Annotated in this window: 31 protein-coding genes (2 of these 31 cut by a window edge); 9 read left to right on the top strand and 22 right to left on the bottom strand. The window is 38.0% G+C overall.

Features of this window, described 5'->3' with window-relative positions:
* From A3EM_RS42145 to A3EM_RS0111415, 3 genes are all read right to left on the bottom strand, one after another.
* On the bottom strand, positions 1–1,210 hold the 5' portion of the coding sequence (locus A3EM_RS42145; RefSeq protein WP_157637838.1) for a SusC/RagA family TonB-linked outer membrane protein. 2,045 nt of this gene lie to the left of the window's left edge; 1,210 of the gene's 3,255 nt are visible here — the first part of the coding sequence; its start codon is at positions 1,208–1,210; its stop codon lies off the left edge, out of view.
* Between the two features lie 225 nt (positions 1,211–1,435).
* The gene (locus A3EM_RS0111410) at positions 1,436–2,482 is read right to left on the bottom strand and encodes a FecR family protein (protein WP_026210239.1); all 1,047 of its coding nucleotides are present in this window, start codon (positions 2,480–2,482) and stop codon (positions 1,436–1,438) included.
* A gap of 158 nt (positions 2,483–2,640) precedes the next feature.
* Positions 2,641–3,327 (bottom strand): RNA polymerase sigma factor, encoded by a 687-nt coding sequence (locus A3EM_RS0111415; RefSeq protein WP_157637839.1) that lies wholly within the window; start codon positions 3,325–3,327, stop codon positions 2,641–2,643.
* 273 nt (positions 3,328–3,600) lie between these two features.
* Here A3EM_RS0111415 and A3EM_RS45750 point away from each other — a divergent pair, with 273 nt between their 5' ends.
* A complete protein-coding gene (locus A3EM_RS45750; protein ID WP_020528347.1) occupies positions 3,601–5,892 on the top strand; it encodes a sulfatase-like hydrolase/transferase in 2,292 nt (763 codons plus the stop codon).
* A 166-nt stretch (positions 5,893–6,058) separates the two neighbouring features.
* On the opposite strand, the gene A3EM_RS0111425 is transcribed toward A3EM_RS45750, so the two are convergent.
* Positions 6,059–6,664, bottom strand: coding sequence for an RNA polymerase sigma-70 factor (locus A3EM_RS0111425; protein WP_020528348.1), 606 nt, complete (start codon positions 6,662–6,664; stop codon positions 6,059–6,061).
* 245 nt (positions 6,665–6,909) lie between these two features.
* Between A3EM_RS0111425 and A3EM_RS0111430 the strand changes: the two genes are divergently transcribed.
* The 3 genes from A3EM_RS0111430 to A3EM_RS0111440 all read left to right on the top strand — a co-directional run bounded on the left by A3EM_RS0111430 (position 6,910) and on the right by A3EM_RS0111440 (position 12,968).
* Entirely contained in the window at positions 6,910–7,905 is a 996-nt protein-coding gene (locus A3EM_RS0111430) for a FecR family protein (protein ID WP_020528349.1), read from the top strand.
* Positions 7,906–8,042: 137 nt separating this feature from the next.
* Positions 8,043–11,369 (top strand): SusC/RagA family TonB-linked outer membrane protein, encoded by a 3,327-nt coding sequence (locus A3EM_RS0111435; RefSeq protein ID WP_020528350.1) that lies wholly within the window; start codon positions 8,043–8,045, stop codon positions 11,367–11,369.
* Positions 11,370–11,447: 78 nt separating this feature from the next.
* Positions 11,448–12,968, top strand: coding sequence for a RagB/SusD family nutrient uptake outer membrane protein (locus A3EM_RS0111440; protein ID WP_020528351.1), 1,521 nt, complete (start codon positions 11,448–11,450; stop codon positions 12,966–12,968).
* A 151-nt stretch (positions 12,969–13,119) separates the two neighbouring features.
* Here the strand turns inward: A3EM_RS0111440 and A3EM_RS0111445 are convergent, their stop codons facing one another.
* The 5 genes from A3EM_RS0111445 to A3EM_RS0111465 form a co-directional block, all read right to left on the bottom strand.
* Positions 13,120–15,333 carry a PepSY domain-containing protein gene (locus A3EM_RS0111445; protein WP_020528352.1) on the bottom strand — a complete coding sequence of 738 codons (2,214 nt, stop codon included), beginning with the start codon at positions 15,331–15,333 and terminating at the stop codon, positions 13,120–13,122.
* A 20-nt stretch (positions 15,334–15,353) separates the two neighbouring features.
* Positions 15,354–15,845: a DUF2271 domain-containing protein gene (locus tag A3EM_RS0111450; RefSeq protein ID WP_020528353.1), complete on the bottom strand. Its 492-nt coding sequence runs from the start codon at positions 15,843–15,845 to the stop codon at positions 15,354–15,356.
* A 1-nt stretch (position 15,846) separates the two neighbouring features.
* Entirely contained in the window at positions 15,847–17,382 is a 1,536-nt protein-coding gene (locus tag A3EM_RS0111455; RefSeq protein WP_020528354.1) for an ankyrin repeat domain-containing protein, read from the bottom strand.
* A gap of 186 nt (positions 17,383–17,568) precedes the next feature.
* The gene (locus tag A3EM_RS0111460) at positions 17,569–18,876 is read right to left on the bottom strand and encodes a hypothetical protein (protein WP_020528355.1); all 1,308 of its coding nucleotides are present in this window, start codon (positions 18,874–18,876) and stop codon (positions 17,569–17,571) included.
* A 22-nt stretch (positions 18,877–18,898) separates the two neighbouring features.
* A complete protein-coding gene (locus tag A3EM_RS0111465) occupies positions 18,899–21,319 on the bottom strand; it encodes a TonB-dependent receptor (protein WP_020528356.1) in 2,421 nt (806 codons plus the stop codon).
* Positions 21,320–21,953: 634 nt separating this feature from the next.
* On the opposite strand from A3EM_RS0111465, the gene A3EM_RS0111475 reads away from it, so the two are divergent.
* Together A3EM_RS0111475 and A3EM_RS0111480 are read left to right on the top strand one after the other, a co-directional pair.
* Positions 21,954–24,080 (top strand): T9SS type A sorting domain-containing protein, encoded by a 2,127-nt coding sequence (locus A3EM_RS0111475; RefSeq protein ID WP_211211957.1) that lies wholly within the window; start codon positions 21,954–21,956, stop codon positions 24,078–24,080.
* Positions 24,081–24,165: 85 nt separating this feature from the next.
* Complete coding sequence (locus A3EM_RS0111480; protein ID WP_020528359.1) at positions 24,166–25,704, top strand: alpha-L-fucosidase; 1,539 nt, start codon at positions 24,166–24,168, stop codon at positions 25,702–25,704.
* Positions 25,705–25,721: 17 nt separating this feature from the next.
* Here A3EM_RS0111480 and A3EM_RS0111485 read toward each other — a convergent pair whose 3' ends face one another.
* The 4 genes from A3EM_RS0111485 to A3EM_RS0111505 all read right to left on the bottom strand — a co-directional run bounded on the left by A3EM_RS0111485 (position 25,722) and on the right by A3EM_RS0111505 (position 33,009).
* Positions 25,722–26,738: a LacI family DNA-binding transcriptional regulator gene (locus tag A3EM_RS0111485; RefSeq protein ID WP_020528360.1), complete on the bottom strand. Its 1,017-nt coding sequence runs from the start codon at positions 26,736–26,738 to the stop codon at positions 25,722–25,724.
* 134 nt (positions 26,739–26,872) lie between these two features.
* Positions 26,873–28,237, bottom strand: coding sequence for a PKD domain-containing protein (locus A3EM_RS0111495; RefSeq protein ID WP_020528362.1), 1,365 nt, complete (start codon positions 28,235–28,237; stop codon positions 26,873–26,875).
* Positions 28,238–28,300: 63 nt separating this feature from the next.
* The gene (locus A3EM_RS0111500; protein WP_169513350.1) at positions 28,301–29,908 is read right to left on the bottom strand and encodes a RagB/SusD family nutrient uptake outer membrane protein; all 1,608 of its coding nucleotides are present in this window, start codon (positions 29,906–29,908) and stop codon (positions 28,301–28,303) included.
* A gap of 50 nt (positions 29,909–29,958) precedes the next feature.
* On the bottom strand, positions 29,959–33,009 hold the full coding sequence (locus A3EM_RS0111505) for a SusC/RagA family TonB-linked outer membrane protein (RefSeq protein WP_026210242.1): 3,051 nt from the start codon (positions 33,007–33,009) through the stop codon (positions 29,959–29,961).
* A gap of 633 nt (positions 33,010–33,642) precedes the next feature.
* Here A3EM_RS0111505 and A3EM_RS42155 point away from each other — a divergent pair.
* Positions 33,643–37,887, top strand: coding sequence for a hybrid sensor histidine kinase/response regulator transcription factor (locus A3EM_RS42155; RefSeq protein WP_020528366.1), 4,245 nt, complete (start codon positions 33,643–33,645; stop codon positions 37,885–37,887).
* Positions 37,888–38,027: 140 nt separating this feature from the next.
* The gene (locus A3EM_RS0111520; RefSeq protein ID WP_020528367.1) at positions 38,028–42,200 is read left to right on the top strand and encodes a hybrid sensor histidine kinase/response regulator transcription factor; all 4,173 of its coding nucleotides are present in this window, start codon (positions 38,028–38,030) and stop codon (positions 42,198–42,200) included.
* A 26-nt stretch (positions 42,201–42,226) separates the two neighbouring features.
* Here the strand turns inward: A3EM_RS0111520 and A3EM_RS47330 are convergent, their stop codons facing one another.
* The 8 genes from A3EM_RS47330 to A3EM_RS0111560 all read right to left on the bottom strand — a co-directional run bounded on the left by A3EM_RS47330 (position 42,227) and on the right by A3EM_RS0111560 (position 55,183).
* A complete protein-coding gene (locus A3EM_RS47330) occupies positions 42,227–43,177 on the bottom strand; it encodes a pectinesterase family protein (RefSeq protein ID WP_020528368.1) in 951 nt (316 codons plus the stop codon).
* Positions 43,178–43,939 (bottom strand): rhamnogalacturonan acetylesterase, encoded by a 762-nt coding sequence (locus A3EM_RS47335; protein WP_020528369.1) that lies wholly within the window; start codon positions 43,937–43,939, stop codon positions 43,178–43,180.
* A complete protein-coding gene (locus A3EM_RS0111535; protein ID WP_052323351.1) occupies positions 43,936–45,351 on the bottom strand; it encodes a glycoside hydrolase family 28 protein in 1,416 nt (471 codons plus the stop codon). The genes A3EM_RS47335 and A3EM_RS0111535 overlap by 4 nt, the downstream gene beginning before the upstream one ends.
* Positions 45,352–45,385: 34 nt before the next feature.
* Complete coding sequence (locus A3EM_RS0111540; RefSeq protein ID WP_020528371.1) at positions 45,386–46,606, bottom strand: glycoside hydrolase family 88/105 protein; 1,221 nt, start codon at positions 46,604–46,606, stop codon at positions 45,386–45,388.
* Positions 46,607–46,610: 4 nt separating this feature from the next.
* Complete coding sequence (locus tag A3EM_RS0111545; protein ID WP_044238157.1) at positions 46,611–47,957, bottom strand: pectate lyase family protein; 1,347 nt, start codon at positions 47,955–47,957, stop codon at positions 46,611–46,613.
* Positions 47,958–48,021: 64 nt separating this feature from the next.
* On the bottom strand, positions 48,022–49,635 hold the full coding sequence (locus A3EM_RS0111550; RefSeq protein ID WP_020528373.1) for a RagB/SusD family nutrient uptake outer membrane protein: 1,614 nt from the start codon (positions 49,633–49,635) through the stop codon (positions 48,022–48,024).
* Positions 49,636–49,679: 44 nt separating this feature from the next.
* Positions 49,680–52,778, bottom strand: a complete 3,099-nt coding sequence (locus A3EM_RS0111555; RefSeq protein ID WP_020528374.1) for a SusC/RagA family TonB-linked outer membrane protein — start codon at positions 52,776–52,778, stop codon at positions 49,680–49,682.
* A 233-nt stretch (positions 52,779–53,011) separates the two neighbouring features.
* Positions 53,012–55,183 carry an alpha-glucuronidase family glycosyl hydrolase gene (locus A3EM_RS0111560; RefSeq protein ID WP_020528375.1) on the bottom strand — a complete coding sequence of 724 codons (2,172 nt, stop codon included), beginning with the start codon at positions 55,181–55,183 and terminating at the stop codon, positions 53,012–53,014.
* Positions 55,184–55,465: 282 nt separating this feature from the next.
* Here A3EM_RS0111560 and A3EM_RS0111565 point away from each other — a divergent pair, with 282 nt between their 5' ends.
* Positions 55,466–56,569, top strand: a complete 1,104-nt coding sequence (locus A3EM_RS0111565) for an endo-1,4-beta-xylanase (protein ID WP_020528376.1) — start codon at positions 55,466–55,468, stop codon at positions 56,567–56,569.
* On the opposite strand, the gene A3EM_RS0111570 is transcribed toward A3EM_RS0111565, so the two are convergent.
* On the bottom strand, positions 56,566–57,671 hold the 3' portion of the coding sequence (locus A3EM_RS0111570) for a sensor histidine kinase (RefSeq protein WP_020528377.1). 2,194 nt of this gene lie beyond the right edge of the window; the window shows 1,106 of its 3,300 coding nt (coding positions 2,195–3,300); its start codon lies off the right edge, out of view; its stop codon occupies positions 56,566–56,568. The genes A3EM_RS0111565 and A3EM_RS0111570 overlap by 4 nt on opposite strands.

Here is a 57,671-nt window from a genome sequence, read left to right on the forward strand (position 1 = left end):
CAGACACAAAATAACCTGTTTTTTCTGCCTTCCCACTTATATTAAACTGAAGATTATCGGCATGACCTGTCTGGAGGTATTCATCCTGATAATCAGTAGCTTTGGTGATTGGCCTGTCATAAAGCTCCGAGAATTGAGTGGCACTCATAATATCAATTCTGTCAGGTACGTTTGCAATGCTATGAAAATAGTTGATGTCCAACTGGGGAGCCCCGCTACCTTTTTTAGTATTTACTATAATTACCCCATTCGCACCTCTTGATCCATAAATAGCCGTTGCAGAAGCATCTTTCAACACATCAAAAGATTCAATATCATTGGTGTTTAAGGTTCTTAAATTACCTCCAATAACACCATCAATAACAATAAGCGGATCATTATTTCCAGTGATAGAGTTTGCCCCTCTTACCCTTATTTTAATATCACCTCCGGGCGTTCCTGTATTATTGGATACTACAACTCCCGGAGCCCGGCCTTTCAGTGCATCTTCCGTTCGGACAATGGGCTGTTTTTCGAAATCCTCGGAGGTTACCTGAGAAACAGCACCGGTCAGGTCACTTTTCTTAGCTGTTCCATATCCAATTACTACAACCTCCTCTAATTGTTCTAAATCTGGTTCCAGTTTTACTTCAATTTGGGACTGGTTTCCAATTGGAATTTCAATGGTTTTGAACCCAATATAACTAAATTCTAATACCTCCCCTTCACCTACCTCAATTGAAAATCCACCATTCACATCGGTAGTGGTACCTATTTTAGTTCCCTTTATAATAATGCTTACACCTGGTAAGGGTTCATTATCTTCCTTTGAAGAAACAGTTCCTGAAACCCTGGCCTGTTGATTCCTTTGGTATTCCTCAATACCTTTTTCTCCTATCCGGTAGTTCTTTGTAACATAAATATTCTCATCTATTCTTTTAAATTTTAACTTGGCTTCTTTCGAAATATAGCTCAATACTGAATATAAAGAAGCATTTTTAAACTTCAGGCTAAGTTGGTAAGAATCGTCTACTATATCGTGATTATAAGTAAACGCAAAATTAGTCTTGTTTTCAATTTCACTAAAAATTCCTCTCAAGGGAGAATCCCTTTTTGAAATGGAAATGGAAACATCGTTTAAGTATTTATTTTGTGCTTCACTGTCTTTTGCAGTGAGTAAACCACATAAAAGTGCCTGGATAAAAATTCCATATAATGCAAATCTAGTCATATATAAAATTTGCTGTAAAAATTTCAATTTCATATTTTTATAAGATTTTTGGTGAGTAATGTTTTTCATCAAATAATCGCTACCAGTGCTGAAGACAGCGACCAAACTTTTTCAGATGGTAGATTATTGGAAAATAAGCCAGCTACATTTCATTTGTGTAGCTGGTTTTTTTAGCTTGTATCCATTTTCATATCGATAAGTTTTTAATAAAAAATGCGTATATTTCTATAAATTCCCTTTTTTTAAATAAACCTTTTGACCTTCCATTTTAAAGTCCAAATTGCAGGAAAAACTTAACCCCTCAAGTACATTTTGAAGGCTCTTATTTTTAAATCTGCCACTAAAAGTTCCGGTAACTTCCGTATCATTTTCCACAATAAACTCTACATTATACCACCGCTCCAACTCTTTGAGGATTGTTTTTAGATTCTTATTATCAAATAAAATAGTATTGTCTTTCCAAGCTGTTTTTTCTCCCGGGTTCACTGCCTCTTTCAATATCCTCTTGTTTTCCTTATTGTAGCTCAGCATATCATTGGGAAACAAAATGTGGTTAGATTCAATATTTTCTGACTCATCCTTACTTTCCACCTTCACCTTTCCGGTTACCACGTTAACCTCAATTTCATTTTCATCCTGATATGCTCTTATATTGAATGTAGTCCCTAAAACTGTGGTAACAATATTTTGGGAATGAATGATAAAAGGCCGGATGGAGTCTTTTGTGACCTCAAAAAATGCTTCTCCCGTTAAAAAAACCTCTCTTTTACCCTTCGAAAACTTTTCGGGAAAGGATATTTTACTTTCCGCATTTAATATCACTTTAGTTCCATCTTCTAAGATAAAGGTTAATTTCTGACCCCTGGTAGCAGCTTTCGAAAAATACTCCCCAGTAGTGGAAAAATCCTTTGGGGAAGTCAGATAATCTTTTAGCGGTGAACTGAAAAATATTAAAAATAAAAGACTTGCCGCCACAGAAAATTTTAGAAAAAATCCATTGTACACCTTGTTTTTATTCCTCGATTTTTGCGCTTTTTTTAATACTCCTTCAAAAGAATCAATTAATTCTTCATCGGTAGCCCTGAAATAATTTTTATATCTTAATCCTGAAATAAAACTTTTGGCTTCGATGATCATCACATGTTTTTCAGGATGGCTGTTTATCCACGCATTCCAAAATAGGTTACTATCGGCAGTTGGATTAACTACCCATTTAATAAAATATTCATCTTCCAGAAAATCCTCTAATCTATAATTCTCGTATTTCATCATTGTTCAATATTCACATTTATATAGAGGGGTGGATATTTTTGATATATACTACTTCGAATATTTTTTTATGAAAAAATGAAATCTTTTTGGAGATCACCCTTCAGTAGGATACCCTGTAGAATTAAATTAACAAGTAAAACAAACAGACACGAAAGACTTTAAAGATTTGGTAAAACCGCAAAAAATACTGATGTAATCAATGATCCGAAATCATTTCCAAGTTCTTTCCTTAAATTCTTAATTCCCCTGTGAGCCATTACCCTGGCATGTTCAATCTTGGAGAAACCCATGACTTCCGTAATTTCATTATAATCAAGCCCTTCAAAATAATAATTTATCAACACTTCTTTCTGGCGTGCAGGAAGCTTTTGAAAGGCCTCTTCCAACTTTTTTAAAACTTCCTTGTTGACCTGTTTTTGAATTAATTGATTTTCAATTGAAAATTCAATTTGAAAACTGTGCTCTACATAAATTTTCTCCTCGCCCACAAAACTAATTTTGGACCTTTTCTCCAGCAGTTTTCTCCTTAATGACTTAAATAAGTAGGGTTTTATGGAAGTTTTTAATTCCCTCAATCGTTTATGCTTCAACTTTATTTCTACAAATAAATCCTGGATAATATCTTTTACAAATTCCCTATCTGTAGAAAACTGATGTCCATAGTTGAACAATTGTTGAAAGTATTTAAAATATATAAAACTGAAAGCTTCTTCACTTCCCATTCTTAAATTTTCCCAGATTTCTATGTCTGGTTTCCCTTCCATTTTTACAAGGGAAGAATGTAAAGGAACTGCCTCTGATTTGGAAACTATCAGATTGGTTTGATTTATTTTTGTCGCTTTCATTTTCATTATAGGTAGTAAAGTTAGAGGTTTTCCAAAGTAAAAAAAACTTTTAAATTACCCTATACTTAAACTATTTTACCCTTTTTTACCTGGAAATCTGGCATAAGTTAATAAAATAATCCTGATCGAAACAAGAAAAGAATTCCATTCTTATCACATTGTCATTATTATTTAACCCTATCTTTCATAAATAAAATTTAACCGAAATAGAAGGAAGTTGGCATTAAGGATACTTAAGGATATTGATCAACAAACTTTATTCTTAACATTAATATGAAAAAAAAGCTTTTCTTAAATTTATGCTCAAATATCATTTTTTTACTTACCCTACTTTATTTTCCTCATAACCCTTTATTTGGGCAGGAAGGCTCAAAACCACCTAATGTAATTCTTATCATGGTAGATGACCTGGGTTTTGAAACTGTTGGTTGTTACGGTGGCACTTCTTACAAGACTCCCAATATTGATAAAATGGCTAAAAGTGGTTTAAAATTCAACCAGGCTTATGCGCAACCATTATGCACCAATACCAGGGTAAAGCTAATGACCGGAAAATACAATTTCAGAAACTGGTCAGCCTTTGGTATTTTAGATCCCGGGCAAAAAACCTTTGGTCACCTGATGCAGGAGGCGGGCTATGCCACTTGTATAGTGGGTAAATGGCAACTGCAAAGTTATGATCCTATTGATTATCCGGGGGCTGAATTCAGAAGGGATACCGGTATGAAAGTAGATAAAGCAGGGTTCGATGAATATTGTTTATGGCACACCGGCCATACCGAAGATAAAGGTTCCCGTTATGCTGATCCCACCATCCTTCAGAATGGCCGGTTTTTATCCGATACCAAAGGAAAATATGGTCCTGATATCTTCACCAGTTATCTCAATGAATTTGTGAAAAAGGACAGAGATAAGCCTTTTTTTGTCTATTATCCCATGGCCCTTACACACAATCCGTTTTCCCCAACCCCTGATAGCAAAATCTGGGCAAATACTGCACACAGAATGGATGATGAAACCACCTATTTTAAAGACATGGTGGAATATTGTGATAAAATTGTTGGAGATATCCTCCAAAACCTGGAAGATAACGGACTACTGGAAGAAACACTTGTTTTGTTTTATGCAGACAATGGAACACACCAATTGATATTCTCAAAAATGAAAGATAAAACGGTTCAGGGTGGAAAAGGCTTAACCATAGAGACAGGGATTCGGGTACCCCTTATAGCCAGCTGGCCCGGCCATATTCAGGAAGGCACTGAAACTAATGAATTGATTGATGCGATTGATTTTTTACCTACACTTTTAGATGTAGGAGGAAATTCGGTTCCTGAAAATTTCCTGACCGATGGAGAAAGTTTTCTACCCATTTTGGAAGGAAAGCATGAGCCCCGAAGGGACTGGATTTATATGTATTATAATCCCAAACCCGGAGCAGATAAAGATCAGTTCGCCCCAGCCGAATTTGTGATGAACAGCCAGTTTAAATTATATGGAGATGGACGGTTTTACAATACCAAACAGGATATGCTGGAGAAAACGCCTTTAAAGGAAAAAGATATTAAACCAGAAATTAAATCATTAAAAACAAAGTTCAGGCATATCCTGGATTCTTTAAAGAAATATCCGGCTATTGGAAAAGTAGAACGGCTTGATCCGGCTCTGGATGATATCGTTTCCCCACATTGCAGAATAGAAGTAATTGCAGAGGGATTTACCTGGTCGGAAGGGCCCGTGTGGCAACCCAATGGTCAAAAACTACTTTTTTCTGATGTTCCCCAAAACAAAATTTACGAATGGAATAACCTCAATGGATTAAGTGTACATGTTTCTCCGGCAGGTTACACTGGCACTGCTCCAAAGGAAGGGGGAATAGGCTCCAATGGCCTTACTTTAGATCCTGCGGGTAATTTGGTCATTTGCCAGCAGGGAGATCGTGCACTTAGCAAATTAAAAGAAGGTTCCAACTCATCCAATCCTAGATTCGAACAAATTGTTTCTGACTATGAGGGCAAAAAATTTAATTCTCCAAATGATTTAACTTATGATGCTGAAGGGAATTTGTATTTTACTGATCCCACTTTTGGGTTGGGAAAATCGAAAGGAGACATTGGATTTGCAGGAGTTTATTTCCTCAGTAAGGAGGGAAAACTAACCCTGCTTTCAGATGACATTGAATTTCCCAATGGCATAGCCGTATCTCATGATCATAAAACTTTATATATCGCAGATTCTCACCCGGTTCGGCCGAGTATTATTGCCTATGATATTGTTGGAAAAGGAAAAATCAATAACAAACGAATATTTTTTGATGCTACAGCGCTTTGGAAATCCAGCATTAGTAAGCAAAAACCAGATGGATTAAAAATAGATAAAAACGGGAATGTATTTATGGCTGGCCCTGATGGAGTGCTTATTTTTTCACCTGAGGGCAAGCATCTGGGCACCCTGAAAACCTTTAAAAGGACTTCTAACTGTGCTTTTAGTGAGGATGGTCGAATGTTATATGTAACTTGTGATGATATTATTCTAAGGATTAACCTGAAACCTTATTCTAAATAAAAATTTGCGAAATAAGAGATTTCCGGATTGCTTTAACTCTTTCATTACTTTAAGAGACTGTCTGGGCACTTTAATTTTAGTTGGCCGATACCTTTTTCTTTCAGAAAAGATCTTGTTTCCCCAACTAAAACTAAGGCCAGACTGTCTCTTTTTTATTTAAATTAATCTATTGAAACCTATGCAAAGAGCTCCTTATAAACTTTAAAGCTTTATGAATATGTTTTTCAACCGTACTTACTGAGATATTCATTTTTTCTCCAATTTCCTTATTCGATAAATTTTCAAACCTGCTCATGTAAAAAACAGTTCTGCATTTTTCTGGCAGTTCAGCCATGGTTTCTGATAAATAGCTGTTTAATTCATTAAACTCAACCTGCTCAAGTACATGATAAACAAAGCTCACTTCATTCATGGTTTCCAGATAAGCCTTTCTTGTTTTAGATTTTCTGATCTGGTTAGCCACCTGGAATTTAGTCATCTGATACATGAAAGAAGATACATGCCGGATTTTCAATTCATGCCGCCTTCTCCATATATCCAGGAAAACTTCCTGAATGATATCCCGGCAAATTTCATCATCCCTAAAAATTTTAAATGCAAACTGATAGAGTTTTTCCCAATAGCGATTATACAATTCATCAAATGCACCCATCTCATCCTTGGAAAGATGTTCGACTAGTTCCAGATCGGTAATATGGTGGTAATTTTCAGGTGGCAATTCAGTATAATGACTATGTTGGAACAAATTATGGTTTATAAATCTGATTTCCAAAACAGACTGCCAATTTATAAGTTAATTCCAAATTTATTATCCTGAAACCTGGCTTTTCATTTATGGACTAAAATCCTCATTAAAAAAAATCAGATTGGAATAGAAGGTTTTTTAAAGTTGTGATACTTAATGGTAAAAGCCGATAAATCTTAATGTTAAAAGATTTGCTTCCATACCTTTTAAAGGTTTTGTCCTTTTAAAAAAATTGAAACTAACTATTCTTAACCTTACTGACTATAATTGAAATGAATGAAAAGGAATTTGACGAACTGCTGCAAAAATACACGGCTGAAGAAGCCACTGAGCAGGAAGTTGAACTGTTAAATATGTTTTTTGATCGTTTGGCAGCCAATGGAGAAACTTCCAGTGTGCTCAATAATAACCAAGATATTATTAAGTCCCGGATTCTTAAAGATATTAAAATGAAAATCACTCCGGAAAATAAGTTGGCTACCAATCCTGCTAAAGAAATAAAATGGATGCCAAATTTCCTGAAAGCAGCTGCTGCCATTTTTATTCTGGGCTTAGGGATAAATTATTACTATTCTCAACAAAGTGTAGAACAGGATTTGCAGGTGATTGAATTGAAGACCAGTTTTACCGAAAAGGGCCAAAAGAAAACACTGAACTTAAGTGATGGTACCACAATAAAACTAAATGCAGGAAGTACCATCAAATATCCGGCAGTATTTGGGGAACATTCCAGGGAAATTGAATTGCACGGAGAAGCTTATTTTGATGTAGCAGAAGATAAAAACAGGCCTTTTATAGTGAGCACAGGAAAGGTTACTACCACGGTTTTAGGTACTTCATTTAATATCAGGGCCTACCCAAACGCTGAAAATACCAATATCGCTTTAATCGAAGGAAAGGTCCGTGTAGAGAAATACACCGATGAAACCAGGCAGGAAAAATCGAGCGAAACTTATCTTTTGCCGGGTGAAAATGTTATTTATCATAAAAGCACTTCTATCCTTAAAAAAGGCCATTTCGATTTAAAGAAGGTCGTTTCATGGAAAGATAATGTCATTTATTTTGACAACACTCCTTTTGAAGATGCCATTCAAACCCTGGAATTATGGTATGGAGTGGAGATTGAAATTTTGAAATTAAAAGACAGACAACTATCGGTAAATGGGGAATTCCACAATCAATCACTGGAAAATGTGCTGCAATCCATGAGCTATTCAAAATTCTCCTACCAGATTGATGGAGATCAAATCATTTTAAAATTTAACTAAACAAAAAGATATGATGAAAATAAATACTTCCTAGACAAAAAAAGACTTCTGAGACTCGACCGTATCGCTAAATATCATTCGAAAATCAGAAGTCCAATCCGTTCTCTAAAAATTGTTTTAAAAAACTAATCAAAATTATGAAAATGAAATTAATTGGACTAGACTATATTAAGAAAATGTCGAAACTTTTATTCTACGGTATAGTTTTTCAGGCTTTCTCTGTGTCCATGCTTATTGCATCAAGTGGGGAAGCTCAGAAGTATCGTAAGATCAGCGAAGTAGATCTGACTGTTGGTTTTGAGGAATCAAATCTGATCACAGTATTCAAAAAGATAGAAGAGCAAAGTGAATTTAGGTTTTTTTTCTATTCTAATGAATTGCCGGACACCAAAATAACACTTGCCACTGAAAAACGAAGTTTGGAGCAGACTTTACTTTCCATTGGGAAAAAAGCCAGGCTGAATTTCAAAAGAGTAAACAATAATATCTCTGTTTCTACCCGCCCAAAGCTGGATATCAAACAGAAATTAATCATTGAAGAATTCGTGACCCTACAGTCCATTATTAAGGGAAAGGTTACAGATGATTCTGGTTTGGGTTTACCGGGGGTCAATGTCCTGCTGAAAGGCTCCACTTTAGGGACAGTTACCGATATTAATGGGGATTATTCCCTTTCTGTTGAAGACAATAATGCCATTTTAGTTTTTAGTTTTATTGGGTATGAAGCTCAGGAAATTCCCATAAATGGGCAATCCCGAATTGACATTTCCATGGCGCAGGATGTAAAGCAATTAAGTGAAATAATTGTCATTGGCTACGATGCTATTAAAAAGAGTGATTTAACCGGATCGGTTTCCTCGGTAAGTCCTCAGGAACTTACAGCCTACCCCACTCAAAGTGCAGTTTCTGCCTTGCAAGGACGTGCAGCAGGAGTTCAGGTAGAATCAAATAATGGTGGTGAGCCGGGAGCTGGTTATAAAATTCGAATTCGCGGATCTACATCCATTAATGCCAGTAGCGATCCGCTCTTTGTAGTGGATGGTTTTGTGGGAGGTATATTGCCATCTCCCGAAGATATCGCATCAATAGAAGTGCTAAAAGACGCTTCAGCCACAGCAATCTATGGGTCAAGAGGCGCAAATGGAGTGGTGATGGTAACTACTAAAAGGGGAGCATCGGGAAAGACAAGGATTGAATTCGGAAGTGCTTTTTCCACCCAAAAGGAAGTGGGCAGAATGGACATGCTCAACCGGGCCCAATTTCTCGACCTGATGGATGAAGCCACAGGTGGAGCTTATGTACCAGGACCCGAAGGAGTGGATACTGACTGGCAAAGTGAAGTGCTTCAGCCTGGCTTTACCCAAAACTATTCGCTTTCATTTGCAGGAGGAACAGATAATGTAAATTACTACATTTCAGGAACTTACTATGATCAAAAAGGAATAATTCTAAGTTCAAATTACGATCGGATGTCAATAGTGAGCAATATCGATCTAAAAGCCAGTAAAAAATTAAATATAGGGCTGAATTTAATTGCCTTTTATACCAGAAAAGACGGTGCACCCACCCAGACAGGAGCGCATGGTGGTGCCTTCCCTGGAGCTTATTTTATGGGACCGGATGTGCCAATTTATAACCCTGATGGCAGTTTTGCACTGGCCAGGATTCCCACGCCTTATGATAATCCTTATGCTGCCACTACACAGGAAATCAGGGATTCCAGAGAAGATAAATTACAGTCTAATTTTTATGCAGAGTACGCCCTTCTGAAAGATTTTTCTTTTAAAACCACCATTGGTTTAAACAGTAGTAATAATGGTTATGGCCAATACACCCCGACTACTTTGCTCGATGGCTACAATAAGGGTGGAGTGGCCCAGGTAACTTCTTCCAGAAACCTTTCTGTATTGAATGAGAATTACTTTACCTACAAAAAATCATTTGGGGGAAATAATTTTTCTGCCGTAGCAGGATATTCCTATCAAAAGATAAAGAATGAAAGAGTAAGTGCTGGTGCGCAGGGTTTTGTATCAGATTTATTCACCTATAATAATTTAGCAGCCGGTACCACACAGCTTATCCCTCAATCCGGATTAACAGAACAAATTATCAGTTCTTTTTTCGGCAGATTAAATTTTGGTCTTTCGGATAGGTTTTTATTCACATTCACTGGCAGATATGATGGGTCTTCCGTATTCAGTGAAGGCAATAAATGGGCATTTTTCCCATCTGGTGCTGTTGCCTGGAACATTGGTAATGAAAATTTCCTTGAAAACAGCTCCACAGTTACTGACCTCAAACTCAGGGCAAGTTATGGACAGACCGGTAACCAGGCGGTATCCCCTTACCAAACTTTTGCCGCTTTGAAACCAATTTTAACCATTGTGGATGGTAAGCAGGTAAACGGACTTATTCCAAGTGCAATTTCAAATGATGAACTGACCTGGGAAACCACTACTCAACTTGACTTTGGTGTGGATTTAGGCCTTTGGGAAAACAGGATTAATGTGACATTTGATGTTTATGCTATGGAAACAGAAGGACTGCTTTTCCAAATTGATTTGCCCTCTTATTCGGGTTTTCCCTCCCAATTGCAGAATATAGGAAAAATGTCCAACAAAGGGGTTGAACTTTCTATTGGTGCCGATATCCTTACCGGAAAATTTGACTGGAATACCTCTTTTAATATTTCAGCCAATCGAAATAAAATTACCGAATTACCCGACCACTCCGATCAGTTTTATGGTTTCGGACCGGGGCATCTGGAATTAAGAGACCCCAATATCTTAAGGGAAGGAGAACCTTTGGGTAGTTATTACGGGTATATTTTTGAGGGCGTTTATCAGGAAGGGGAAGAATTTTTACAGGGTGGAAATCAAAGGGAAGGAGAAGCCAAATACACGGACATCAACAATGACGGAATTTTTAATTTTGATGACCGGACAATCATAGGCGATCCCAATCCTGATTATATCTGGGGCTGGACCAATGATTTTAAATACAAAAACTTTGACCTGAATTTCTTTATTCAATCTTCTGTGGGCAATGATAAGTTCAGTTATACTCTGCTGGAAGCCAATACCTTTTATGGGCAAAATAATGCCTCCACCCTGGCCCTGGAAAGATGGACACCTACCAACAAAAGCTCCAATATTCCAAGGGCTCAAAACGGAGGAAACAGAAAATTTTCATCCAGATTTGTTTATGATGGCGGCTACATTCGATTAAAAAATATCGCCCTGGGTTATAATTTCCCTGCAATTGCAAAGCTCAATATCAAAAAGTTACGCTTATATGTGAGTGCTCAAAATCTGTTCACCATTACAGACTATCCCGGTGTAGATCCCGAAAATGCATATAAAACCAATAACTCCATTCAGGACAGAAATGGCACATTGGGATTCGATTACGGATCATACCCCACTACAAAATCCTTTACAGTTGGATTAAATGTAGGGTTTTAAATAACTGATGAACATGATCTGCAAAACTAATTCACATAAACTGCAGGTTCAAAATTTTCACCATTGACAAAAATTATCATGAAAAAATATAAAATATACTTATCGGTTATCCTTATTTATTTGGCTTTTGGATGCACTGATCTGGAGGAAAACCCAACCAATATTCTGTCACCGGAAGGATTTTTCCAATCTGTGGAAGATGTTGAAATTGTGACCAGAGGTGCTTATGCCAATTTACCTCACCACCATATATGGGGCGATGCACTTCCTCTTTATCTGTGGTTGTCCTCAGATATGTGTAGTCAAAGTACGTTTGGAGCTTTAGGTGCCCGACAAAGTTATGATGAATTCCCGCTCGATCCGGGAAATGTACACATTGAAAATATGTGGAATACATTTTACCTGATGATTAGTGGAGCCAATTCCGCTATTGAAGGAGCTACCTTTGTTCCAAATTTAACTGATGCTGAGATTAAAGAAGCACAGGCCAGTGCCCATTTTATTCGGGGCTATTCCTATTATTTTATTGCCATGTTGTGGGGAGATGCCCCCTATATTGATACTTTCGTGAGAGACACTGATGCGATTGCGCAGATAAAATCTACCAAAGAAGCAGAATTATTGCAACATGCCATCGAAGATTTTCAATTTGCCAAAGATCACCTTAGTCCTAATACAGATACTAAAATCAGGTCATTGCCTACCAAAGGCACGGCAGCCTCTTTGCTGGCTTCCATTTATTTATATATTGGTGATTATGCCAATGCTTATAAAGAAGCCAAATGGGTGATTGACAATAAAAATTTATACAATTATGGACTGGAAGAAGATTATGTAGATCTCTTTATTGAAGATAAACAGGATCAGCTTATAGAACCAATTTTCACTGCAGATTATCTTCAAAATATCAATGATGGAGATATTAACCGGGACTGGATTGGTCCTTTAACCACTGTAAGAGGTTCTGCAGCAGGTGGCTGGGGACTAGCTGTTCCCGAAACTAAGGTCTTCGAAACCTGGGATGACAGAGATTACCGGAAGGATGTAAATATGCTGGATTCTATGTGGTTCAGGACAAATGATGGCGGATTAGAACTCAGACACTATAGTACTTTTCCTCTTCCTCCACGACCTCATATAGAAAAGTGGGCAGGGAGATTCAATGAAAACACCCAGGCCAATGGCAATAATTCAGGGAATAATATTCCATTGATGAGGTATGCAGAAATCTTACTCATTGCTGCAGAAGCCGGAGCAGAGGTAAACGGTGTTTCACCGGAATTGGAAGGCTATGTAAATCAGGTAAGAGCCAGAGCCAGAAACTGGAATGGAAAAATGACCGATTTTCCTGCAGATGTGCCCACAGGTTTGAGTAAAGATGAATTTATAGACCTGGTGATAGACGAAAGGAGGCTGGAATTTGCCTTTGAGTTTAAGCGATGGTTCGATATTAAACGAAGAGATATGGGCAACTGGGTGTTTAAGGAAAATCCTGATCGCCTTGAAGACCGACCTACCTTCCAGGCGCCAAGGGATTACCACTGGTATATACCTGGGCCGGTTTTAGCTGTTAATCCAAATTTAGCGGAAACGGAGTAAAAAAAGGGCGATCTTTTAAAATTTCTGATTTTCCCGGTTTGTGGTAAAAGCGCCCAATAATACCCAATTTGCTGGCAGGGTCTTTTCATTAGAGAGGCCCTGCTTGATAGTAAAGTGCCAAAAAGAATTAGGAGAAGATTTATATACCAACCTAATAGCAATCCATCCGGAGCTGCTTTTTGTTTTGGTAATAGCTTAATGGTTTTTTATTATGCGTTTTGCAAATTTTCTCCAGACTTTCGGTTACCCCTTTTTGCATGGCAATAGACCCACAAATCATGATTACGCCCTTTTCTCTTAAAGTTTGAGCTATAATTTGACTATCCTTTTCGATTAAATCCTGCACATAAGTTTTTGATCCGCCATTTCTTGAATAAGCCGGTTCAAATCTGTTCAGATAGTTATTTTTTAGACTTGCTTCTACATAATCTCTGTACAATTTGTAGGATGCTTCGTTTCTTGCTCCCCAATACAAATGGGTTTCTATCTTGTGATGATTTTGTTCCAACATTCCCAAAAAAGGAGCAATACCTGTTCCTGTGCTTATTAAAATTACCCGATTTGCCTTTTTAGGAAAATAAAAATCCTGATTTTTCACAATGCTGCCTTCTAAAACTTCTCCATCTTTCAAGTCATTTAAAAAGTTGGAGCATAAACCTTTTTGATGTCTTTTTACACTCAGCAGAATTTGGTCGGTGGCTGTAACCGACATAGAATACAACCGCTCCGCAGCCTCCGGTGATGGATAAACCGCCAACAAATCTCCAGAATTGTATCTGATCTTTTTGTTCGCAGATAATTTAATTAAAAAGGTATCGTCCGGGCTGTGGCAGGCTTCTGTTTTTTGAATCACCTTAAACTGATTCTTTTTCATGTTAGATGATCCAATTACCGGATTTTTTGCAGGTAATTCCAGGGACAATTCCAGATGGGCACTCCACATTTTAAACCATTGAATATAAGCTTCCCATGAGCGATTATTGATCGTAAAGGTTTCAAACAATCTGGTACTTTTGGAATCTTTTATCAGTACTTCATCAATATCATAAGCAAATTTGCAGTAATCCGGATAAGCCCTTGAGCCAAACCCAACCACAGAATAAGTGTATTTTTGCAGTGGATTTTCCTTCCTATACAAATCGACAAATTTCTTTGCATTAGCAGGAGGCTCTCCTAATCCATAAGTGGATGTCATTACCACCAGATGCTTCATTTTCTTAAAAACACTATACCTGTTAAGTTCAGTAAGATAGACCTTCTTTCCTGCATGAATAAGTTTTTTTTGGAGTTCTACAGCAAAATGAAGCGTATTCCCCGTCTCCGAACCCACCAGGATAATGTATTCACAGTCATCTTTTTTAAAGGAATTTTTTATTCTGGATTGCTTTCTTTTTAGGGTAAGGCTGAAACCTGAATAGATAAAAAACAAAATGCTACAGGAAGAAATCCCCAATACAATGGCCCACCAGATATTACCTTGTCCGGTATGAAGTACCATGCTCAAATCTGAAAGCAGGGTAACTAAAGGATATTTTACTTCACTTAATATTTCACCGGTTAGCTGGTTGATCACCAGTTCTTTATTTTTAAGTTTCAGGGTATAATAATCCTCTACATCCGGGGAAAAGGGAAATTCCAGTGCGCGAACTTCCGCAAGCTTTACATTTTTAAAAACAGGAAATTCCTGATGCCCAATTGCGGGTGTTTCGGATAATGATTCAAAATCGATGACGTGAGAAGAAGTCTCCTCTTGGGGTATTAACTCAAATCTTTGTAAAGATAAATAGGTGCCTGTTAGGCTTATGATTACAATTGGAATTAAGGCCAGCCTCCCAAGATATACATGGTAATACTGGTAAAAATTTTCTTTTATGATCTTTGAGAAAAAATGCCTGATGCCCTGTTGCCTCTTGATCACCAGAATAATCCCGGTGATGGAAATAAGTAATAATAAAAAGGAAGATAGTCCAACGAAAAAGCGGCCAATTCCTTTTAAGAACAAGGATCTGTGTAAACTTGTAGCGAACTCATACAAAGGAGCTTGTTCTATTAAATCACCTGTTTTTTCACCAGTAAAGGGATCTATATAGAAATCTCCCATATTCCCTTCCTGATCAATCACGGAGACAGCAACAAACCCATTAGCATCCACCTCAAGGCTGAAAATCTCATCATATTTTGATTTTAACTGGGTAACCGTCTCGGCAAGACTTAGTTCACCAGCCCCGGCAACATAATTACCAGAAAGGTTGTTGGTAATTGGTTCAAATGATAAAATAATCCCTGTTACAGAAGCAATCAGGATAAAAATAAAGGAAGATACAGCCAAAGCAAGATGGCTATATCTCCAAAGTGAAATGATCATATGTTAATTTAAACCTTATTTTAATTTGGCATAATACGGATATAACGTATATAACCTTTACCCTCAAATTTTCCAGTTACATTTTCAGAAGTTAATGGAAATTCCACATCATCTACAACATATTCCTGATCTTCAACCGCGGTTTCAAATCTGAGCTTATAACCCGCATTTAATTTATCTTCATCAATGTCAATTACACATATAGTTCTTTCTCCCCCTGCAATGGTTGCCCCACTTATAGCATCAATATCGGTGGGTTTTGGGTCATAGAAACTCCACCATTGGGTCATATCCGGATACCATTCTGCATCCTGACCAATTACATAAAGTGTCTTTTCATATTGCCCTTCCGGATTGATTAGGGAAACCACCAGATAAGCTCCTTCTCCTTTATAGTTTGTTAACTGAACCAGACATTTATAAGAGGCCGAAGTTTTTTCCGCTTTATCGGTTGACCAGCTCATGATGAAAGGTGCTATTAATAATAATATTAGTCCTGCTATTTTGTACATATTATTTTAAAAAGTTAATACTTACATTATTTGCCTGTAACATCTCGTTTTCGCTTGCCAAATCGTAAACCGTTTCATCAAATGATGTGGTTACGCTTTTATCGGCCCCAATTTTAAGCAAATACTTTAAAATTTTATCATCAGTTGCTTTCATCGCGGCAATTTGTAAAGGAGTAGTTCCCTGCTGATCCGCTTTATTTACATCTACCCCCATTTGATGCACTTTTTTAAGCAATTTCAAGTCGTTTTGCTCAGCAGCTAAGTGGAAAAATGTTTTACCACCAGCCTGAACTGAGGTAGGATCAAATCCCTTCTTCTTCAAAATTTCCAGTTTTTCCATAAAAGGATCTCCTTCTGCCTCACTTTGCCCCTGACCTGACCGGCCGCCCCGGCCTCCACCTGGTCTGTAGGATTTCATTAAATAAAAACCAATATTGTTACCTTCCTTGTCTTTTACATTTACATCAGCTCCGTTTTCAATAAAGTAAGTTACTACCTCAGTTGCGTTACCTGCTACCGCATTCGTGAGCGCTGTTTCTCCTTTATTATTAGCAGCATTGATATCTTTGGTTTGATCAGCCAGTAATTTTATAATTTTAAGGCTACCCCGCTGGGAAGCATAAATTAAAGCCGTGTTTCCTTCTCCGTCAACCTGGTTTACATCTACACCCTTTCCAATAAAATAAGAAATCACATCTGTTTCTTTTGATCGGCCTGCAAGCAAATGCAAAGGCGTGGTGCCATCTTTGGTGCTGACATTGGCTTCAATACCTTTACCTTCAAGGTATTGAAAAACATCAATAGTATTTGCTTTTCTGTAACCCTGGGCTGCGGCAATCATGGCATTCCCACCAACTTTATTAATGCCTTTATATTCCACTCCTTTTTCTATGAGTTTGTCCATCATCTCAATGTTTCCGGTTTTAGCAGCATAATAAAATGCTCCATTTCCATCTTTATCAGTATCGCTCAGGGACAAACCTTTGCCAATGAAATAATCTATAAGTGTAAAATCACTAGCCTGAGGAATGGTAAGCAACAATGCATTAGCCCCATGGTGGTCTGTCTCAGAAAGTGAAGACCCGTTTGAAAGTAAAAAATCATAAAATTCACTGCTCTTTGGCCCTGTAACAGCAGCGAAATTTAATACAGAGTATCCGTGATCATCTACGATATCAGTCTTTCCTCCCTGATCAATTAAATATTTAACTAACTCTAAATTTCCTTTCATGGCTGCCCAGTGTACATAGACTCTGCCATCGTGCGTGAGAGTATTGATGTCATTTCCTTCAACAGACAACAAGAACTTAACCGTTTCCAGTGGCTGGTCATTAGTTATGGCATAAGTAGTGGCATTGAAACTGTTACTACTAAGTTCCAGAGGATCATTTCCCTGTTCTATCTTCTCTTTTATTATATCGATAGAAGGATTTGAACCCCAAAAGCTTCTTTCCAGAAATACATTTTGTGATTGAGCTTTCGTAAATAGAGGCATTAGGAGCACTGCTATTACAAGAGTAAAAAATACTTTTTTCATCACTTTATTAATTATAAATTTTAAATTGAATTTGAAAGTAAAAGCAACAAAGAACCGCAAAAATACTAAAAAGTTCTTTGTTGCATTTTTATTTATTCTTCAACCATTCTTTGAATGACCATAATGTTATTCTTTTAATCCCGAATAACAGTGCTCTGCCTGGTAATTCTATTCCTGTTTTACGGGCTAGAAAACTCCAATATAATGGTTACCTGGTTTGTTAACTAACTTAGCTCCCTGAGTAACTTCTCCTGTCTTGCTGTTTAAAACATAAATGTTTCCATCTTTTCCAATAGGAGTAACGGCCATTAAAAGATTGTCTCCACTTACCAGGAATCCCTGATATTGATGCAGGCTTAAATCAGCATCATTGGGAATCTCCTCAACTTTTTCCGCAGTTTGATTGTTCAGGTCCACACGTGCTACATAGCTTTGGTCAGACTCACCGTGTATATAAACAATATATCCAATTCCATTGCTTACATATCTCCAGGTTTGCACATATACATCTTCCACTCCCAAAGCCTTATCCAAACTGAATTCATAAGCATTGTCATACTCATTATTTGCAGTAATCTTCAGGATGTGAGAACCATTGGTGTCTCTCTGGGTAGCCTGGTAAATACTTCCATCTTCTGCAAGGAAATTAACATTACTTCTGTATCCAGAACAATCACCGTTAGCTACTGTAGACGTAATTACTTTTGGGTTTTCTAAAGAAGGGTAATCTACCACTACAGATTTAGTCCCTAATCTGTCCCACTCACTTTCTCTGTCCCCTGTGGCCGGATCGTACTTACGCATCCATGTACCTATAATTAATTTGTTTTTGGCCTGGTTTAATACCGGAGCATCTAATCGGAAAATGGCATTTCCTGCTTTTTCTTCTTCGGCAGAAAGCGGAATTTCATACTGCTTATAATCCGAAATCAGTACATTTTGTAAATCCAAAGCAAGCACAGTAGCCGTACCACGGTAATATTCAAAAGGGTCATCCGATTCAGCATTATTTGCAGTAATGTTGGCCACATTTACGGCTATACCAGTCTGATCACCGTTGTAAAGTTTTCCCCATCTTGGAGCAGTTCCGGCATATTGAGCAATACTCACTGTTACATCTTCTTCCACATAATTGGCTCCACCCTGAACATTAAACCGGGAAAATTCTCCTCCATTTTCTCCAGCGTATGCTATGTTAAACATGGTGTTTCCATCTTCTGCAACTTGCAGTCTTGCAGTTCGGTTAGATTTTACCGATTCTCCTTCATCATATAAATTAATAGAAACTTCCGGGTTAATGGCATCTTCATAACTCACTGCGTAGATCATTGTACCACCATTACCATCACCAGGGTTATCACCCATAAGCGCTCCTGCAACAGTCACCCAACGAGTTGGATCTACAGTTTCTTCCACCGGGTCAATTGTATCCTCACTGCAACTACTAAATATAATTGCTACTAAAACTATAAATTTAACTAAGTAATTTTTCATGAATAGTTGATTATATATATAATTAAAAGTTATTGATTGTATAATTCAGTTTAAGATAAAAAGCTCTTCCAGGCTTTTGTACTGCGAAATTGTCGTACACCTGCTTATCAAATATATTCCGGACGTCTGCACTGACCACAAACTTTTTATCTGGAAAAGTGTAGCTCATCCCAAAATCGTGAATGAACTGTTGGGGAGTCCTAAAATCTTCAATTTCCAGCCAGGTAGTGTAAAATCGATCTACAAAACCAAAATTGTAGGACAGGTTAAAAAGGGAATTCCTTTGAAATAGGTCCCTGTAAGTATAATTTACAGCACTATTGACTGTGAAAAATGGCTCGTTGGGAAGCTGTTTGTTATAATTACTATAAATATTACCATTTGCATCGTATTTGGTATTAAATACAGCGTTAAATTTTGACATGTTAACCATCACATTTAATCCTTTTTTATGGTTATAGTTCACTTCAGCTTCGAACCCGATTGACTTTGTTTTTCCTAAATTTTCATAGGGATTGGTTTGTACTGCATCGTTGATCCTGGGGTTGATTCTTTGCACGATTTTATCTTTGGTATCACGGATAAAACCTGTGCCCGATATGATAATTTTATGGTTACCTGAGGTAAATGATCCTGCCTGAAATCCCAGATTAAAATTGTTACTGATTTCCGGATTAATCCCTAAATTTTCTACAATATTATCACCAGGACTACCAAATACTTCATTTTCAGATGGCATTCGGACAGCCTGTTCTGCAGAAGTAAGGATTACCAAATGACGGACTGCAGTAAAAGATAAAGCCATTCCATAACCTGTTGTATGCCTGTTGCTGGAAGCGTGATCTTCAACACGGACCGATTCCCCATTTTCTTCTACTAATAAGGGATCCATCCTGTCAATTTTCTGTTGATACAATTTACCAAATATATTTCCCTTCAGGCGAGAATTGAGGATATTCAGCTCATAAGCCAAAGAGGAAATATTCTTTTGTAAATCACGTGTGCCTATAAACTCACGTTCTACAGCACTGCGCTTTAAGTCCTGCTGATTTCTGTCTATATTATAAAAAGCATGACTGAATAGTATTTTATGATGTTCATTGAGTGCGTAACTGATTCCCCCTCTCATGGTAGCCACATTCCTATTGATATGATTGATTGTGGGTGCTCCCTGCTGCGCTCCCTGAGGCCTTAGGATAGGGTTGCCATCCAATCCTACACTCTGTTCACCATACCAATTGTAATTCCATCTCACTGTATCATTCACCACTTGTTTTCTATTACTCAGCCGCCCACTGAAAGTGACTTCCAGCCCGGGTATAAATAAATCTTTTTTTTGGTAGGTTAAACCTGCCACATGTGCCTGCGATTCGGTAAATCTTCCCTGATACGGTATCGACATATAAGTACCATGCTGAATCTCATTGTGATCATCAGAACTATTGTAACTTACAAAAAACTGGTCGGCCCATTTTACATTCGTATATCCTAAAGAAATTTGGCCGCCAATTGACCTGTAGGCATCATTAAACCGTTTGGCTCTTACATAGTCGTACCTTCCGTTTGGTAATATATTCCTCACAAATTTTCCCCAAACTTCATAGTCATTATCTGAATAGTTATAAAAACCAGAAGCTTTTAAGGTAAAGCCTGATTCCTTACTGCGGTACATTCCACTAAAGTTTGCCTGCATGGTATTAAATGACCCATAGGAAACCGAAGTAGTAAGGTTATTCGAGGCTTCTTTCTTTAAAATTACATTGATGGCTCCACCAAGAGCATCATCCGCCAGATGAGCCGGAAGTACACCTTTATAAATTTCAATGCGCTCAATTAATGCTGGTGGAAGACTGTTAAGGCTAAAGGAGGCTCCGTAAGTTGAAATCGGAATGCCATCAATAAAAATCTGCACAGAACTTCCCGACATCCCATTAAGGTTGTAATCTACTGCAGAACCTAACCCTCCATTCTGACGCACCCTTACCCCTGCTGCTCTGTTGAGTAAATCATTGGTTTGGACAGATTGATAAGCAGCTGATTTTGTTTCAACTACATTTACTGCAAACCCCTTCGTTTCTATTTCCCTTTTTTCCGTCATTCCCTCCACAGTCACTTCATTTAAAACACTGGCCCCAGCCCTTTCCAACACAAAGGTTCCATTCACCAAAGGACCATTTACTTTCAGGTCAAGCGCTTCCGTTTGAATTTCAACACTACTGATCTCTAATTGATGATTTCCATAAGGGATATTAGTAAGTTCATACTGGCCCGTTTCACTTGTGAGCGTATGTTTTTTAATGGATGGGATAAAAACCGTGGCAAATCCTACAGGTGAACCATCCTTAAAGGTAAGCTTACCAGAAATTTTCCCGGTCTGGGCAAAACAGCTGTGACCTAAAAATAGGTTTATGGTTAAAAAAATCAGTATTAAAAATCTTTCCATAAAATTTCGATTTACCGCTCATGTTTATCTCCTAAGAAATCGTATTGAAAACCTAAACAAGTTCCATTAATCGTTGCTTGCTGATTTCCAGAGCGTATATTGAGTTTTGCTACCCTCCCTTTTTTATATTGTTTTATTGTGATCAGGAAAAGAAAAACCGCCAGAGTTGAGAGAGAATTTACCACGCATAATTTTTTATTTGTTAGCTTTAATTAGACTGATTATAAATAATGCAAAATTGTGCTAAACGCCAGTAATTGTCAATAACTACTACTGGTCAAATTTTTATAGCTAGCACTCGGTATAGCTAGCTAATAGTAGTTAGTAAGTATTACTTAGTTTTCTCTCTGTAGATCAGGGAAATCAACTAAAACCTTTATTCCGGAGGAGATTTGTAAATTTCAATAATTGCATTGCCTTTCTGGCCATCGGATATACCCACTAAATTTTCCCGCAGGGTCCCTTAACTGCCCAGTTAAAACCTTTGCGCAATCAGGAGATTTAATTTTGCCGATATTTATCTTAAAAAAACAAAGACTGAAAAGCGAGTTGCCTTCCAAAACTAGTCTTCCTGACCATGGCTCTTTGGCGGGCATAACTACTCAATAAAGAAATTGCTGCTATGAAAGATAGAATGTTTAAGTTATTACTTGTTTTACTTTTCCTTTTCCAATTCGGAGGTATACAATCAGTCTGTGGTCAATCAAAAATAGATGTTGATTTCAGGAATAAGTGGGTCACCAATGGCAAATCCGAATTTGACAGAAAGGTTTTTATCAATATTCATTCGAGTTATACAGGAAATGAATGGACGCTGGAAGAGTTAAAAGATGTTCACGAAAACCTAAGGGTTAATTTTGGGAGGTCTGTAGGAGGAGTAACCTGGCAATTAAACAGAATAGAGGAAGACCCTGAAAGACCTGGTTTCCCGGATATAAACCACATGAAAAGTCTTGGGAAAAGTGACAGGGATTTTTATAGTACAAGGACTTCAATCCATCCCTTTGAAGTTGATGATTTTGTAATGACTTCCCATATTTCTCCCCTATATCCCAATGGGACTGCCACTCAAAAAGGATGGATTCCCGAAGGTTATCCTGCCATTGCCCAATTTTATGCGCATTATCTGAAAGAGTATTACGGGGAAAATGGAGGAAAGCGGCCCAGATATTTGGAAGTTTTGAACGAACCATTGGTACACTTGAATCAATTGAATACCACTTCGGAAAATATTGCCAAATTTCACAATTATGTAGCGGATAGTGTACGTAGCTTAAATCCGGATGTTCAGGTAGGAGGATATACCGGAGCATGGCCGGAGTTTGAAAATAAGGATTTTGAAAAATGGGACAGTTCCTGGAAAACTTTTATTGATATTGCCGGGGAAAATATGGACTTTTTATCCTTCCACATTTACGATACTCCAAAACTTCAAAACCCTGCTTTCAGGAAAGGAAGTAATGCAGAGGCAATCCTTGATATGGTGGAACAATACAGTATGCTGAAACTCGGAGAAGTAAAACCCATAATCATTTCCGAATATGGGGGATGCTGTGCGGATTGGGATGGCCCTTATTCCGAAGAAAGAGACTGGAGGCAAATGAAATCGATTTCTGGTATTTTAATGTCATTAATGGACCGGCCCGACATGATGCTAAAAGCCATTCCTTTTATTGTAGACAAAGCGGTTTGGTACAGCAATGCTAATCCATACCCCTATCCTCATGTATTGTTGAGGGAAGTAGATGGAGAATGGGTTTATACACATTTGGTGAAATTTTACCAATTATGGCAGGAAGTTGAAGGCACCAGAGTAGATACCTATTCTTATAATCCTGACATACAGGTTCATGCCTATGTCAATGGAGAAAAAGCCTATGTCATTCTCAACAACCTTGGATTTGAACAACAGGAAATCCCAGTCCAAATTTTTGATCAGGAAAACATTGATATTACACAAATAAAGGTAAAACACCTTTTTGCCAGGGATAATATTCCTCAACTCACCGATGTGACTGTAGAAAATACTGTTCACAATTTTGAAATTGCCCCCGAAGGAACCATGGTCATTGCCTATACCTTTTCTGAGGCATTAAGTTTTACGGATGAAATCCAACAATCAAAATATTATGCAAATGATTACCTCAAGCCAATTTCTGCCAATGAGGAAATTTCTTTTCACATAAACAATGTGCAAACCGCTGACCTGGGTGAAGCATTTTTAAGAGTAAGTGTAGGAAGAGATCATGGAAAATCCCTTCACCCTTCAATAATTTTCAATGGAGAAACAATTGAAGTCCCTGAAAACTGGAAGGGAGATGACCAGCATGGCAGAAACCGATTTTTTGGCACCATTGAAATACCGGTAGATATTAAACTGGTGAATGAAAATAATGTGATAGACATTAAATTTGAGGACACCAACGGCCATATTAGTTCGGTTACCCTGGTTGTTAAATCCAGCACTAAGGAAATTAAAAGAGAGGCTGAGCAAAATGAAGTTACCGGAATGGGTAATGATAAACCAGCCGATATTCACATTTTCCCCAATCCAACTTCAGGTAAGTTAAAAGTAGATATACCACAAAAATATTTACCAGCGGAAATTAAGATATTTGATATACAGGGCCGTAAAATTCTGAACCACATCCGAAATCACCAATCGGATACTTTGCCCTCTTTCCAACTAAAGTCCGGGATTTATTTTTTGAATTTGAAATCGGCAAATGTTGAATTTTCTCGAAAATTAATGGTGGATTAAAACCGAAATGCCTTTCAGTTGATCTAAATCATATTAATACTACTGGTTACTCCCTAATTTGTAATAAACATTTCCATCTTTTTAAATGAAAACAATATTATCTATAAGTATTTTATTAGCCTTAATTTCTCTGAGTAGCAGGGCCCAAAAATATGAGCCTAACTGGGAATCCTTGAGCCAATATGAAACACCTCAATGGTTTTCTGATGCCAAATTTGGTGTTTTTATCCATTGGGGAGTAATGTCTGTTCCAGAATTTAAAAGCGAATGGTATGGATATCATATGTATCGCCCCACACTCACCCCCCACCAAACCGGAATTCCTACGGATAAAAAAAATCCTACATTTGAATACCATAAAAAACATTATGGTGATCAAAGTAAATTCGGGTATAAAGATTTTGTTCCACTATTTAAAGCCGAAAAATTCAATGCTACTGAATGGATTGACCTGTTCGATAAAGCCGGGGCAAAATATGTAGTACCAGTCGGAGAACATTGTGACGGGTTTGCCATGTATGCTTCAAGTCTTACCTGCTGGAATTCAAAAGATATGGGGCCTCAAATAGATGTGTTGGGTGAGCTGGCAAATGCTGCCAGAGCGAAGGGAATGAAAGTTGGGAGCTCTTCCCATTTAGCCTATGGCTGGTACTGGTGGAATTATGTAAAAGGATATGACACCATGGATCCCCAATATCGGGATCTTTATAATGAACCCCACACTTTTCAGGATAAACCTACAAAAGCATTTAAGGACTTGTGGTACAAAAGAGCTGTGGAAATGGTGGAAAAATATGAACTGGATTTAATTTGGTTTGATTTCGGGTTTTGCACTCCGGATTATGAGGAATACCGTAAAAAGTTTCTGGCCCATTATTATAATAAGGCTGAAGAATGGAATAAAGAAGTAGTTTTAAACTACAAAAAAATTGAATTTGTACCAATTCCGGATGGTGCGGCAGTGTTGGATTTGGAAAGGGGAAAACTCGACCGGGTGAGAACATTGCCCTGGCAAACGGATACTTCCATTGGAAGGAATTCCTGGACATATGTGAAAGACTGGCAGAATAAACCTGCGGATGAACTTGTAGACGAATTTGTGGACATCGTGAGTAAAAATGGAAACCTATTACTGAATGTAGGCCCTAAAGCTGACGGCACCATTCCAGAAGACCAGCAGGAAACATTACTGAATATTGGGAAATGGCTAAAGGTAAATGGAGAAGGTATTTATGGTACCCGGCCATGGTTTTTTTATGGTGAAGGTCCTACCAGGTCTAAGTTGGGCGATCATACCGAATACAATCAAAAAAGTATGAGCCAGAAGGATATCCGCTTCACCACCAGAGAGAATTTTATTTATGTTTTTGTGATGGATTGGCCTACAGAGGATATTATCGTGAATTCAATGGCATCGGACATTGCTTCACTTCCGGATGAAATTAAGCACATCAGCCTGTTGGGTTCGGATGAAAAGCTAAGTTGGGAAAAATCGAGTAATGGGTTAATTATCGCAGCCCCAAAAAAATCAATTGAAAGTAAATATGCTTACGCCTTTAAAATAGAATTGGAAAAGGCTCCCGATGGCATTTATAAGTCAAAAGAAAAGGGCGGGCACCAGTAAAACAAAGTTGTAAATTACTAAAATACATTTTTTGTCGTTTGTCTTAAGATTAATTTAGTGGGTAACATTTCTGTGAAAATTTCTTTTGAATCCGGATTTTCCAGTTTGTTCAGCAGTATTTCTGTGGCCCTTTTCCCCATCAATTCTGCATTTTGAGCCACTGTACTAATTCTTGGATGCGCATATTGGGAGATGGGATCATCAGAAAACCCAATTATACTCACCTCATCGGGAATACTGGTGCCTGTTTCGAGCAATATTTGCGCAACCTCATAAGCCATGTAATCATCATAGGCAAAAATGGCGTCCACTTTATGCTGGTTTAAAAAGTCAATGATTTGTTTTTTGTAAGTCACAGGATTTTCATTCCATGAAAGAATTAAGTCCTCATTCACTCCCAAACCATTTCTTTTTAAACCCTCCAGATAACCCATCATTCTCGTAAAACTGGTGGACAAATTTTCAGGCCCTTTTAAATGAGCTATTTTTTTACATCCAGACTGAATAAAATGATTCATGGCATCCTGTGCCCCCTGAAAATCATCAGTAATTACATAGGAGGCTTCGATATCTTCGCACAATCGATCAAAAAATACAATGGGAACTCCGCTATAAATAATATTTTCATAATGTTGGAAATCACTGGTATTTCTGGCATATGCCACCAGCAAGCCATCGATCATTAAGCTATTTAACACTCTGGAAGCTTTTATTTCCTTTTCATAATCTCCGTTGTGGGTATTGATCAGCAAATGTAAATCATTTTCATTGATCACCTTATCAATTCCTAAAAGCACATTAGAAAAATATGGATTGGTAAATTCCGGCAAGATCAGCCCTATATTATTGGATTTCTTTTTAAGGAGATTAACTGCAAAAGCATTGGGTATATAACCCCATCTTTTAGCTAACTCAGATGCTGCACTTCTGGTTTTGTGGCTGATCCTGGGATCTCCACTCAGTGCCCTCGAAATGGTAGATGGAGAAACATCAAGCTCATAGGCTAAATCGGATAGTCTGACTCTGGTTCTCAAGGTAATTGGGTTTATGGGAAATCAAAAACTGGGTTGTGCCCAAAAAATTGATGGGCATCGAATACTTCAAAATATCCTGAATGACAAAACCCGGGTGCCTATTAGAAAACACCCGGGTTTTTTAAAGTGAAAAATTACTCCTCCAATTCAAATACTTTTACATCATCAAGATAAAATTCTCCGGTTGCTCTCAACACATTTATAAAATAAGCATCGCTCCAGTCTTCCCCATTTACATCTTTCACCACTTTACCCCATTCCGCATTGGTTGGATACCATTGCTGTCCCAGGGTTCCCCACGGGTCTTTTTTGTTCATACTGCAAAAATGCCAAAGGTTATCTCCAGTAATGGTTTTCGTCCAGAAGGTAATTCTATATTTTACACCTGCTTTTAATTCAATGTCTCCTCCGTCACCCGTTCCAACACTATAATCTGCCGCTCCCCTTGTAATATGCATTCCAAATTTCCCGCTATGTGCGGCTGCTTCGCTTACTTCATGTGAGCCATCGCCCCAGCCATTCCATCCAGTTTCATCCCCTGTTTCAAAACCTGCATTTTCCGGTACCAGATTAATGATATAGTTTTCTGCGATTGCATCTGTAAAGGCATCTGCTTCCACAAAATCTGTGGTTTTTAATGCCCCTTTGGTGTAGGAAATTAAAACCTCATATGAGTTTTTTATCATTTCAGTAGTTTTCACCACTACTATTGTTTTATCGTCCGGATTTACAAATGCTTCTGAAACTTCAGCAGGGTTTCCATTGAAACTAACCGAAAAATCAGCTTTATTTACAGAGAGCGCATCGATTTCCCGGCTGAAATAAAGTTCAATCTCATCATTTTCGTTTTCAGCAACTTTATCCAGCGTAACAGGTTTAGTAGAAGGAATGACTTCAATTAATTTTTCCACAGTTACGGTATCTCTTCCCCAGGGTTCATCTCTGAAAGCCACCAATGTTACTCCGAATTTACCTAATGCTTTATACTTCACACTGGGATTTTGTTCATTTGAAGTGGCAGGTTCCGCACCTTCAAAATTCCAGGTCCACTGATCGGGAGTTCCTGTACTCTGGTCTGTGAAGCTCACAAACTCCCCTGCCTCCACTTGTGTGATATCAGAAGTAAATTTTGCCGTAATAGAATCCAAAACAGTTACCACAATGGCACTATCCATTTTCACAGAATCTACCACATAATCAGCTTTAAAATTTACTTCGTAATCACCTGGTTTCAGGAAAATAGCATGAACAATTTTTTCTGAAGATTCCAAATCATTTTCTGAATTCAGGATATCCACCGCACCTTCAGGAAAAGACCATTTTCTGGTAATGGCTCCCTGACCGATATCGGCAAAAGAAATATCTCCATTGATGTTCACGGTGGTTTGAGTAGTGGTAATCACCGGATGTGCGAACTGAGTTGGAGCAATATACTCCTCTTCACAGCCCAGGATTAATGTAAATCCGAACAAGGCTAATAATAATTTATGTATATTCATTTGTTTGATCTTTTTAAATTTAGAAATTGGTTGCTCAGGCTATACCTGATAATTTTGAGCAGGTTAATCCCCACTATTTTCCAAATTTTCATTACCTAATACTTCAGAATTGGGGATAGGGAAAAACTCCTTATCCGGACCGTAATTTTGAGCAGCCAATTCAAAATCTTTTACAATGGCTCCTTCCAGTTCGAAGTCAGTGGCAGCAATTTCCTCAAAAATTCCCTTAGCCATTCCTTTTCTTCGGATATCGTGATACCGGATATTGTGCCCTTCAAAAGCAAATTCTAAAGCTCTTTCTACCTTAATGAGGTGGGTCATTAATGTAGTTTTATTATAAGAGGAAGCCACTAATGGCAAAACTGCCGAACGCTTTCTAACCAGATTGATATAGTCAATGGCCGTTTGTACTCCACCATCTCCATCTCTTTCCAGTACGGCTTCTGCATACATTAAATAAACATCTGCAAGTCTTACAATCCGCTCATTAATCCCGGACCGGGTAAGGGTTTTATCTTCGCTTTCATTTTGCCAGTTCTGAAACTTTCGGATATATCCCTGGGTTTTAAGATTTCCGGTTTCCCAGTTTATTTCACCATGTTCCTTGGTATAGAATGGCAATTCATCTCCCTGAAAAGCGATTGAAGCAGCAGATCTTAAAGAGTAGGTTCGACCCACATTTCTTGGATCACTTGGATCGATAGGATCGTTTTTGTACATTTCAATGGCCCAAAGCGTAGGAATTTCCACTCTCCACCCTCCGGCAAAACCTGGTGCCAGAACCCTTGGTCTTGTAGTCGCTTCAGAACCATTTGGGCCATCCACAGTATAACCCGAAGCACCTGTTTTCACAGCATCTGAAAAGGCCACTTCAAAAATTGATTCTGCATTGAATTCATTTTCAATTCCAAAATTATCTTCAATATTTACCAATTGGTATAAATCCGGTCTGTCAATTATTTCCTTAAAGTTATTTGCAGCTTCTCCCCAGTTTTCCTGATAAAGATGAACTTTTCCCAAAAGCGCAGTAGCCGCACCCCATGTAGCTCTTCCCAATTGTTCTTCAGGCCATTTTTCTGGTAAAAGAGATTTTGCCATTTCAAAATCACTAATGATGGCCGCATAAACCTCTTCCTTAGAAGAAAGCCCTTTTTCAACTTTGTCAATTGAGGGAACTTCTGTATGTAAAACAATAGCCCCATTATTATAAGTTACCGCCAGCCAGAAATTGAACAGGCCTCTTAGGAAGTAAGCTTCTCCCAGAATTTGTTCTTTCTGGGTGTCATCCATGATGATATCCGGAACATTTTTAATGACCTGATTTGCCCTGAAAACCCCCACATACAAATCCTTCCACTTACCGTTGACAAATCCCGTACTTTCATTAAAAGAAAAATCATTGAGGGCTTTTGCTCCGCTATTCCAGGGATTAGGTTTGGCCAAATCTGTTCTTACCAACATACTGGTAGAACCACTTCCACCCATTACATTACTGAGTTGTAATGCTCCATAGGTAGACATAATGCCATTCATTGCGTGTGCATCAGTTTTCCAAAATGCCGAAGCAGTGAAATCATTAGGATTATTTTCTGTCAGGAATTCGGGATCATTGCATGAGGTAATGACCAGAAAAAATGACAATAAAGGGAAAATTATATATCTATATTTCATTTTCATTATACTTTTAATTTTCACATTGGATTATCTTTAAAACTTGTTTTTTAGAATCCTAACTGGATACCCATTCTGTACTGAGCAGAAACCGGATAGTTGGCTCTGTCCACTCCTCTGTAGAATAATCCGTCATTTCCAACCTCAGGATCAAACCCTTCATATTTTGTGAAGGTCAGTGGATTTTGAGCAGCAACATAGATTCTAAACCGTTCCACATGAATTTTTTCCAGCAGATTATCTGGTAAAGCATAACCCAGTTGAACATTTCTTACCCTCAGGTAAGAACCATCTTCAATAAAGTAATCACTGAGTGACCTGGTATTGTTATGTTCGATTACAGGTCTTGGAGTAGGAATATCTGAGGTTGGATTTTCAGGACTCCAGGCATATACCAGATCCTGGTGTCTTTTGGTGGAATAAGCCCATAACTTTGGCCCATTGTATATTTTATTCCCATAAGTGCCATAAAGCTGAAGCGAAAAGTCCAATCCTTTGTAACTCGCATTCAGGTTCAGGCCAGCTTCCCAGCTTGGCATACCACTGCCCATATAAATCCTGTCATCATCGGAAATGGTACTGTCATTATTTACATCCACATATCTCAAATCCCCAATTCTGGCATCGGAAACCACATTCTGGTAGGCACTCAGCTCTTCTTCAGTTTTAATTACCCCATCTGTGGGAATGAGAAAGAATGAACCTGCCGGGTAACCTTGTTTCACGAATGTGGTTGGTTCAGACTTTCCGGCCCTTTCCACTAATGGAATACCCCCGGTAATTTGGTCATCAGGATTGGAGAGTTTCGTTACTTCATTTCGGTTTCTGGTAAATACACCAGAAATACTGAAGTTAAAGTCACCAAAACTTTTCTTGTAACCAAGGGCAATTTCAATTCCCTTATTGTACATATTACCCACATTGAATGGAACGGACTGCCCGCTATTTCCAGCTGAAGGTGCAAAAATCACATCCAGCAACATGTTTTCCTTATTGGTATGGTAGTAATCAAATGAAAAATCCATTCTTCCTCCAAAGAAGTTAATATCTGTTCCAATATTTCTTTGTATGGTAGTTTCCCATTGCAAATCAGGGTTTCCATAATTTGTTTGAATAGCTCCATTAATCACCTGCTGATCTCCTCTTCCCAGAATGTAATCAATGTTATTGGCCACGAAAACATCATACCTGTAATCCCCAATTCTTTGGTTTCCGGCAGTACCATATCCCGCTCTGATCTTAAATAACTCAATCACTCCACCAATTCCAGAATTTCGGAAATAAGGCTCTTCCGAAATTACCCAACCTGCAGAAACTGAAGGGAAATCTGCGTATCTGTTATTGGAACCAAACCTGGAAGAACCATCATGCCTCAACACGGCACTCAACAGGTATTTGGATTTATAGTTGTATAAAACCCTTCCAAATAGCCCCGTAATGGAGGAAGTTGTATTTCTTCCATCTGCACTTTTCACTTCTGCTCCACCACCAAGTACCTGAATATCATTACTTAGAAATTTGTTTTTCGATGCTTCAAACCAATTATATTGAGATTGTTCCTTGGAATATCCTACCAGCCCAGTTACAGAATGTTCTCCAAATTTTTTCTGATAAGTGGCCGTAAACTCCGCAATCCATTTTTGAAAGTAGGTCTGTCTGTTTTTTAAAGTAGCGAATTCTGTCCCCCCATTTACAGGGTCACCATTTAAATCCACCAATTCAAATTTGGGATCATGTTGTTTAATAAATGTATTTCCAATATTTCCACCCACTCTTGCCATTACTGTAAGACCTTTTAATACCTCATATTTCAGGTCAATATTACCATTAAATCCATTTCCTTTTTCATTGTTGGTACTTCTCAGCTTTCGCTCCATATTACCCAGGTTATCAGGGTTGGAACCTTCCACCAAAAGGATATTATCATCGCCCAGGCCTTTCTGGTAAGGTGGTAATTTAATAGCCGATTCATAAATGCCCCAGGGTGCATTATCCTTATTGGTAATGTTAATGCCCAGATTGGTATTCATGGAAAATCGTTTCTTCTTAAATGTAGTGTTACCTCTTAAAGAAAATCTGTCAAATAAAGAATTGACCACTGATCCATCCTGACTAAAGTAATCTGCCGTCACATTGTAGGTTAAATCTTCTTTACCCCCGGAAACTCCTAAGTTATAGTTTTGAATTGGTGCATTATCTACCGTCAGGTCACCTACCCAGTCTGTATCGTAATACAAACCATTTGGATTTTGATCAAGGGGATTCCAAATATTAGTTTCTCCCTTCGAAATTTGTTCCAGATAGTTGATATAAAGGGCATCAGGAGTATTGGCCAGCGGCAGATTAGATGTAATTTTCTGCACTCCATAGTAGGCATTAAGGTTAACCTTCATGGTCCCCGCTTTCCCTCTTTTGGTGGTAATCAGAATTACTCCGTTTGAAGCTCTTGTACCATAAATAGAAGCCGAAGCAGCATCTTTTAATACATCCACAGATTCAATTTCATTTGAACTTAAATTAGGTTGGCCTTCTAAAGGAACACCATCAACTACGAAAAGAGGCCCTGAAGCTCCGGAAGAAAGTGAACCCAAGCCCCTGATCTGGATATTGGCTTCGGAACCGGGTTGCCCTGAACTTGCCTGAACATTTACTCCAGCCAGCTGACCCTGCAAGGCATCCACAAATTTGGCAGAAGCAAATTTTTGCATCTCTTCTCCTTTGATATTCCCCACCGCTCCGGTCAGTTCTTTTTTCTTTTGAGTGCCATATCCAATTACCACCACTTCTTCAAGTGCCTTGAGATCTGGTTCCAATTCAATATCCATTTTTGTCATTGAACCTACCTCTCTTTCCAAAGTATTATAACCCACATAGCTGAACACAAGCACATCACTTGCATCTACCATTAAGGAAAATCTGCCATTAACATCAGTGGTTGTTCCTTCGTTTGTTCCTTTTTTGATGATCGAGACTCCGGGTAAGGGTAAATCTTCATCGGTGGCGTTTACTGTTCCTGTAATTACTCTCTCCTGAGCAAACAGGTGCAATGGGATAGCTAGCATAAATGCCAGAGACAGCATTAATTGTAGTCGTTTTTTCATTTTCCTATTTTTAATTAATAAAGAATTATTATCCGGACCGGTATTTCCATACCGCTCCAAAACTTCCTTTAACTTTAAATTCACTAAAGTCAGTCGGGTGATTAGCTCAGGTTTCTGCAGAAATGATGAACTTTTCAAATGTATGGGAATAACTGATAGAAAGGCAGGGGCATATTTTCACAAAAACAGGGGGTAAATTCTGTTTGGGGTAAATCTACAATTGTGAGATTTACCCCCCGGATTTCCGCACGGGTGGTAAATTTTGTGAAATAAGGGTGGTATTTTTCAAACCGGTTATTTTGACCAAACAAAAATCGATTTAAAAAATTAAATGGATAGACAGGTGGAAATATTATTTTTCAGGGAATGAGAAATAGGGGGAATGTAAAGGTTTTCCCTAAATTATCCATTTACAACTAAGGCAATTGCCAGCCTATTTATTTAATTTTATTTCTACTTTGAATTCAATTATAACTATTTGAATAACAATAAGTAGTAGAACTAATGTATATTGAGAAATACCCGCTCATTATCAAACAGTTAAAGCACTATTGATTTCATTGAATTGTGTACAAGCAATTACTTTAACTGAAGTAATACTTTTTGATGTGATTCCTAAGAAGGTAAGGTGAAATGAAAATGATTGTAGGTAAAACAAATCTTAATCTAAATTTAGCTGATAGGTGGTTCAAAAGCCTCTCCATGGTATTGCTGTTACTTTTCATTTCTGTTTCTACAAATGTATTTTCCCAGAATATTGACATCACATTTCAAAAGATCACCTCTCAGGATGGGCTTTCACAGAACAATATCAGGTGTATTTTCCAGGACAGCCAGGGTTTTATCTGGCTGGGCACCTATGATGGTCTGAACCGGTATAATGGACATGATTTTACCATCTACAGAAACAGAGTGGGAGATTCCACCAGTTTAAGTTCCAATCTGGTTTCCTGCATAGAGGAGGACAAATTTGGCAATTTGTGGATAGGCACAGATGATAGAGGATTATATAGATTCGATCGGGAAACAGAAACATTTGCCAACTATGGAAATACCGCCCAAAATCCAGATTTTTTAACAGATAACAGAATTGTTTCCATTGAAATAGACAAAAATGGTGATTTATGGGCAGGAACGGAATATGGCTTAAACCGACTAAAAATCGATTCCAAGGCAAAAGGAAATTTTAAATCTGAAAAATTTCTCAATTCTCCAGTTAAGGTCGGAAAAAATAAAAATTTAAGAATTAAACATATCCTGAGCGATAAACACGGTAACCTTTGGATAGGAACCGGATATGGTTTAAGAATGCTTCCGGCAAAAAATATAGCGGTAAATAATCCAGAGTTTTTAAGCCTGAAATCCGGAGGAGATGTAATGGACATATATGAAGTCCCTGATGGAATTGTATTTAATAATTTCGGTCTGTATAAAATTAATATAAATAACCAGGGCATTCCATCCCGGAAAATATTGGCGCTTGATCGCATTGTTTTAAAAAGATTTGTGGTGGATCTGAATGGCGAAATTTGGGGAACAACCAACAGAGGACTTGCCAGGCTAACTCCCTCCGAAAATCATTATAATACCACCTTTTATATGCATGACTGGTCGGATGATACCTCTATCAGTAAGGATATGCTTACCGATATTTATATAGACAGATTGGGGGTAATCTGGATTGGTACTCAGGGAGGTGGATTAAATCTTTATAATCCTAACGCCCCTAAATTCAGGCATTATAATAAGAATAACCGTCCCGGAAGTTTGGGAACGGCTAATTTGCGTTTTATTTACGAAGATAGCCAGACAAACCTCTGGGTTGGGACCGAAGGTGCAGGAATGTATTTTTTATCAAAATCTGATGCAAAAAATTATAATAACGGATTTCAAAAGAAGGATATTCATCCCGGAGCAAATCAGGATAATTTTGTGTATTCCATTGTGGAAACTGGTGGAAAGAAACCAAAACTCTGGGTGGGAAATGGTTACCCCACCTTTTTGAATCAGATTGACCTCACTAAAAATTTAAATGAGCTTAATTTGAAGCCCATAAATGATGAAGTAGCCGGTCTGGTTTTTAATTTCAGCTATGATTCTACTGGCATTTTATGGGTTGGCACTTATAACCACGGTTTGTTCAAACTTACTTTGGATAGTTTGAATAATGTCATTTCTTCCGCACACTATATCAAACAAGCAGGAAATCCAAGGTCGTTATCTTCCAATATTATTCGAACTATTTTGAAAGACAGGGAGGGAAATATCTGGATAGGAACAGATATGGGTTTAAATAAATTAATTCCTTCAGAACAAGAAAAGGAAAATCCCGATTTTATCCATTATACCCACTCCATTGCAGATACAACTTCTATTTCTCACAATTATATATTACCCTTATTCGAGAGTTCCACAGGTGAAATCTGGGTGGGAACTATGGGAGGTGGCCTGAATAGAGTCATCAAAGGAAACCGGCCCGATCGGGATACTTTTGAATCGATTACAGTTAAAAATGGACTTCCCAATAATGCGATAAAGGGTATTCTGGAGGATGACGGGCAAAATCTATGGATTTCTAGTAACAAAGGACTCACCAGGTTTAATCCAAAGACCAGGGATATTAAAAATTTTGATTTGGCTGATGGCATTCAGGATTATGAATTTGGTGAATTGGCTTGTTTTAAAAGAAAAGATGGAGAAATGCTATTTGGTGGAGTAAATGGATTAAATGCATTTTATCCCGAGGAAATTACACGTGAAGTATCGGGAGCTCCAATTGTACTTACGGATTTCTATCTTTTTAACGATAAAATTAAAATCGGGGAGGATGTAAACGGGAGGAAATTACTGACCAAATCGTTGAATCATACCAATAAAATTGAATTGAATTACAATGAGAGACGTTTTGCCATAGGATTTGTTGGATTAAATTATGTCAACCAGTCGAAAAGCAAATATGCCTACAAACTGGAAGGGTTTGATGAGGACTGGAATATAAGCGAATCTTTCAACAGGATAGCCTCTTATAATAACATCCCTCCGGGGGAATACCTTTTTACGGTAAAATACGATCAGCCCTCCAATGATTTTAAACCCACCATTGCACAGCTAAAAGTTGTAATCAAAACTCCCTTTTGGATGACAATTTATGCCTATATTTTTTACCTGTTAATGGCATTGGTTATCCTGTTTTTCTTTCGAAAATATTCAATTATTGGAATTCAGGAGAAAAATAAGTTATTGCTTGAACATTTTGAAAAGGAAAAGATTGAGGAACTCAGCAATTTGAAATTGAAGTTTTTTACCAATATTACCCATGAATTCCGGACTCCACTTACCTTGATCCTTGGTCCTCTGGAGCAGCTGAGAAAAGCTAATTTGAATCCTGGTTCCAGAAAAGACCTATTGGAAATGATGCATAAAAATGCCAATATTCTGATGAGGCTGATTAATCAATTGCTTGATTTCAGGAAGATTGAACAAAGTCAACTTGACCTGAAAGTAGGCAAAACGGATATCATTAAAGTGTGCAACAACATATTGGAATCCTTCCGAAGTATATCCAGGGAAAAAAACATCATTCTCCAGTTTCAACACAGGATTGAAAGTGAAGAATTCTGGCTTGATGAAGATAAAGTAGAAAAAATGCTTTATAATATTTTATCAAATGCCTTAAAATTTACCCCAGAAAAAGGTTCAATAGAACTCAATCTGATTGAACACCTGAAAGACAAAACAATATCCATTGAAATTAAAGACAACGGAATAGGTATACCGGAAGATGCCATTCCCCATATTTTCGAAAGGTTTTATCAAATAGAGATAAAGGACAGGCATCCGAGAGGAACAGGAATAGGTCTTTCCTTTGTAAAAGGACTGGTAGAGCTTCACCATGGAGAGATTACCTGTGAGAGTAAATTAAATCAGGGAACAAAGTTTACCATCAATCTGCCCTATAATTTTGAAGCCTATAATCATTTGGAAATTCTGGATGTTTCCGAAGAATCTTTCCTGATTAAACCTAAGGAAAATGGAAGCCAGCTATTGGAAGATAACTCTGGCAATTTGGACATGGATTGGACAGAAAAAGAATTGAAAAGAAAATCAAACGGCCATCATAAAAAACTTTTAATTATTGATGATAACCAGGATATCAGAAACCTTTTAAAATTTGAATTTTCCAGAGATTACAATTTGTTTGAAGCCGAAAATGGAAAAATCGGTTTGGAGAGAAGCAAAGAAGTTTCACCTGATATAATTGTTTGTGATGTCATGATGCCGGAAATGGATGGCTTCGAATTTTGCTACAGACTCAAAACGGACCCGGAAATTAGCCACATTCCTGTCATTTTACTGACAGCCAAAAATTCTCCTGACAACCAGATAAAGGGTTTTGATTTAGGTGCTGATGATTATGTTTCCAAACCATTTAACATTGATGTATTGGCATCTCGGTTGAACGGTTTGATCAATTCCAGGATAAAATTAAGGGAAAAATTCCGGTCGAGCACCAACGTGGATATCAAACATGTGGCCTTTACCAAACTGGATGAAAAATTTCTAAAGGAGATCATTGAAATAATAGAAGAAAATATTTCAGTGGATGATTTTTCCGTTCAGCGACTTTCCGAACATTATAATATTGGGCAAACGCTACTCAATAAAAAAATAAAAGCCTGCACAGGTATGACAGCGGTAGCTTTTATTCGATCCATAAGATTAAAACGAGCGGCACAATTACTGAAATCCGGAAGATACAACGTTTCAGAAATTACCTATGAAGTTGGGTTCACCGATCTAAAATACTTCCGGGAATGTTTTAAAAAAGAATTTGCCCTCACCCCTTCAGAATATGTGAAAAATAATAAACCTACTTAGGCCATTTTTTATGCTTCTATTATGAAACACCCTTGTTTTTGAGGTAGAAATCTTATTATATTGCCTTAACCAAGGCCAGCAGATAGCCCTCCAGACTTTCCTGTTTTTAAGCTATTTTTGCGTTAACAGAATTTTATTAAATGCCAAAAGCAATTCTCTATATAGTATTTTTTATTTGTGCTTTTTCAAAAGATGGATTGGCTCAGCGGAACTACACTCCTGCCTCAGCTGATCCTTTTTCTGAACCATGGCGATTTACACACTTCGACTATTTCGATGGAAAGGGAGTTCATTCTTATCTTTTAGATGAAAATGGGGATAACTGGTTTGGTATAAACAATGGAATTATTAAATATGATGGTTATTCCTATCAGGTATTTTCCCGGAAAAATGGCTTGCCTGACGGACAGGTAAGTCATCTTTTAAAAGGAAAAAATAACCAGATTTATGTAGGAACTTCTTCCGGGATTTATATAAAAAAAGGAAATCGATTCCTACCCATTATACAGACCAAAACTCCTTACGATTTCGCCATTCAGTCCTTTAAAGAATTGCAGGATGGAACACTGGCAATCTCCCTTACAGATGGCTTATTGCTCTTCAAAGAGGAAATGTTAATTTTTGTTTCCAATGAGGATAAAGGTAACGCTTTGCTGGAAAATCTTCCCATTAGCAATTTTGTGAAAATTCCCTCAAACATTTTGGAAGATGGTACATTTACCAACATTTCTGATGTACTGGAAAAACCTGATGGAAAGCTCTGGGTAGCCCTTACTTTTGATGGACATGGAAAAATTCTGGAATTTTCTAAAACAGAACTTGCTAATCCGGAATTAGAAAGTTTCAACCTTTTCTCAGACCAAAATGGATATCTCTTGGGAGAAGATCAGAAAATGATGATATCTTCCAAAAATGAAATCTGGATCATCAATCAGTCCACTAAAAAAGGGATTTATCACATAAAAGAAAACAACTGGAAATACTTTAGCCTCCATCAGCAATTTGGAGGGGATGATTATAATGTAAGCATCACAGAAAGTACTGATGGAACGATATGGGTTGGGGGTTTGAGCAAATTATTTGTTTTCGATGGCAGAAAGTGGAAAAGATATGCCTCACCAGCCTATAATATTCCCGCTTCGAAAATTACCGTTTTTCCCACCCAAAATGAAAGAATCTGGATTACAGGTTTACAATCAAAAATCATTTTAATGGATTTGTCGGAAAGAAAATGGGAAAGCTTTCCGGGTCTGAATTTTCAATGTGAATCCGGAGATGGCTCAAAATGGTTCATCACTACGAATGGTTCGGTGGTAAAAGAAAAGGAAGGTGAATGGAAAATTTTTAGAACTGATGATGGGTTAATTGATGCTCCGGTAAGTCTCATTTCTACTAAAGATGGGCAAATTTGGGCGGCTGGCAGCCACCAGGGAGTTGCTGCAACAGCTTTTTTAAAAAATGGGAAATGGGAAAAACAACTGCATTCTTATTTGTCATGGGGAATTGACTACAGAGCTGTTTTCGAAGATAAAGATGGAGGACTTTGGTTTGGAGGAAGTGTAGACCGGGATCCGCAAAAGGGTCACCTTGGAGGGATTCTTATGTTGAAAAAGCCATCTTCAGGAAAACTGGATTGGGTTTTTCATCAATACAAACAAAACGGGTTACAACAATCCAATGCCTATGGAATAGCCCAATCTCCAGACGGCAGAATATGGATTGGGGGAAGTTATCTTTATAGCTTTAACCATCAGATTTGGGCAAACCAGGAAGACCTTTCATTACGCCAGTTTGTGAATATTGTCTTCAGTGACACGCAATATAATTTATATGTAGGGTCCCGATTTTATGGGATTTTTATTTATGATGGCGAGAAATGGACAAATTATGATATAAATGACGGGCTGGAAAGCAATACCATTATTAGTCTGGCGAAAAATTCTAAAAATTACCTGCTGGCAGTGACGGAAAATTCCATTAGTGCATTTAACGGCCAGGACTGGATATCCAATATTTTTCCACCAGCCATGAATATGTCAAATGAAGGTGGGGAAATTAAGACAGATAAAGAGGATAATATCTGGATCAATAAATCAACAAGAGAGTGGAAAAGACGTGCTTTTAATAACTCTTATGATTCTCCCGAGGCTTCCAGGAATTTCATAACCTACCGGTATCAGTCGGACACTTTTCCTCCAAATACGGTGATTTCTTTTTTTAATGAGGAAGTTCAAAGTTCTGGAAATACCACCATTAGCTGGCAGGCAGAAGATTTCATGAATTATACGGATAAAGCGCAATTAAGCTATTCCTATAAGTTGAACGATGGGGAATGGTCCACCTTTCAAAAGGGGAAAAACCATGTCTTTACCGGACTGGACCCTGGAGAATACCGGCTTCAGGTAAGAGCCAGAGATACTGACTTTAATGTAGATCCTACTCCTGCTACCATCAATTTCCAGGTATTGGCACCTATTTACCTTCAGCCCTGGTTCCTGATCACCATTTTTGCATTTACCGTTGTTTTAATCTATCTGAGTATAAAAATCATTAAAAAGAACAGTTCTTTAGAAGCTTTAAACCTATCTTTAAATGAGATAAATCACGAGCTAAAAGACAAAAACCAACAAATTGAAGAGCAAAATACCAAAATTATTGAACACCAGACGGAGTTGGAAGAAACCAACCAGCAATTGGAAAATCAGAACCATGAAATAGCCGCCCAGAAAAATACCCTGGAAAAAATGGTGAAGGAAATTGATGTGCTTTCCAAAACCAAAATTAAATTTTTCACCAATATAACCCATGAATTCCGGACTCCACTTACTTTAATTCAGGGACCTACAGAGCGCCTGATTCATGAGCGGTTACCCGAAACCGAAAAGACTAATTTGTATGAAATCATTAACCGAAATACCTTCCGGCTAAAGCAACTAATTAATCAATTGCTGGATTTCCGAAAAATGGAAAAAGGAATCATTGACCTCAACTTGCAAAAGGGCGATGTCATATCCTTTATCAAAATGCTAAAGAAGCAGTTTAATAACCTGGCCTACCAAAAGGAAATTAGGTTTAAAATATGCCATGAACCCCAGTATCTCGATATTTATTTTGATTCCGATAAGCTGGAAAAGATCCTGTTTAATCTTTTATCCAATGCTTTCAAGTTTACCCCCAATGGTGGAGAAATTTGGATTAAAATCTTTCAGAAAACTGAGGAGGAAAAGGAGTTCGTAGCCATAGAAGTAATTGATTCGGGAAAAGGAATAGAAAAAGCACAACTGGATCTGATTTTCCGAAGGTACTATCAGACTTTTGATGCCAAAAAATTCAATCAAAATGAAGGATCAGGGATTGGTCTGTCCTACATTAAAGAGTTAGTAGAATTTCTTCATGGTAAAATTGAAGTGAAAAGCGCTCCGGGAAAAGGTACTACTTTCAGCATTCTTCTACCTACATTTTTGGAACCCGAAGAAACAAAAGAAGTTTTATCCTGGAATGAAAATTATTATGAACACAGTGAAAGTAAACCCGAGCCTGAATTATCTATTCAATCAAATCACAATATTTTATTGGTAGAGGATAATAAGGATATGCGATTGTACCTGAAGGGAATATTGAGTCAGCACTATCAATATTATGAAGCTTCTGAGGGAAATGAGGCAATTGAAGTTTGTAAAAATCATGATATAGATCTGATCGTGAGTGATGTCATGATGCCGGGGATGGATGGTCTGAGTTTTTGTGATCATATCAAAACCAACTTTGAAACCAGTCATATTCCGGTTATTTTACTTACAGCCAGGGTGATGGAGGAAAATGAAATTGAAGGTTACGAACATGGAGCTGATGCCTACATTACCAAACCATTTAATACTAAATTACTTATTGTAAGAATTGAAAAATTACTGGAACAACGACTGAAACTTAAAGAAAAATTTAACAAGAATTTCTCTATTGATCCCAGAGAAGTTTCTGTAATTTCTGAGGATGAAAAATTCCTGAACCGCTTGGCAGAATTGATGGAAGAGCATATTGAAGACCCCGCCTTTGATATCAATAAGTTGTGTGAATTATTGAACAAAACCCACATCCAATTCATTCGAAAAACCAAACAACTTACCGGGAAAAAACCAGTAGAATTATTACGGGCATTTCGGATAAAAAGGGCAAAACAACTCCTGGAACAAGACAAGTTCACCATCTCTGAAATTGCCTATATGGTAGGATATGATCTTCCAAATTCTTTTACCCGGGCTTTTAAAAAGGAGGAGGGTATTTCTCCTACAGAATATTTCAAAGCACAATCCTGAATGAAAAATTTCGGTTCCTTTGCTTTTCACTCAACCGGATTCCAATCTCCTAAAACATTTTCTCTTGAATATTTTTCAGCTTCTTCCTGAGTCAGCAGTTTCGACCAACTGACCCGCTTGTCAGGATGAAATCCTTCTCCATGATTATTGTATTCTGCATAATTAGCAGTTTTCTTTTTCTCCTCGGAACCCCATGGGTCCCATCCTTCAGGATGAATGATATCGGAAAGTTCACAGTTTATGAAAACTGTTTTGGCAAACGGACGCCATGGACGGCCCAAAAACACACTTCCTTTATCTGCCGAACCACTAATCTTACAATTATAAAAAACGAATCCAAATGGTCGGTGCTCCTCAGTTGAGGCCGCAGTGACATATCCCTTCCTTTTGCAATAAATTTCGCAATCTTCAAAGAAGGCCGTGGACCATCCGAAAATAAAATCGACTGTACCTTCTATATAGCAGTTTTTATAATATTGCCGGCTGTTTTTCCCATGGGGATATAAAGTATCCTGATTCCCCAGAAACCGGCAATTTTCAAATTTCACTTTGTCTCCATCTATTCTCACCGCTACAGCCTGGCCAACTTCTCCAGCCGAATTTTCAAAGGCTATATCTCTGGCTTCAAAACCATCTCCATAAATATAAATCGTAGAAGAACCAGAAGTTCCCATTTCTTCTCCAAACCGGTTTTTCCTGCTGGAAAAATCATCATAAGTCAAAAAGGTTTTATCAGCACCCTCCCCAATAAAAGTAATATTGGTTTTGGTTGTAGGCACCATCATCTTTTCCTTATAAACACCTGCCTTAATCAGGATAAATGTTCTGTTTTTCCTTAGATGAGGCACCGCATCAATAGCCGCCTGAACCGTTTGAAAATCACCACTTCCATCCTTAGCCACTATAAAATCAAAATCCGGCTGTACGGAAAAACTGGTATTCAGAAAAATTACGAAATAAAAAAGTGTGGTAATCATTTATCTTTTCAATATTTGATCTTCAAGAGGTATTTTTAGCTCCCGAACTCCCTGCAAAACAAGTTGAGCCATTTTCCTTGCTCCCAATTCATTAAAATGAGTATTGTCCTTTCGGCCATTGGGGTAATTGGGATGCTCCCCTGGTGACAAATGGTGAAACAACAATTCAGATTTTTGTACTCCCCACTTTTCCAGTAAATCCATGGATTTTCGGGTCATATCAATCAAGGGGACCTGTTCCTCCTGTGCCACTTCTCTAACTAGCTGCGCATATTGCTGATGGGTATCGGTAAGCTCACCATTTTCAAAGGACCTCCGGGAAACCGGTGTTAGCAGGATTGGGTTTGCCTTTTTTTCCTGACTGTCCTTTACATATTTTTTGAGATTTGTCTTAAACTCTTCAGGGGTGGTATACCGACCCACTTTGGATTTTACTTCATCATTATGTCCAAATTGAATGAAGACATAATCATCTTTTTTTAAAGTGCTGAGTACATCATCCCATCTGCCTTCTTCCAAAAAAGACTTTGTGCTTCTCCCGTTTTTGGCCCTGTTTTCAATGTGGACTGAAGCATTAAAAAAGGTTTTAAATGGTGTACCCCAACCCATTTCCGGAAAAGCTTCAGGGTTTTTATCGGCACATGTAGAATCTCCAATAAGGTAAATTACAGTCTTTTCTTCCTGAGCAAACCCAAAGCCCAACAAGGTTATAAATAATATGGTAAAAAACTGTAATTTACCCAATCTCCAGTCCACCATCATTGCTGTACTTTTTCAGGAATGATCTCCCCGTTTATTTTTACATTCTGAAAAGAAATATTTTTAGTATTCGATAATTTGTATGGCACTTCAACTCCTGAAATATCACAATCAATCAGTTTAATATTGCTGATTGGAGAAGCTTCGTAACCTTCTGCCAGAACACCTACTTTCCCTCCATTTTTTACCACCATATTTTGCACTTCCACGTTTCGGACCGTTGGCATAAAATCGCCCGGATCTTCATAAAACATGTTTATCCTCACCACCTGTTCCTTTACCTGGCCCACTTCAATATTTCTTAAAAATACGTTTTCAATAATGCCTCCTCTTTTCGAACTGGTTTTTATTCTTAAAACCCTATCCAGTAAAGGACTATCCATGGTACAATTTTCCGCAAAAACATTCCTCACTCCACCAGAAGCTTCACTGCCAATTACCACACCGCCATGCCCATTGGCCATTTTGCAATTTTGAATGACAATGTTTTCACTTGGAATATTTACCCTTCTTCCATCTGTATTTCTTCCGGATTTAATGGCAATACAATCATCTCCGGTATTAAAATAACAATTTTTTATGAGCACATTTTGGCAGGATTCAGGATCGCAGCCATCAGAATTTGGACCCATGCTTTCAATGGTAACACCATCAATAGTAACATTAGTGCACAACACAGGATTAAGTACCCACATAGGAGAGTTCATTACTTTTACTCCTTCAATCAACACATTTTTGCATCGATAAGGCTGAATAAATTGGGGTCTTAAAAAATACCCGCTTCCAAAAATTCGCTCCTCCACCGGAACCTGCTGATCGGCCAATTCGAAAAGCCTGTCTCTGTTCCCAGAATCCAACTGGCTGGGCTCACCTTCCACATAACCATATTCCTTTTTTCCCTTCCACTTCCACCAGTTTTCAGCATTGGCCTGACCATTCAGAATACCTTTACCTGTAACGGCAATATTCTCTTCTCCGAAAGCATAAATTAAGGAGGAATAATTCATCAATTCTATCCCTTCCCATCTGGTATAAACCAGGGGCAGATAATGATCTGGATTGGTGGAGAATAAAATCTCTGCTCCTTCTTCCAAATGCAGGTTTACATTACTTTTTAAATAAATTGATCCGGAGAGGAACTTACCTTTAGGCACAATTACTCTTCCGCCTCCTGTGCTGTGGCAAAATTCAATCGCTCGTTTTATCCCATCTGAACTATTGGTTAAGCCATCTCCTACAGCTCCAAAATCGGTAATGAGATATTGCTGATCAGGAAAAACGGGAGGGTTAATCTCCTTAAGGATGGCCTCTAGTTGATCCCAGTTTTTATTGTCGTACTGTTTGGACGCACAACCCATTAAAACAGAAAATACAATCAGAGAGATAAAGCTTTTAAGCATTTTGGAAATTTTCATTTGGTTATTTTTGAAGGTGAAAGTTTTCAGCATTTTATCTGTCTAATTCTAAACATGCCTGAATAAAAGGCCCGGTAGCTTTGGTATCATTGCTTCTTTTGGGCTCATTAATGTAGTATTCAAATGTTCCGCTTCGGTTTCCATCTCCACCAAGGCCGGCTACTGAACAAACCTGGTGAATATGCACCTCTCCATTTGCTTCGTTAACTTCAATAAATTCTTTTAAAATTCCTTCAAAGCCCATCTCCGCATTTTTCATATATTTTCCTTCAATATATTCTTTATTGACAGCTTTGGCAATAGCGTAAACAAACATACAAGAGGCTGATGCTTCCAAATAATTCCCTTCCTTGCTTCCCATATCCAAAACCTGATACCACAATCCTGATTCCTTATCCTGATATTGAATGACTACCTCCACAGTCCTTTTCAAAATATTAATGATCTCGGCTCTTTTAGGGTGGTTCTCAGGAAAATAATCCAGTACATCAACCAGCGCCATGGCATACCATCCCATTGCTCTTCCCCAAAAATTCAGAGAAGTCCCCGTAGATTTATTTGCCCAATCCTGCAAGTGGCTTTCATCCCAACCATGGTACAGCAGGCCTGTAGCCTTATCTTTTGTATGCTTTTCTGAAATTATAAACTGATTGGCTATGTCATCAAAAGCTTCAGGTTCATTGTAAACCTGGGCATATTGTGCGTAAAATGGAGAGCCCATATACAGCCCATCCAGCCAGATTTGCCATGGATATCGCAATTTATGCCAGAAAGCACCCTCAGTGGTTCTGGGCTGCCATTTCAATTGATTTCTTAAGGTTTTCAGGGCAATTTCATATTTTTCACTTTTTCCCTGCTCATTTAATTTGAATAAAATTCTTCCCGGATTTATCCGGTCTATATTAAAGTCACGAATGTTATAGGTTTTGATTTCCCCTTGCTCATTGATCATAAAATCGGCATAAGCCTCCACATATTTTTGAAACTTATCGTCTTTGGATTCATCTGCAAGTTTCTCCAATGATTTAAGTACTAAACCCTGAGTATATTCCCATTTGGGAGTTTCCCTGAAATCGAGTTGCCAGGGTTCCGGGTTTCTAAGCATAATGGACAATGCCATCCTTTCCGACCATTTTGTATTCCTAGGAATATCAATTTCTTCTTTTTGATGCACACTGAGCAATATTCCTGTAAAAAGGAGCAGGACAGGGAAAATTCCCCACCTGAAAGTGCTGATAAGGTTCTTTTTTCGCATTTTTCTAATTTTTAATAGCCAAATTCTCCTGACTAACTAGATCGTTTAAATATTTTTCCAGGTTGGTATATTGTTTATCCAGACTATACAGGATGGCATCGGAAGCCTTTTTAGGATCAAGTCCATTGGTTTTTTCCCATTCATCAGGCATTCCATCCTGATCCGTATCAGCTGGAGCAACTGTACTATTTAGCAATGGCCATCCCCCTACTTCGCGTTGGGAATCAATAATACCATTTCCATAAGTGGCGGTACCCTTTTTTACTTCCTCAATGATTCGTAAATCCACCACATCTCTTTTTAAAGAACAGCCGGCTTTTGCTAAAACAAACTCAAATGCCTTTTCCGGTGATTGGGTATTTACTTTTTCCACCTCAAAAGGAATTTTTCTTTTAATTCTTTCAGGATATTCTCCTTCTACCCCTTTCCAATTATCATTTGAAACTTCAGAATTCCCTTCTACTACATTTTTTGCAACATAAAAATTGCCGAATGGTTCATAGGGGTTTAGTATTCTGTACTTTACTTTTTCTTTGGTAGCAGGGCCTGACTTATAGTAATTATTCACCAGGTTGTAATTTCCTTCTTCACCGGCATAAGCACTATTGGATTGCCAGTTATAAATGACATTATTTCTAAAATCAGCCAGTTCCGCTTCAGGCTTTTTATGGTATCTTGCACCCTGTAATCTCGGATTTCTACTGGTATGGTGCGCCAGTAGATTATGATGAAATGAGGCCTTCATTCCTCCCCAAATTCCGCCATACCCATGATTTCCTTTGTGGTGTAGCGAGTTATTCAGGCTTTCGGAAATAATACACCATTGCATGGTAAAGTATGTATTGTCATAAAAGGAAGCACATTCATCAGTCGCCCAGCTTATGGAACAATGGTCAATCATAATATGATCGATCTTATTCCCTTTGAAAGCATCATCTTCTATTTCCGTTTCATCTCCCAACCGAAACCGCAGGTACCGTACAATTACATTATCTGATTTAATGACTACCGGGAAATCCTGAATACAAATACCATCACCCGGAGCTGATTGCCCGGCTATGGTTAAATCTCCATGTTTTATTTCCAGGGTGGATTTCAGTTTAATATTTCCTGAAACTGCAAAAATGATTGTTCTGGGACCTTTTGCATTTACCGCTTCTCTTAAACTTCCCGCTCCACTGTCATTCAGGTTTTTAATGATCCAGACCTTTCCTTCCCGGCCACCTGAAGTATATTTCCCAAAACCTTCTGCTGAGGGAAAAGCCAGTTTTCTGTTTTGCCCATTTAAACCATCTATATTGAGGGTAAAAATCAGCATGAGGATTAAGGAAAAGGTAGATTTATTATCCATGGGAATTTGTATTTGAATCCTGTTCTCCATTAAGTTACAGAACAGGATTCAATACTTCAATTATTTAATAAGCAGGGTTTTGTGGGAAATCTTTATTTTGATTTAAATCCAGTGCCCTTTGAGGTATTGGTCTCAAAATTTTCAGTTCTCCATTATTCCCGGCAAAATCTCCTGATTCAATTAATGGATGATAAGCTGATGCCCGCTCTACCAGTTTTCCGGTTCTTTTTAAATCAAACCATCTGTGGTATTCTCCGAGTAGCTCTCTGGCTCTTTCATCTAAAATATAATCTAAATTGAAATCTGCAGCAGTGGCATTGGCAACACCTGCTCTTCTTCTTACTTCGTTCAACCTGGCCAGGCCTGTAGCAGGATCCCCTGCACCCAGATAGGCTTCTGCAGCTACCAGATAAGTTTCACTTAATCGGGAAACAATAAAATCCCTGGTGTTTGATCCATTATTTGAAAAGACAGAAGATGGGTCATCAAATTTCTTTACAATAATTGTAGAAAAGTTTCCTGTAATATCACCTCCTTCAGGATCGTGCGTACCATATTTATGGTAAGTTACTTCAGGATTGGCACTCACATATTCAGCACTATCCGCTAAGGTAAACCACCCTGGCTCATAAAAATGCTGTACGGTAAGTCCCGACTTATCTTCCACATCAAAATAATCATAATATCTATCATAAACCTCAGTCATGAAAGTCCCCTCCCATCTTTGGTCACCTTCCGAAAACAGATCAAGTGCAAATCTGGTTGGGCATAGGTTATACGATTTGTATGGCGCATCTCCAGCTACTTCCGAACCACCTAAGTAAGAACCAAACCAGTTTTGTTGCTGATGTCCCAATTCTGAAGGATTAGAACTTATAGACCCACTACTGTATTGAATAGAAAATATAACTTCTTCATTCAACTCATTTCCAGGCATCCAGACTTCATTAAAAGCCAAGTTTAAAGACTGGCCAGCAATTACGGCATCTGCATAACTGGCCGCCTTTGAAAAATCATCTCCTTTGGCAAAAGCTTCATAAGCTCTGGTCAGATGAACTTTGGCCAATAAGTTTTGAACTGCCTTTTTATTAACCCTTCCATAATAAGCGCCATCTTCTACTAGATCCACAGCTTCCTCCAATTCAGCTACAATAAAATCATATATTTCCTCAGCAGAATTCCTGTCAAATTCAATGATGGCCTCATCTACAAGATCGGTGATTAAACTTACTCCACCATAAGTCTGAACCAATAAGAAATAAGCATTGGCCCTTAAGAATTTAACCTCTCCTTTTCGCTGGGGAAGTGTAGGCGTTTGTTCTGTTAATTCTGCATAATGCAAAGCAGCATTGGCTCTTTGAATGGCTGCAAAACATTTATTATACAAATAATCTACCCCATCTGAAGAAGGATTTAATTCGGTATACTGACTCAAACCCTGAGGTTCAGGATTTCTGCCCTCCATATATAAATCCGTTCCCGCCATAAATAACCATGGATCTTGTCCATAAACTTCCCTGAAAGCTGCATAATTCGCATTTACCAGGGACTCGTAACCCTCTGCTTTTACATAAAAAGATTCCGCAGTTACATTCGATTTATTTTGCTCATCCAGCAAGTCTTCACAGCTGGTAAGCAATATCAAAGCTATACTTATTATTGAAATTAATTTTTTCATTTTCTTTATATTTTGTATTTCTTATGAAATTGTGCTATAAAATATTAGAACTTAAGGCTTAAACCTAATTGGGTAGTGACATTACTTACACGACCAATGTTTAGAGATGCTTCAGCCCATTCCGGATCCCAACCTGTATAGCTTGTAAATACAAATGGGTTAAGCACATTCACATAAAATCTCAAATGCTTTACATGGATTTTTTCAAGTGCACTTTGTGGTAAAGTATAACCTAAAGAGATGTTATTCACTTTTACATAAGAAGCATCTTTATAATACCCTACTCCATTATTTCTCCAAAAAGTACCTCCGTTTCTTGGTTGAGGATAGCTGTTAGAAGCCTGAGCAGGAATACCATAATCATTCGCAGGAACATACCAATCGGCTACATTTAGTTTTTGTCTTCCCCTGTCTCTCATGTCTTCGAAGTTCGCATGGAAGTTACTGTAGGCATATACACCCTGCTTGGCATAGATGGTAAAATTGAAATCGAAATTACTCACTTTCAATCTGGAAATAATACCGCCTGACCATGATGGATTGGATGAACCTAATATCATTCGGTCGTCATCAGGGCTGATCTGACCATCATTATTTATATCCACCACTTTGGCCTGTCCTTCAGTTTGGTTATATTCTTCAGCCAAATCTGCTTCTGAAGCCTGCCATATACCATCGAATTTATAATTGTAGTGCGCATCGATTGATTCACCAATGAACCAGCCATTTCCTATATCGTCATTTTCCGATTGTCCGTAAATGGATTCAATCTTATTTGTATTTTTATCGAAAGTGAAAACTGTTTCCCAACTTACAAGTCCTTTCTGAACATTCACGGTAGTCAGCATTAATTCCACACCAGAATTCCTAACCGATCCGGCATTTGCCACAATACTGGTAAATCCGGTTTCCAAAGGCAATGTCTGATCTAACAGTAATTCATCAGATAACCTGTTATAGTAATCTATGCTACCATTAATTCTGTGATTAAGGAACCCGTAATCCAAACCGATATTAATTTCTTTGGTTTTTTCCCAGGTCAATGCCTTGTTGGCAATGGATGAAGGTACCCAGCCATTGGCCGCATTTCCACCGAAGTCATAGTAAGTTTGAACGTCCAAAGTATTTACTGTGGAATATGGAGATACATTATTATTTCCGGTAAATCCATAACTCACTCTTAATTTCAGATTGGAAACTGCTTTACTATTTACCAGGAAGTCCTCATTGTTAATTCTCCAGGCTACAGCAGCCGAGGGAAATGCATTCCATTTATAACCTTCAGCCAATAAAGACGAACCATCCCATCTGTTTGAAAAAGTAACCAGGTACTTATCCTTAAATGAATAGTTAAGTCTTAAGGCATATGAAGAAAGCTGACTTTTCGAGAAGAAATTATTAAGGTTGTAAGTAGATTGTAAACCTGATCCCACATTATAGAATTCGGTGTCAAATGGTTGATTCGAAGATGAAAAACCTGAAGTTTCCGTCTGGTTTACATAAATACTTTGTAAGGCCAAAAAGTTAATGGAATGATCATTAAACCTTTTGCTAATGTCCATTTGATTATCCCATGAAAAGTTGAAGTTTTCATAATAATCAATTTCAGAAGAAGGTAAATTATTATTGGAAACACCTGTGTTGGTTTGTGCACCCCAGGACTTTCCTCTTCTGTAATTTTCCAATCCGGCTGAAAAAGATGTCTTAAAGCTTAACCAGTCCATTGGCTTATATTGTAAGTAAACATTACCAATACCATTCCACTGTCTGGTCTCATCTTTTGAATTGGCTATTTCCAACAACGGATTGTATGTACTCGTTTTGTTTATTACAAAATCACCATTCACATCAGTCAGTTTTCCAGGTTGTGGAAACAATTTACCTACAATATCCTGATCATTCTCATCGATGTCCCATGGCTTTAAAAATGGGTTTAACCTGAAGGCTTCCCGCATAGCCACCTGGCTACCTCTTTGTATGTTACTTAAAGAAACTGAAATAGATCCTCCTGTTTTAATCTTTTTCCCTATTTCCTGATCTATGCTTGATCGCAGGGTATATTTATCCAGAGATTCGTTTTCAATATTTCCAGTTTCATTCTGGTAACCCAAACCGATAGAGTAAGCTGAACCTCCATTCCTGTGATTGATAGAAAGGTGGTTGTTGGATTGTCTCCCGGATTGCAATACACCATCATACCAGTCGTATCCATCCAGGGTTTCAAACCTGTTTCTTAAAACTCTGTTTGATCCCGGGGAAACCACCGCATCATAAAATTCTTCTGGAGTAGTTACTTTCGAAGGATTAATTGTAGCCAGATAAGCCGATAAATGGTAATCTCTCCATTTTTCAAGGCCCATCATTTCGGGCAATCGGGCAGGGTCTTTAAAACCGTAAAAAGATTCAAAAGAAATATTAGTCCCTTCCGGAACATGAACTCCGCCTTTGGTCTGGATTAATAAAACACCATTTGAACCCCTGGAGCCATAAATAGCGGCAGAAGATGCATCTTTTAAAACATCAATTTTGGCAATATCCTGTGGATTAAGGAAATCGATGTTATCCACAATTGTTCCGTCCACTACATAAAGAGGTTCTGTTGCTCCTGAATTCAGGGTATTTTTACCCCTAATCGTGACATCAAACCCGTCTCCTACTCTACCCGAACTATTTGTAATTTGTACACCGGCAATACTTCCCTGAAGTGACTGAATGGGATTGGTAACCCCTCTTTCATTAATAACTTCAGAATCAACTCCGGCAATAGCTCCCGTTAAGTCACTTTTCTTTTGGGTACCATAACCAATCACTACAACTTCCTCCAACTGCTCTAAATCAGGTAACAATTTTATATCCAGAGTGGTTTGTGTCCCTACTACAGTTTCGTAGGATTGAAATCCAATGTAACTGAATTGTAAGATGTCCCCTGTGTTGGCTTGAATTTTAAAATTACCGTTCAAATCTGTAATCGAACCAGTAGAAGTACCTTTGATTAAGATACTTACCCCAGGAAGGAATTCCCCATCGTCAGAAGAAGATACCGTACCAGAAATAGTACTTTGGGCCTGTAGATTAATGGATAAGAAAAAAAGAAGAGGTATAAGCGTATATATCCTCTTAAGCTGTAAAAGTTTCATTTTCATAATAATTCTGTTTTTGATTATCAATGTGCAGAAACAAATGTAGTAGTAGAGTCTTGGAAGGATTATTCCTTTTTTATCATTCTCCTAGCATTTTTTTACAACTAAAATTTATGTACTATATAAAGTAAATTATAAAAATAATAATATGAATTTAATAGTTTAAACAAAATAAAATATATGTTTATTTTAAAACAAATTTCTCCCTTTAGATCTCATTTTAGCAAAATTTTGCATTACCATCTCGGTCGAATGCCTGGAGAATAGGGAAAGCTCAGGCTTTTGTAATAGTCCAGATTCTTAGCAGGTTGTGGAACTCCCTCGGGAATAGGCAATTTTGAAAAAGTCTGGAAATAAGCAATGCAGGAATCCCTCCACCATTTAGCCTCTTTTAACTGGATGGTCAGTAAAGATTTTACATGTAAAAACCTTTCTTTATCAATTTCTCCTTCCAACTTATTCCAGGTGTTTAAAAATCCTTCCACCTGGTCCACCCCTTTTTGATATCTCAAACAAATCTCATCCCATAAAATATTTCCAGAGTCCATTTTCTTATTCCAGGATACGTGATGGAACCATAGAAGGTATTCTTCAGGGCAATTCTCCAAATCGGAAAGTTTTTCGGCCACTTTTGGGTGGTACTGACTGATGGCATCACTTCCGGACTGGGTTCTGTTGAAACCAATACCTTCATTGTCCGCCTTGTGATAATAGGTAGAATTCCAATCGGCTCTTGACATGAAATCTACCCAGGGACCCGGACCATAATGGTGCCCGGCAGCCATAATATGGTGAAGGCCCAAAGGTGTCATATAATTAACCATCGCTTCATGAGAAGCCTGCATCATGTTATTAAGTGCATTCACAATTTCAGAATCATTACTAAAAGTCATTTTTATCCATTCTTTGGCAATCTCTTCTTCATTAATCTGATCATCCCAGGCCAACCGCCCGAAAGCATACCAGTTAGCTTGCCCGAAAGTATGACTTGTCCAGTTGCGATCGGTTCCAATATTCGAAACTCCTGCCATAGCCGTAACCTGTTGATCCAAAAATTCACCATTAATAACTTTCGCCACTGTAGTATTTTTTCCACTTTGATAGGTATCTGCATCCAAAACCTCCTTATAAAATCCTCCCAGGTAGACCAAATGGGTCCCCTGCCCCAGATATTCCTGGGTAATTTGAAACTCCATCATTAAGGGCGTTTTTTTCATCGCCCCAAATAAGGGATGAAAAGGCTCACGGGGCTGAAAATCAATTGCCCCATTCTTCACCTGAATCAACACGTTTTGCTTAAATTTTCCGTCAAGCGGCTGAAACTCCATATTGGCCTGTTTATGTCGGTCTTCAGGCTCTTCATTACTATAAACAAATGCCCTCCACATCACAATTCCACCAAAAGGATTTACGGCTTCTGCCAGCATATTGGCTCCATCGGCATGGGTTCTTCCATAATTTTGTGGGCCGGGCTGGCCTTCAGAATTTGCTTTCACTAAAAATCCTCCAAAATCCGGAATCAGCTCATAGATTTCTCTGGTTTTTTCATTCCACCATTGCTGCACTTCATTATTCAAGGGATCAGCCGTTTCCATCCCTCCCAATTCTATTGGCGCACTGAATCTGGCGGTTAAATAAACTTTTATCCCATAGGCCCGGAATATATCCGCCAGCGCCTTTACCTTCTCCAGGTAATCTGGCCGAAGAATCAAGGCATTGGCATTCACATTGGTAAGTGAAACCCCATTAATCCCAATGGAAGCATTTGCTCTGGCATAATCGATATACCTCTGATCAATAAATTCTGGTAACTGATGCCAGTTCCAAATGGAAAATCCCGCGTAGCCCCTTTCCACCGTTCTATCCAGGTTATCCCAATGATTTAGCATCCTTACTTTTATTTTAGGAATACTTTTAAAATGCAGTCCGGAAATATCCTCCTGAGTCTGCAGCAATTTTAACAGGTGAAATGTGCCATATAATAAAGCCTTATCCTGTAACCCGGTTATTAAAATTAATTTTTGATTATCCTTTTGGATGGTACGAATCACAAACCCTTCCTCCCCTAAATTCTCTACCTCTTCAGGTTCCAAAAATGCTTTTATCTTCTCATGCTGATCGTAGTTGCCAATGATCAATAAGCCTTTATTGGCACTTTCTCCAAAATTAATTTTCTGACTTAATAACCCTCCAAGGCCCATTTCTAATTCATTACGGATGGCATCCATGGTCGCACTTTCCCCTAATAGCTCCACAGATTCAAACATTTCCCTATAACTCTCCAATAAAGTTGTGTTATTAATTGGATTATACCGTAACCATAACCGATAACCATCTTCCCCCTTAAGGTTGGAGAAGGTAAAAAAGATGATAAAAAGAAGGCTGAATTTAAATCGAGGACAAGGCATTTTAGATTTTTTTTAAATGAAATGTGAGGTACAATAAATTATTGAGCCGCTAAATTTACCCTTTTTATTCAAATTTTTAAAAGTTTACCCCTCAACTTCTCCAGCATTTTATTGGTTTTAAACCTGGAGGGTTTTCTGTACCATAAGTACAATTTCGATTGATTTCCCCAGCTCGACTTCTCCTTTCAAATAGCTAAAATATCCGTATTCATTTCCATTTACGCTAAAAAGTTAAAACCTTTGATAACTTCTTATAAATCAATCTATAATCATTATTTATTTATGTTTAAATTAACTACTACCCCGATTTTAATATCTTTTTTTGCGTTTACCTTTTTCTCCTGCAAACAGGAAAAAGCGCAAATTACGGATCAAAAGGAAGCCACAGCGGTTACTTCCTTAAAAACAGCAGCAGATTTTCCTGTAGGAGGTGCTATTAGCATTCGCAGAATTCAGCAAGACAGTGCCACCAGACAAATTCTCAATGAACAATTCAATAGCATCACCGCTACCAATGACATGAAAATGCATTCTGTATTGCGTGAAGATGGAACCTTCAATTGGGAAAGGGTCGATAAACTGGTCAATTTTGCTGAATCTCATCAACACAGGCTTTTCGGCCATACCCTGGTTTGGCACAGTGCTACCCCTGAGTGGGTAGAAGCACAAACAAATGGAGACCCGGATAAACTGGATGCATTTATGAAAAACTATATCCAGACATTTGTAGGAAAATATAAAGGGAAAGTTGCCGGCTGGGATGTGGTAAATGAAGTGATGAATACCCATGGAGGAGGTTATAGAGAAACCTACTGGTACAAAACCCTGGGAAAAGCTTATGTGGAAAAAGCCTTTCAATATGCTCATGAAGCAGATCCTGATGCCGATTTGTTTTACAATGATTTTAATATTGAAAGAGATACCGCAAAATTGCACACTGCTTTGAAAATGATTGAAGACCTAAAAGCAAAAAATATCCCCATAACCGGCCTGGGATTTCAGATGCATATCAGAATGGATATTCCCGACTCTGTGATTGCTTATGCCCTGAAAAAAGGTGCAGAAACAGGTTTGAAAATCCATCTTTCTGAAGTGGATATTATTTTCAATAAACACGATGACAGCCAGGGAGGAGGTATTCAGGTTTATGAAACCATTACTGATGAATTGCTGGAGGCCCAAAAGGAAAAATATCGCAATCTGGTGGAAATGTATAAATCGATTGTTCCCAAAGCTCAGCAATATGGCATCACCTTATGGGGATTTAATGACAGGGACACCTGGATTAATGGTTTTTTTAATCTCGAAGATAAACCTTGTATCTATGATGAAAATCTGAAACCAAAACCAGCTTATTATGGGATGCTGGAAGGATTGAAAAACTAAATAGGGAAGGTTATAATCACGGTGGTACCCTGGTTTTCCTTTGACTGGAATTCTATGATACCATCGTGCTCTTCAATTATCTTTTTGGTTATAGCCAGGCCAAGCCCCGTTCCTTTGCCCACTTCTTTGGTGGTAAAAAAAGGATCCGTGATCACCAAAAGGTTTTCAGGTTTTATGCCACATCCGGTATCCTTAAAAGAAATAACGGCATTATTTTCCAGTACCTTGCTTTCCACCATAATTTTGCCCTTTCCTTCTATGGCCTGATAAGCATTCACCAGTATATTTAAGATGGCCTGATGGAGTCTCCCTTCATTTCCAGTAATCTCCAGATTTTCCTTTGCGTAATTTTTTTCTACTTCTATCCTGTTTTTCAATTGATTTCTTAGAAGTATCAGGCAATTTTGAATGATCAGGTGAATATCACAATTTTCCTTTTGCAGGTCATTACGCCTCGAGAAATGATTCAAACTTTTCACAATGGCTGCAGTCCGGCTCACTCCTTTTTTTATCACCTCAAATAAAGGTACAGCCTCCTCTTTTTGTTCTCTAAAATTTCGGTTAAAATACTTTTCCAGGGCAATGGTACCGGCATTAATAAAATTAAGCGGATTATTGATTTCATGTGCCACACCCGCAATGAGAATTCCCAAAGAAGCCATTTTTTCGGACTGAATTAACTGCGCCTGTGTCTCCTTAAGGTTGTTATGGGTTTCCTTTAATTTTTCGAATTGTGCATTGAGTTCTTCCTGAGAGGATATCAGTTCCTCATTTTTTAGCAACAATTCCTTATTTTGCTCATCAACTAACACCTGTAGCCGTTTTTTACTTCTTTTATGCGCCTCTTCCCTGTAGAGGAGAATGCCCGCAATTAATACAAGGGAAACTACAGAAATTAAAATCCTGAACCAGACAGTTAAATACCAGGGAGGTAAAATATTAATTTGCAATTGGGTAGGTTGATTATTCCAGTTTCCATCTGAACTGGCCTTCACCAGAAAATTATAGGTTCCGGGATCGAGGTTTGTAAATGTAACCTTATGCTCTTTACCAATAAACCTCCAGTTGCTTTCAAAACCTTCTAATTGATAGGCGTATTCCA

Source organism: Flexithrix dorotheae DSM 6795, assembly GCF_000379765.1.
Classification (GTDB): Bacteria; Bacteroidota; Bacteroidia; order Cytophagales; family Flammeovirgaceae; genus Flexithrix; species Flexithrix dorotheae.

What these genes read in the sequence shown, in the direction of transcription:
- A3EM_RS0111410 (WP_026210239.1), bottom strand. Translation starts at nt 2,482, where the DNA reads ATGATGAAATACGAGAATTATAGATTAGAGGATTTTCTGGAAGATGAA.
- A3EM_RS0111415 (WP_157637839.1), bottom strand. Translation starts at nt 3,327, where the DNA reads ATGAAAGCGACAAAAATAAATCAAACCAATCTGATAGTTTCCAAATCA.
- A3EM_RS45750 (WP_020528347.1), top strand. Translation starts at nt 3,601, where the DNA reads ATGAAAAAAAAGCTTTTCTTAAATTTATGCTCAAATATCATTTTTTTA.
- A3EM_RS0111430 (WP_020528349.1), top strand. Translation starts at nt 6,910, where the DNA reads ATGAATGAAAAGGAATTTGACGAACTGCTGCAAAAATACACGGCTGAA.
- A3EM_RS0111435 (WP_020528350.1), top strand. Translation starts at nt 8,043, where the DNA reads ATGAAAATGAAATTAATTGGACTAGACTATATTAAGAAAATGTCGAAA.
- A3EM_RS0111440 (WP_020528351.1), top strand. Translation starts at nt 11,448, where the DNA reads ATGAAAAAATATAAAATATACTTATCGGTTATCCTTATTTATTTGGCT.
- A3EM_RS0111445 (WP_020528352.1), bottom strand. Translation starts at nt 15,333, where the DNA reads ATGATCATTTCACTTTGGAGATATAGCCATCTTGCTTTGGCTGTATCT.
- A3EM_RS0111450 (WP_020528353.1), bottom strand. Translation starts at nt 15,845, where the DNA reads ATGTACAAAATAGCAGGACTAATATTATTATTAATAGCACCTTTCATC.
- A3EM_RS0111455 (WP_020528354.1), bottom strand. Translation starts at nt 17,382, where the DNA reads ATGAAAAAAGTATTTTTTACTCTTGTAATAGCAGTGCTCCTAATGCCT.
- A3EM_RS0111460 (WP_020528355.1), bottom strand. Translation starts at nt 18,876, where the DNA reads ATGAAAAATTACTTAGTTAAATTTATAGTTTTAGTAGCAATTATATTT.
- A3EM_RS0111465 (WP_020528356.1), bottom strand. Translation starts at nt 21,319, where the DNA reads ATGGAAAGATTTTTAATACTGATTTTTTTAACCATAAACCTATTTTTA.
- A3EM_RS0111475 (WP_211211957.1), top strand. Translation starts at nt 21,954, where the DNA reads ATGTTTAAGTTATTACTTGTTTTACTTTTCCTTTTCCAATTCGGAGGT.
- A3EM_RS0111480 (WP_020528359.1), top strand. Translation starts at nt 24,166, where the DNA reads ATGAAAACAATATTATCTATAAGTATTTTATTAGCCTTAATTTCTCTG.
- A3EM_RS0111495 (WP_020528362.1), bottom strand. Translation starts at nt 28,237, where the DNA reads ATGAATATACATAAATTATTATTAGCCTTGTTCGGATTTACATTAATC.
- A3EM_RS0111500 (WP_169513350.1), bottom strand. Translation starts at nt 29,908, where the DNA reads ATGAAATATAGATATATAATTTTCCCTTTATTGTCATTTTTTCTGGTC.
- A3EM_RS0111505 (WP_026210242.1), bottom strand. Translation starts at nt 33,009, where the DNA reads ATGAAAAAACGACTACAATTAATGCTGTCTCTGGCATTTATGCTAGCT.
- A3EM_RS42155 (WP_020528366.1), top strand. Translation starts at nt 33,643, where the DNA reads ATGAAAATGATTGTAGGTAAAACAAATCTTAATCTAAATTTAGCTGAT.
- A3EM_RS0111520 (WP_020528367.1), top strand. Translation starts at nt 38,028, where the DNA reads ATGCCAAAAGCAATTCTCTATATAGTATTTTTTATTTGTGCTTTTTCA.
- A3EM_RS47330 (WP_020528368.1), bottom strand. Translation starts at nt 43,177, where the DNA reads ATGATTACCACACTTTTTTATTTCGTAATTTTTCTGAATACCAGTTTT.
- A3EM_RS47335 (WP_020528369.1), bottom strand. Translation starts at nt 43,939, where the DNA reads ATGATGGTGGACTGGAGATTGGGTAAATTACAGTTTTTTACCATATTA.
- A3EM_RS0111535 (WP_052323351.1), bottom strand. Translation starts at nt 45,351, where the DNA reads ATGAAAATTTCCAAAATGCTTAAAAGCTTTATCTCTCTGATTGTATTT.
- A3EM_RS0111540 (WP_020528371.1), bottom strand. Translation starts at nt 46,606, where the DNA reads ATGCGAAAAAAGAACCTTATCAGCACTTTCAGGTGGGGAATTTTCCCT.
- A3EM_RS0111545 (WP_044238157.1), bottom strand. Translation starts at nt 47,957, where the DNA reads ATGGATAATAAATCTACCTTTTCCTTAATCCTCATGCTGATTTTTACC.
- A3EM_RS0111550 (WP_020528373.1), bottom strand. Translation starts at nt 49,635, where the DNA reads ATGAAAAAATTAATTTCAATAATAAGTATAGCTTTGATATTGCTTACC.
- A3EM_RS0111555 (WP_020528374.1), bottom strand. Translation starts at nt 52,778, where the DNA reads ATGAAAATGAAACTTTTACAGCTTAAGAGGATATATACGCTTATACCT.
- A3EM_RS0111560 (WP_020528375.1), bottom strand. Translation starts at nt 55,183, where the DNA reads ATGCCTTGTCCTCGATTTAAATTCAGCCTTCTTTTTATCATCTTTTTT.
- A3EM_RS0111565 (WP_020528376.1), top strand. Translation starts at nt 55,466, where the DNA reads ATGTTTAAATTAACTACTACCCCGATTTTAATATCTTTTTTTGCGTTT.